Source organism: Nocardia sp. NPDC005998, from assembly GCF_040614395.1.
Taxonomy (GTDB): Bacteria; Actinomycetota; Actinomycetes; order Mycobacteriales; family Mycobacteriaceae; genus Nocardia.
Window position 1 is genome coordinate 1 of sequence record NZ_JBEXUI010000021.1, and the last position, 57,307, is coordinate 57,307.

Genomic DNA, 57,307 nt, shown 5'->3' on the forward strand with positions numbered 1-57,307 from the left:
TAGAGGTTGTACAGCTCGGCGGAGCTGACCCGGCGAATGGCCGCGACCGCATCACCGGTGAACGCCTCACCGGCAATGAGCAGAGCGCGCAGCGATTCCAACGCCGCACCACCGGCAGCATCCACACTGCCCGCGAACACAGTCAGCATCGAAGGCACGAACGAGGTCATGGTGACCCGCTCAGCGGCAATGACTTCCGCCAGATATTGCGGATCACGATGCCCATCCGGGCTCGCCACCACGATCCGACCACCAGTGGACAACGGGCCGAACAACTCCCACACCGACACATCGAACGTCGCCGGGGTCTTGAACAGCACCACATCATCGGCACCGATGCCGTACTCACCAGTGATCCAACGGATCTGGTTCACCACAGCCGCATGCGGCAGCGCAACACCCTTCGGGCGACCCGTCGAACCCGACGTGAAGATCACATACGCGGTGTTCTGCGCCCGCAGCGGTTCGATCCGCTCCGCATCGGTGACCGGCTCGTCCGCGTACCCGGACAGATCCAGCTCATCGATGGACAGCGTCGGCAGACCGCCGCTCTCGAAGTTGTCGCGCGAGTTGGTCAGCACGCAGACCGGTGCCGCCGACTCGAGCACATAGCTGATCCGCTCGGTCGGCTGGTCCAGGTCCAGCGGCACGTAGCCGCCGCCCGCTTCCTGCACCGCGTACGCCGCGACCACCAGGTCGACCGAACGCCGCAGGCCAAGGGCGACCAGCTTTTCCGGACCGACACCGGCTTCGATGAGTCGACGCGCCAACCGGTGCACGCGCGCACCGAATTCGGCATACGTCAGCGAGGTTCCGGAGGCCGGATCCACGATCGCGACCGCATCCGGCGTGGCGGCGGCCTGCGCAGCGAACTCGCCCACCAGAGTGAGCCCAGCCGCGTCACCCCGGCGAGCGCCGGAACGACGCGGGGAGCGTCCGGGCTGGCGACGCGGCAGCAAATCGCGCCGGGTGTCGTTCCAGCCGGTCAGCGCCAGCGCGGTTTCGTCGGCGTCGAGCAGCTGGATATCGCCGACCGGCACCGTCGGATCGGCGATGATGGCCGCCAGCACCCGATCCAGGCGCCGTGCGAACGCCGCCACCGTCGCCTCGTCGAAAAGGTCGAGTGCATAGGAGAATTCGGCCGCCATACCAGCCGCCTCACCCAGCTCCTGGGTCTCCTGCAGGGTCAGCTGCAGGTCGAACTTGGCCAGCCTGGCGTCGTAGTCGATGCCATTGACCGACAGTCCGGGCAGTTCCAGATTGGCCTGTCTGGTGTTCTGGAAGGCCAGCATCACCTGGAACAGCGGATGCCGCGCCTGCGAGCGAGCCGGGTTCAGGATTTCGACCAGCCGCTCGAACGGCAGGTCCGCATGTGCGAAGGCATGCAGATCGGTTTCCCTGGCCTGCGCGAGCAGATCCGCGAAACTGGCGGAGCCGTCCACATCCGTGCGCAGCACCAGAGTGTTGACGAACATGCCGATCAGATCGTCGAGCGCGGCCTCACCACGACCGGCGGCCGGGGTGCCGACCGTGATATCGCCGGTACCGCTGGCCCGCGCCAACAGCACCGCGAGCGCACTGTGCATCACCATGAACAGCGACGCATTGTGCTTGCGCCCCAAGTCGATCAGCGCGCGCTGGGTCTCGGCGGAGATCACGAACGCGTAGGTGCCACCCCGGTAGGAGGCGACCGCCGGACGCGGACGATCCGATGGCAGCACCAATTCGTCGGGCAGACCGGCGAGTTCGTCGGTCCAGTAGCGAATCTGGCTGGCGATCAACGAATTCGGATCGCCCTCGGAGCCGAGCACCTCGCGCTGCCACAGCGCGTAGTCGGCGTACTGCACCGGCAGCGCGGACCAGGCGGGCGATTCCCACGACGTGCGCGCGGCATAGGCCACCATGACATCGCGGGCCAGCGGTCCCATGGACCAGCCGTCGGCCGAAATGTGGTGCACCACCATACCGAGCACATATTCGGATTCGCTGATCTCGAACAGCCGGGCGTGCAGCGGCACCTCATCGGTGACGTCGAAGGCCATGGAGGCCAGGTCGACCAGATGCTCGACCAGCGTCTCCTCGGTGACCCGGTAGGGCGTCAGGTCCGGAACGATCTGTGCCGCATCCAGAATCCGCTGCACCGGACCGTTCTTGGTCTCCGGGAATACGGTGCGCAGCGATTCGTGCCGGTCGATTACATCGATGACCGCGACCTGCAGTGCGGCGACGTCGAGGTCACCGGACAGCCGGATCGCGACCGGGATGTTGTTGACCGCCGATTCGGTATCGAACCGGTTGAGGAACCACATACGCTGCTGCGCCAGCGACAGCGGCACCTGTTCGGGCCGCTGCCTGGCCACCAGCGCCTTGCGCGCGCCGTCACCGGCATGCGATTCCACCCGCGACGCCAGCGCCGCCACGGTGGTGGCCTCGAACAGCATGCGCACCGGCACCCGGGTGTCGAGCGCGATGCCCAGGCGCGAGGCGACCTGGGTGGCGATCAGCGAGTTGCCGCCGAGTTCGAAGAAGTCGTCGTCCACGCCGACCCGGGAGATGCCGAGCACCTCACCGAAGATCTGGGCGACGATCTCCTCGATCGGGGTGGTCGGCGCACGGAATTCGCGCACCTCGAAGACCGGCGCGGGCAGCGCCTTGCGGTCCAGCTTGCCGGACGGGTTGAGCGGGAACGCGTCCAGGCCGACGATCGCCGAGGGCACCATGTACGAGGGCAGGGTGCGGTGCAGCGAGTTCTTGATGTCATCGATATCGGCGGCGCCGCCCGCGGTGACCACATAGGCGACCAGCTGATCGCCGGCAACGGTGTCCATGACGAGCACGACGGCCTGGGTGACCGCGGCATGTTCGAGCAGCGCGGTCTCGATCTCACCGAGTTCGATGCGCTGGCCGCGGAATTTCACCTGGAAGTCGGTGCGGCCGATGTACTCCAGCACACCGGTGGTCCCGGTCGCCGGATTCTGCGGCGCGGTCCAGCGGACCAGGTCGCCGGTGCGGTACAGGCGCGCGCCCGGTGCGCCGAACGGGTCGGCGACGAACCGCTCCGCCGACAGATCGGGGCGGCCGTGGTAGCCGCGGGCCACCTGGACACCGCCCAGGTACAGCTCGCCGGGCACGCCGACCGGCACCGGGTTCAGGCCCGCATCGAGCACATAGGTCTGCGCATTCCACACCGGGCGGCCGATCGGCACCGTGGCCGGCGCGACCTCATCGATATGCCAGGCGGTGGCGTGCACGGTGAATTCGGTCGGACCGTACAGGTTGTGCACGGCGGCACCGCAGAACTGCCGGAATGCGGTCACCGTGGCCGGCGGCAGCGCCTCACCGGCGACGAGAACCGTACGCAGCGAAGCGCATTCGTCCGCGGACGCGGCCCCCGCGAAGACCGAGAGCATCGAGGGCACGAACGAGGTCATGGTGACCCCGTGGCGGCCGATGATCTCCGACAGGTACATCGGATCGCGGTGACCGTCCGGCGCGGCGATGAGCATGCGCGCGCCGACCGCCAGGGTGCCGAACAGCTCCCACACCGACACGTCGAAGGTGACCGGCGTCTTCTGCAGGATCACATCGGCGGCGTCGATGCCGTATTCACCGGTGATCCAGGCGATCTGGTTGACGACACCGGCATGGCTGATCGCCACACCCTTGGGTCGGCCGGTCGAACCGGAGGTGAAGAGCACGTAGGCGGTGTTCGAAGACCGCAGCGGCGCAAGGCGTTCGGTATCGGTGACCGGCGCGTCGTCGAAGTCGGCGAGGTCGAGGGTGTCGAGCTGGAACACCCGATGGTCACCGCCGGCGGCGACATCATCGGCGGTCGTGGTGAGCACGCAGACCGGATTCGAGCTGGCGAGGACGTATTCGGTGCGCTCGGCCGGGTGATCGGGATCGATCGGCACATAGCCACCACCCGCGGCCATGGTCGCGTAGATGGCGACGAGCATGTCCACCGAACGGCGAATGCCAACGGCCACAAGCGATTCCGGGCCGACGCCTTCGGCGATCAGCTTGCGGGCCAGACGATTGACCCGCGCCGAGAATTCAGCGTAGGTCAGTTCGGTCCGCGGGCCGAACTCGCCTTCGCTGCGGGTACCGCCGTCGAACACGACGGCGATCTCGTCCGGACGCCGACGTACCTGCTCTTCGAACAGGTCGAGCACGGTGGCGGCGGACACCGGATCGGCGGTGCGGTTCCAGTCGTGCAACACCGTCGCGCGCTCGGCGTCATCGAGGATATCGATATCGCGGACCGCGGATTCCGGTGCGGTGACGGCGGTTTCGAGCACGCGCAGGAAACGGCGGCCGAATTCGGCGACGGTTTCGGCATCGAAGAGATCGGTGGCGAAGGACACCACGGTCGACATACCGGTGGGTTCGCCGTGCGCGCCGCGTCCCTCGGTGACCGTCCACTGCAGGTCGAATTTGGCGATATCGACCTCGAGCTCATCGGCGGTGACCGACAGGCCGGACAGCTCCATCGAACCGTGCGAGAGCTCCTGGAACGAGAGCATCACCTGGAACAGCGGATGCCGCGCCTGCGAACGGGTCGGGTTGAGCACCTCGACCAGCCGCTCGAACGGCACATCGGCATAGGCGAATGCGGCGAGATCGCCCTCGCGCGTGCGAGTCAGGAAGTCGGTGAAGGCCTCGCTGCCGTCGACCTCCGAACGCAGCACGAGGGTGTTGACGAACATGCCGATCAGATCGTCGAGCGCCTGCTCACCGCGACCGGCCACCGGGGTGCCGATGGCGATATCGCTGGTGCCGGACAGCCGCGACAGCAGCACCGCCAGCGACGCGTGCAGCACCATGAATACGCTGACGCCTTGGGCGCGCGCGAAGGCAGCGATGCGCTCGTGCAGATCGACATCGATATCGAAGCCGACCCGGCTACCGCGAAAACTCTGCACCGGCGGGCGCGGGCGGTCGGCGGGTAGGTCGAGCTGATCCGGCAGACCGGCCAAAGCCCTACGCCAGTAGGCGATTTCGCGGGCCGCCATGGAACCCGGATCGGATTCCGCGCCGAGCAGTTCACGCTGCCACAGCGAGTAGTCGCGGTACTGCACCGGCAGCGGCGCCCACACCGGGGCCTCGCCAGCGGCCCTGGCCAGGTAGGCGGCGGCAACATCGCGGGCCAGCGGACCGAACGAAAAACCATCCGCCGCAATGTGATGTACGACGAACGCGACCGCGTAGTCGGGGGTTCCGTTATTCGAACCGATGACGCGGTAGACCCGCACCCGGATCGGCAGTTCGGTGGCGACATCGAATCCGGTGGCGGCGAATTCGACCAGCACGCCCTGCAATTCGGCGGGATCGATCGACTGCACCTCGATACCGAGATCGATCTCGTCCATCGGCAGCACCAGCTGGTAGCCGCCGTCACCGGACTCCGGGAAGATGGTGCGCAGCGACTCCTGGCGCGCCATCACATCGGTCAGCGCCACCTGCAGCGCATCGACGTCGACCTGGCCGCGCAAGCGCACCACGAACGGCAGGTTGTAGGCGGGCACCGTGGAGTCGAACTGGTTGATGAACCACATCCGCTGCTGTGCCAGCGACAGCGGCACCCGCTCGGGCAGCTGCTGGGCGACCAGCGGCGGCCGCGCGGCATCGGCGGGACTCGCGGTTTCGGCGCGGGCGGCGATACCGGCCACCGTCGGGGTCTCGAACAGCGCACGCACCCCGATCTGGGTGCCGAATGCCGCGCCGATCCGCGACATCACCTGCGTGGCGACCAGCGAGTTGCCGCCCAGATCGAAGAAGTTGTCATCGATGCCGACGCGTTCCTGGCTGAGCACATCGGCGAAGATGGCCGCGACGATCTGTTCGGCTTGGGTACGCGGGGCACGGAATCCGGCGGCGTCCGCACTGAAGACCGGCTCCGGCAGTGCCTTTCGGTCCAGCTTGCCGGAGGTGTTGAGCGGGAACGCGGCCAGCACCATGATCGCCGCTGGCACCATGTAGCTCGGCAGCTTCTCCGCGACGAACCTGGTGAGTTCGGCCGATTCGATGGACTGTCCGGGCGCGGGCACCACATACGCGACCAACTGTTGGCCGGTGGCGGTATCCACCACCAGGACGGCGGCCTGGCTGACCGCCGGGTGGGCGAGCAGATCCGTTTCGATCTCGCCGAGTTCGATGCGCTGACCGCGGAATTTCACCTGGAAGTCGGTGCGGCCGATGTATTCCAGCGTGCCAGCGGCATTCCAGCGCACCAGGTCACCGGTGCGGTACATGCGTTCGCCGTCGGTACCGAAGGGGTTGGCCACGAAACGATCCGAGGTCAGATCGGGACGGCCTCGGTAGCCGCGCGCGAGCTGGCGTCCACCCAGGTACAGCTCACCCGGCGCGCCGACGGCCGCGGGCCGCAGCCGCGCATCCAGCACGTAGACCTGGACATTCCACTCCGGGATACCGATCGGCACCGTCGCGGTATCGGCGGCGGTGGCCTCCCAGTAGGTGACCGAGACCGCGGCCTCGGTGGGACCGTAGAGGTTGTGCAGACCGGCGCTCGTGATCGCGCGGAAGCCTGCCGCGGTTTCCGGCGGCAGCGCCTCACCGATGACGAAAACCGCACGCAGGGTGGCGCATTGGGCGGCGGTGACGTGCGCGACGAAGACCGTCAGCATCGAGGGCACGAAGTCGGTGACGGTCACCTGGTGCCGCTCGATCATATCGGCGACATACAGCGGATCGCGGTGCCCGTCGGGAGCGGCGATGATCAGCTTCGCGCCGACCATCAGCGGTAGGAAGTAGCCCCACAGCGACACGTCGAAGGTGGTGGCGGTCTTCTGCAGATACACGTCGTCCGCGGTGAGGCGGTATTCGTCGAGCATCCACAGTTGCTGATTGACGATCGCATGGTGGGTGACCGCGACACCCTTGGGTCGACCGGTCGAACCCGAGGTGTAGATGACATACGCGGTGTTGTCCGGACGCAACGGCGCCCGCCGATCCGCATCGGTGACCGGCGCGATATCGAAGGCCGACACGTCGAGGGTGTCGATCTGTACCCGGCGCACCGAATCGGGCAGCTCGAGCTCGTCGGAGGACACCGTCAGCACACAGACCGGTGCCGCGGACTCGAGGATGTAGGCGGTGCGGTCGGCCGGATGATCGGGGTCGATCGGCACGTACGCGCCACCGGCCTTGAGCACCGCGTGCATGCCGACCACCAGGTCCAGCGAACGCCGCATGCCCAGCGCGACCAGCGATTCCGGGCCGACACCGTCGGCGATCAGGAACCGGGCCAGCCGGTTGACCCGCGCGGCGAACTCGGCATATGTGAGCTGCGCGCCTTCGAAGTCCAGCGCGATATTGTCCGGGGTCAGCTCGATCTGCGCATCGAGCAGCGCCGCCAGAGTGGTATCCGGAACGTCCTGCTCGGAGTCGTTCCACTCCACCAGGGACAGTTCCCGCTCATCCTCGGTGGTGGCCGGCAGCTCCCACACCACGGCATCGGCGTCCGCGGCCAGGAACCGGTCGAAGAACTCCAGGAACCGCGAATGATGCTGTGCGGCTTCGGCTTCGGTGTAGAGGTTCGGGTTGGTCTCGAAGTCGATATGCGAGCGGGTGCCGCCGGCCGACTGATAAAAATTGACACCGAGGTCTTCGATACTGCCGGTGGAGAGCACGTTGAACTCGCCGTGGGACTCGCCGAGCACGACCTCGTTGTGGAACAACATGATGTTGACCCACGGGCCGAAGAACTCCGCGCCGACACTATTTCCGGTGTTGGCAGTGCCCGCGCTGTCGCGGCGGATGTCCTCGTGACGGTAGCGCTGATGGCGCAGCCCGCCCGATACCTCGACGGTGACCGAGCGCAGCAGTTCGGCGATGGTGGTGTCGTATCCGACCCGCAGCCGCAGCGGCACGATATTCGAGGTCACACCACCGGAGCGGCGCATCGCGGCGGTGGTGCGCGCGGTCACCGGCAGGCTCAGGATCACCTCTTGCGCACCGGTCAACTGGGCCAGATACGCGGCGAAGCCCGCGATCAGCAGACCGGCAGGAGAGTTGTCGTGGCGGGTAACGGCGTCGGCGAGCAGTACCTCCTGCTCCGAGGACAATGCCGCACTCGACACCCCGTTGAGCGGTGCCGGTGGCGCGGACCGACCGACCAGGCTGGTTCCGTCCTCCAACCCGGCGACGCGCTGGGCCCAGTGCTCCTTATCGGACTGGAAGCGGGTGCTGTCGCGGTAGGCCAGCTCGGATTCATACACGGTGTGCAGATCGACGGCCTTGTACGGCGGCGGCTCGACGTCATTCAGCAGCGCGGTGTAGATATCGGCGAACCGCTTCATGTACGTCATTGCGCCGAAGCCGTCGAGCACGATGTGATGCACCCGCGAATACCAGAACCAGTGCCGGTCCCCGAGTTGCAGGACGGCACTCATCATCAAGCGGTCGTTGACCATGTCCAACGGACGGCTGTACTCGGCGCGCATCCAGGCGTGGGCCGCGGCGACCGGGTCGTCCTCGGCCCGCAGATCGACGTAGCCGATATCGTCGGAATCGGGGATCGAATAGTCGACGTACTGCAGCGGCTGACCATCGCGTTCGACGATCCGCAGGAAGCCCGAGCCGAACTCGCGCGAGGCGATGATGGTGGCTTCCCGCATCACGAGCCGATCGATGTCGCCGTGGACGTCTACGTACTGCGCGATATTGATCGGGACCTGCGGATCCACATGCTGCGCGTACCAGATGCCCAGCTGTGCGGGCGACAGCGGAAAGTACTCCGCAGCAGCCTGCGTCGCGTCCGCCTCTGTGTCACCAGTTTCGCCGTTTCCGCCGAAATCCAGCCGGTCCAACCCGTAACCTCGCTTCCGGAACACCACGCAAGCGCTCCCCGACGAACACCGGTACAGGACGCGCACCTATCCGAGCATGGCGTCTGCGTTCCCGCGTTCAGTTCTCATCAATCAAGCAAAAATGTTCATTGGCACTATCTGCCCGCCAGGCCGACCTTGTTACATGGGCGCGACCGTGCCCGCTGCCCACCGACCGGCTCCGCCGGGAAGTTCACTGCTGATCACCGAAACAATCTACCGTCGCCCCCGCCGCCCGACCAATCAGCTCCCATAGCCGGGAAACATCACCCCAGGCAGCGGCGTCATCGCAAGTTTGCTAGGTGACTGTCACCCATCTCACACCGCTTGCGAAGGTCGGCGCCGGTCGCGCGCCGGATCGTAGAGATGCGACTGCGTGCAGGATGGATTCGGTGCGAGCGCGCGGCCGACGAGGATGACGGCGGCTTGGCGCAGGCCCGCGGATTCGACCTGGTCGGCGATGTCGGTGAGGGTGCCGCGCAGGATCAGTTGGCCGGGTTGGCTGGCTCGATAGACTACCGCGACCGGGCAGTCGGGGCCGTAGTTCGGGATAAGTTCGGCCGCGAGCGTCCGGATTCGGGTGATGGCCAGGTGTAGGACGAGGGTGGCGCCGGTAGCGGCGAAGTCGGTGAGGGCTTCGGACTCCGGCATCTTCGTCGAGCGGGCCTGGGTGCGGGTGAGAACCACGGATTGGACCAGTTCGGGAACGGTCAGCTCGGCGCCGAGCAGGGCGGCCGCCGCGGCGTAGGCGGGGACGCCGGGGGTGACGTCCCAGGGGACGTCATGTGCGTCGAGGCGGCGGGTCTGTTCGGTGAGGGCCGAGTAGATCGATGGATCGCCGGAGCACAGGCGCGCGACATCCCTGCCGGATCGGTGGGCACGCACCAGATGCTCGGTGATCTGATCGATGTCCAGGTGTTGGGTATCGATCAGTTCGGTCTCGGGGGCACAGTGTGCGAGCACCTCGGGGTTCAGATAGGTGCCCGCGTAGAGGCAGACCGGGGAGGTGCGCAGAAGTTCGACGGCGCGGACGGTCAGCAGGTCCGCGGCGCCCGGCCCGGCCCCGATGAAGTGCACGGTCATGCGGGTGAGTGTATGGCGGGCTCAGGCCGTCGCGTCGAAGTGGGCGATCACCTCGGTCGAGGTTTACCGCCCCACGCAGCAACAAGCCCCGCACCTCAATTTCCACGGAGGCACGGGGCTCTTCGGATTGCAGGTCTACTGGCGTTCGAACTCGCCGTCGACGACACCAGCGGTGAACGCTTGCCACTCGCCAGGGGTGAAGACCAGCGCTGGACCGGTCGGGTTCTTGGAGTCACGAACACCGACCATGTCTCCGTCTAAAAACGCGACTTCCACACAGTTATCATTTCCCCCACTGCGGCTGCTCTTGAACCAGCGTGCCCCAGACAGGTCCATGCTCACGGCGCATACTCCTTCGCTACCCGCCTCAGCAGGCGTTTGCTCTCAACTACGTTCAACGCTACCCGTTGGATCACCCGGAAAGCGTCCCGGTACGCGCGAACGCTGCGCGGGGTCTCGAGATGCATACTGCCCGCGAAACTCTCGGCGTACACGACTGGCGGCTCCTTCACCTTCCCGGTGCTGTCCGTAGCGAAGTCGAGAAGAGTGAACGCATCGACCGCTTTGCCCATTGGGTACCCGGCGCCGTCGGGTAGCACCCTTACCGAGACGTTTGGTGGCATGTCTGCAAGGTGTCGGAGCTGCCGACTCATCAACTTCGGCCCGCCAACGATCCGTCTCAACACGCCCTCATCTAGGACCAAGTCGACTTCGAGCGGAGACATGGTGCGGTTGATCAGGTTCAAGCGCTTGCGGCGCACCTCCATCCTTTGGCGTCGCTCGTCGGCGAGGTCATCACGGAAGTAAATCCGGTCTAAAACCTCGGCGTACTCGTGGGTCTGAAACAAGCTCGATACGATGTCCGGCCGGTATACGGTGAGTCGTTCGGCGGCGGCTTCAAGCCCCAAATAAACTCTGAAGCTTGGGGCCAGCATATCGGTTCGCTCGTCCCACCAGCTTTGCTCCCGCCGCTGCGCTGCAAGGGTTTTCAGCTCATCGAGCCGATCCATCCCCTGGTAGAGACGGCATAGCTTGGTCAGCTTTGCATCGTCAATCTTGGATGCTTGACCGCTCTCCAGACGTTGCAGCGATCCGGACCCCATGCCAACTGCCCTCGATGCGATCAGGATTGAAAGGCCAGTCTCGCTTCGCATCTCCCGCAGTATGCGCCCCAGCTGGCGGTGCGGTACGCCCGACACAATCGGTTCATCGGGCGGACTCGATGTCGACTTGGGTGACGCAACCACTCTCTCGTCGTCAACCTTTCCCCTGATCAAAGGTTCGTTCATCGCTCACTTCTCTCGATTCTGTCGGGCTGAGCATGTGATCTTTTGGGTGACGTGTTCCAACGATTTTGGGTGATGGAATTCCATTTCGACGGGTGACCCCACCTGCAAGTATGGGTGACCTACTGGGGAAATGGGGCGGTTTTCTCGGGTCGCCCAATGGGTGACCCACCCAGGTCGAAAGGGGTGGTCTGCTCGATATGCGCCCGGAGAGAACAACTCTCCTAACTTCACCCATCGAGGACGTTTCTCAGGGGCCGGGCGCATCCAAGCCGCAGTCGACACACGGGAGGCCGGCAGATGCCGAACGACGAACTTCCACAACGCATTCCGTTTACCGGGCCACCAGTCCGAAACTGGGCAGCGCCGGGCGATCTCGTCGAACTCTTCGCCAATGCGCTGAACCAGTGGAAGACCGCCGAATCGCCACCGTACGAAATCACCGATCCCCTCAACTCCACCCGCCTGAGCACAGACGAAATCGACCGAGAGGTCCTCCGATGGATCACATAGCTTTCGGTGACACTCCCGCATCCCGCTGTGTCTACTACCGGCAGGTGTGCGACCTGCCCGCGAGCATCGACCCGCCACACCTCGGACGCATCGTCATGCGCGCGGCGCATGCGTGGGGCCTGTCGATGCCGACCGCTCTCGGACAAGCCGTCAAGACCCACATGCACAAGCAAGGCTGCGGAATTGGCCCGATCCTGTCGCACACGCGCTCGGCCCGTTGGACCTTTCTTATCCGGCCCGACCTGCCCGACGAGGTGCGCTTGTTCGCCGAAATGTTCCGGCTCAACGCCTCGGTTATCCGTGACGGCGGCACCATCGCGTTGCCCAGCCCCACCGATGAGTTCCGGCGCTGGATCGAACCACCACGATGCACCTTCCGGCCTTCCGGACTCATCGTGGTCGACTCGATCCGCGCATGTGCGGGGCATAGCCGGGTTCGCATGATCACCCCAGCACAGGCTTAGCCCGTTGTCCGACATCCAGCCGCAACGACGCGAAATCGCCCCATCCGTGCGGGCATTGCTCGCAGCCTTCCACGCGGACACTCGAGACAAGCTCAATCGTGCTCCGACCAACAGCGCACCGATATACCAGGGCAGCGACGGCGTGCTGAGACCGGTAGTGGACGGCTGGATATCGGACACCGACGCCGATCTCGACAAAGCCGACGCCATCACGATCACACCGGCCAGCGTTCATGACATCGAGGAACCATGAACCCGCAGACCTCACAGCACCAACGCATTTCGCCACGACCAGGAGAGCCCGACGTGCACCTGAGTGTGTTCGTGCACGGGCTGCGGATGGACTTCACCGCCTGCCTGACCGCGGCACTTGTGTTCGTTGCAGAACATCGAGCACGCCATTACATCGATGCCGTGAATCTGCTTTCCGGTGACACCACGGGGCTTCGACGACTCCCCAACGAACGGTTGTACCTCGAGCCATGACCATCGACAATCACGAAAAGCACTGCACCCCTAGCTCTATCGGAGAACCAAGGGGGTGCACTGCGAACAGATACGGCTGCCTGCCCGAAATAGGCGATCCCGCGTCGATCAGGGCGCATCGTCCTGGGCTGAACATGCCGGACGGAAGCATGCGTTCGATCATGACTTGGTCCACCCAGACGAGGGCACCAGAGACCGTCTAGTTAGCCGAACTGGCAATCGGCTACGAAGACCTGACCACTGGCCGCCGCCTCCCCCGTGCCCCTGACCCGCCGCACCTCACCGACGCCGGTCACCCTGCGCCGCCTGCCAATTCGTACCGCCGCAACGGTGGTTGTGGCCATATGGTCGAGCAGTGGATCGAGGTCATCGACGATGACTACCTCGAATAGCCCACTGCGACCGATTGACCGGTGCGGCGCTTTGACGTGGCCGCCTACATCGTGCCGCCGTGCCGCCGGTATGCACGATCGACACTCGATCTCGGGATCGGTAGCATTTGGCTGTATGAGTGATGGGGGGACACCAACCTCTGGCCAGAACCTCTCCGTCGTGCCGGACAAAGTTCGCGAAGTTGGCACGTACGTCTACGAGCTGGCCGCGGCGCTGAAGTCGGCATTGGATTCGGCAGCAAAGGATGTCGACGCGCTGGTCAACGGAACCTGGACCGGGGACTTAGCGGCTGAGTTCGGCAGCGGCTGGACCGACGTACACGACGGCGGCAGCCAAATTATCGCTGCTCTGGCGGTGATGGCTCAGAAACTCGGTATAACTGCCGACACGTACCAAGCGGGCGACGACCGCAATGCATCGACACTGAAAACTTCGAGTTTGGACCTACCATGAGCAGCTCTCAGTTCTCGGTCGATTTGAATCATCTCGATGAGATCGTGGCGCGCTTGTCCGGGTTGTCTGGGTTCATTAGCGACCATCTCGACGGGATCGATGACAAAGTGGCCGCGCTTACCGGAACTGGCTGGGAGAGTGCGGCAGCGCAGGCATATACCGAAGCGCATCGCGAATGGGTTACTGGTGCACGCGAATTCGTCGAGGGTATCCGTGACATGAGCGATGCGGCCCGCAAGGCGCACGAACGCTACTCCAATGCCATCAACCTCAACTACAAGATGTTGGCAGGGGGATGATGTGGGCGATCTGTCCACCGACTGGCAGATCTACTACGACGCTGCCGGGAGATGCCATGATCTCGCCGCTGACCTCCGAACCGCTGACAAGCCGCTGCACGATGTCCTCAAAGGCGAATGCGCTGGCATGGCTGGCGACGCCCCCGGCTGTGAGCAGTGGGGGAAAACCTATGACCGCTACGCGCAGGAAACCCTGCAAACTTGCACCAATCTCGCTGACGCGCTCACCAATTTTGGGTACGTGCTCTACGCCGTCGGTTACAACTACGGCAAAGCCAACGGCGGCAACCCGACCCGCCCGCGAGTCAATGCCATATCGGAGTACAAGGTGTCGTTCCCGACCTCAGTCGGAGCCAACGGTGACGGCATTGCGCGGGATGGCGGCAGCAAGGAGTTCTACGACGAACTGTTCAAGAAGATCAAGGAGGAGTTCGGAAAGCTTCCCAATGGGGATAAAGACAAACTCGCAACTGCCGCTGGCAAGTGGAAAGCGTTCGCTGAACACGATGCCGTAACCAAGGCATCGGAGCGTATCAAGACGATCACTGGCCTGTTCGACAACGTCATCGACAGGAAAAACCTCGAGCCGCTCCTCGGATATTTGGGTACACTCGGCGCGGGCGCGGACCACGTCGCTGCCGCATCCGTGAACATGGCGGCACCTGTCGGGGAGTACCACACCGGGACCGACGATCTACGCAATGGCATCCAACATGCCATCACAAATGCGCTGTGGGCGGCCGGAGTCGTCGTCATCACAGGCATAGCTGCGTCTCTTTTCACCGCGTGCCTCAGTGACGTTGCCGCTGCCGGCGGAGTGGTCCTCGTCGTCGGGAACACGGTCAGAACCATAAAGTCTGTTTACGACGGAATCAAGATCTGGCAAGTTCTCGCGGCAGCCGCTGCCGCCGTCGGTGCTGCCGCCGTTGTAACCAGCTTCGACAAGGTTCCCTCTGTCGGTGACACACTGACCAAACTCGGCGCAATCATCGCCCTGAAGGTCTACGTCGACGACGAAGCGACACCTCCGCTGAAGTTTGAACCGTCGCCCAAACATGGCAAAGAGCAGCGCGGTGACGCCGCACCGGAGCCCACACATCCCCAGGAAACGCTCGAAAGGTCTGTTCAGATCAAAGATACGTCTAGCCGTAGAGTGGGTTATGACCCAGAAACCGGTGAGTTCGATGTATTCGACGAAACTTATAATGATTCCGGCATCTATCACGGGCATCAAAGAAGCTGGGAGGAACTTACCCAAGAAATGCAAAATGCTCTCGTGAAAGCTGGTGTTGTGAATAGGAAAGGTAAACCGCTGTGAGTACATACCAACGGCTGGATCCAATCGAGCGTAGCGAAGCGATCGCGCAGCTCGAATCAAGTGAGAGTCAGGTGGTGGCCGAAACCATTCTGCGTTTGGCGCTGCATGATCCGGATGCCGGATGGGTGACCGATCGCGCTCTGGCCCTCCTCGAAAGTTCTGACTACAGCGTGCGTGCCAGCGCGGCAACGGCCCTCGGTCACATTGCGCGTATTCATCGGAGCATTGACAGCAGCCGTGTCGTTCCTGCCCTACAGCGCCTTCTAAATGATCCGGCGACAGCTGGCCGAGCCGACGACGCTTTGGACGACATCGCAGTGTTCGCCCCATCGAGTGGAGCGGGCCCAGCCTGACCGATCGACTGCTGACCAGCATCCCCGATCGAGCACCTACCGAAATCGACACCCGCAGGGCACATTTGGTGCGCGAGATCGACCGCTGGGTCCACACCAACCTACCGCTGCCCACGGGTACGCCTCGGTACACACCGAAACCCTGGGCCCGACCTCGAGCCGCTCCTCTGATACATGGTCACACTCGGTGCGGGCGCTGACCACGTCGCCGTCGCGTCCATGAACGTGGCTACCCCGTCGGGGAGTATCACACTGGAACCAACGACCTACGCAATGGCATCCGGCCGATGAAGTGGACGGTCATGCGGGTGAGTGCATGGCGGGCTCAGGCCGTCGCGTCGAAGTGGGCGATCACCTTGGTCGGACGCACCCGGACCACCAGTTCGCCGGGGACGCCGTTGCGCTTGCCGAATTCCTCGGCGCGGTCCGCGCCCATATAGCGGCCGCCGATCTCGGTGGCGGTGCGCACGAGTTCGTCGAGATCCTCGGACAGGGTTACTGTGCCCTGGACCTGGACCGAGGGGTACGGGCCCGCCTCCACATCGACGACGAGCGCGATCCGGTTATCCCTGGCGAACGCCTTGCCCTTCGCCGAAACCTTGCCGGTATTGAACACCACCTCGTCACCCTCGAGGACGAACCAGACCGGCGTCACGACCGGGCGTCCGTCGGCGGCCGTGAACGCGACCTTGGCGGTTCGGCTGCCATGAGAGAGGAATTCGCGTACCGCGGGATCCGAGAGTGAGGCCATACCCCAACCCTAGGGCCACCCCGCGCCGACGGCGTGCATATCGCCGCCCCGCTGATGGCGCGCCCATCGAGGTTCGGATCCGGGCACGGTTGTTCAGATGGCGCCTTGTTCGCGGGCGCGGGCGACGGCGGAGGTGCGCGAGCGGACGCCGAGTTTGGCGTAGATGTGCACCAGGTGGGATTTGACAGTGGTTTCGCTCAGGAACAGCTCCTTGGCGATCTCGCGGTTGGAGCTGCCGTGGGCCACCAGCCGCAGCACCTCGATTTCACGCGGGCTCAGGGTGGTGTCGGCGCGGCGCACGCGGGTCATCAGCTTGGAGGCCACGGCGGGTGACAGCACGCTCTCGCCCGCAGCCGCCGACCGCACCGCCGCGAGCAATTCCACCGGTGGGGTGTCCTTGAGGATGTAGCCGCAGGCTCCGGCCTCGATGGCGCCGAGAATATCGGCGTCGGTGTCGTAGTTGGTGACGACCAGGACATTGGGCGGGTTCGGGAGCGCACGCAATTCGGTGGTCGCCTCCACACCCGAGCGGCCGGGACCGAAGCTGAGATCCATCAGCACCAGATCGACGGGTGTGGTTGCGCAAAAGCCCACGGCGGCCTCGGCGGTCGGTGCGTCGCCGACGACGGTGATGTCCGCATTGCTCTCCAGCAGCGCCCGCAGGCCCGCGCGCACGATGGCGTGGTCGTCGGCGAGCAGTAGGCGGATCATGCGTGATGCTCCGGATCGGTCGAATTCGGTTCGAGTGTGGTCGATTTCGAGGACGTCGTATCGGGTTGCGGCGTAGGCAGGGCAGATTCGATCGACCGCGATTGCTCGGATCGATATTCCGCCGCGGGCTCCGACTGCCCCACAGTATGACCAGAATCTATTGCAGCCGAGTATGATTCGGCAATTTCAGGCTCGAGCGGAAAGGTAACGGTGACCGCGGTGTGGCCGGGTTCCGACTCTACCGCCATGGTGCCGCCCTGCTGCTCCACGCGACTGCGCATGGCGGCCAAGCCGAAGGTGCCGGACGGCGCGCGATCCAGCACCGCGGGGTCGATGCCCATACCGTCGTCCACAACGTCGAGATACACCTCGGCGTCGGAGTAGGTCAGGGTCAGCCGCATCCGGCTCGCCCCCGCGTGGCGCACCACATTCGAGACCGCCCCCTGCGCGATCCGAACCAGGGCCGCCTCGATCGGCATCGGCAGTCGCTCCGGCGTGCCCTCGACCACCATTTGGGTGATCAGTCCCGGTGCCTCGGCGCGCATGCAGATGCGTTCCAGCGCCTGCGCCAGGCTCTGCCCCTCCAGTGCGGCCGGGGTCAATTCCGCTATGAGTCTCCGGGTTTCGGCCAGATTCTCCGCCGCGGTCTCGCGCGCCAGCCGAATCTGTTGCAGCGCGGGATGGTCCGGTGCGGACTGCTCGGCCGCATGCAGCAACAACTGAATGCTGCTCAGCCCTTGGGCCACGGTGTCGTGGATCTCCTGTGCCAGTCGTTCGCGCTCGGCCAGCTTGCCTGCCGTGCGCTCCTGTTCCGCGAGTGTCGCTCGGGTGCTGAGCAATTCATCGATCAGGTGCTGACGTTCGGCGGACTCGCGGAACAGTGCCGCATAGCCGAGCCCGATCCCGACCGCGACCGCCGCGCCGAGCATCGGCCCGATCGCGCCCGCCACCGACCAGCCGCGGTGCACCCCGAAACCGATGACCGCGACCGCGGTGGCTGCGGCGACGGCGAGAAAACTCCACGGGCGCGGCAGCAGGTGCAGGTACAGAAAGAACATGCCGAATGCGAGATATCCGGCATCGGGCGCGAACACCACCAGGGCGAGCCACAGCACCGTCAGCGCCGCCAGCCAAGCGCGGATGCCCGCCGGGTGGCGGCCGACCAGCGCACCGGTGAAGTACACGGCCAGGAATGCCACGGTCAGCGTGATGACGGGGAGCGGATGTACGGCGCCGGGCAGTAGCGCCCGCACCGCAACTAGCACCGCCAGCGTCGTCACCAGCACATGCAGCCCCAGCCGCAATGCGGTGAAGACAGGAGTGAACGGCGACGCATGCACGCTGCCAGCTTATGTGCGGCTACTTGGGCGGCATCCATCGAAAGGTGTAAAACACTACCCAACCTTCGATCGGGGTGCATTCCTCCGCGTGCGCGATGGCAGGCGCGGGAGATCGCGGCAGGGTGAAGGCATGTTCGTCGCACTCCGGGATCTGCGGGCCGCACGCGGCCGCTTTCTGCTCATCACCCTGGTCGTTACCCTGGTGGCGCTGCTGGTGAGCTTTCTCAGCGGTCTCACCGCCGGGCTCGCGCACCAGAACATCTCCGCCATCGAGGCGATCCACGCCGATGCCATCGTCTTCGCCGACAGCGGCGCGGATCCCTCCTTCGAGGCCTCGGCGCTCACCCCGCAGCAGATCGAGACCTGGCGGGCGGCCGCTGGTTCGACCGGCACCGTCGACCCGATCGGCATCGGCCGGACGGAGGGTGCGGTATCGGGTCGAGGCGAGGCCAAGCCCGCGCAGGTAGCGTTGTTCGGCACCGCGGGAACGGCATTCGGCAATCGCGTCGCAACCGATTCCGGCACGGTGGTGCTCAGCACCGGCGCGGCCAAGGCGCTCGACGCCATCGCCGGTGACACCGTCACGCTCGGTGCGTCGACATTCCGGGTCGCCGCGGTGCAGGGCGACGACTGGTACAGCCATACCCCCGTTGTCTGGATGACACCCGCCGACTGGCAATCGGTGAGCCCGCGTGGTGGCGCGGCCACAGTTCTCGCGGTGTCCGGGATCCCGAATACGGCCGCTGTCAACGCATCCGCGCATACCACCTCGACCAGCGTCTCCGGCTCGCTGTCGGCATTGGGTTCGTATAAGGCCGAAGACGGTTCGCTGACCTTGATGACGGTGCTGCTGTTCGCCATTTCGGCGCTGGTGATCGGCGCATTCTTCACCGTGTGGACGGTGCAGCGCATGCCCGATATCGCGACCTTGAAGGCACTGGGCGCGACCTCCGGCGCATTGGTCCGCGATGCCATCGCACAGGCGGCGATCGTGCTCACCGCCGGTGTCGCCGTCGGCCTCGGCATCACCGTCACCGCGGCCACCTTCATCGGCGACGCGCTGCCCTTCGTCCTCAGCCTGTCGACCACCCTGCTGCCCGCGGCGGCCCTGATCGTCCTCGGCCTGCTCGGCGCGGCCTTCGCCCTGCGCTTCCTGTTCACCACCGACCCGCTCACCGCGCTCGGCGCGGCCCGCTGACCTCTCGGAGACCCCGCATGACCACCGCGACCATGACGAAAACCGCTCTCACCGTTAGCGAAACAACCCTCACCTATCCTGATGGCGCGGGCCGACTCACCGCACTGAACCAGGTGAACCTGCACGTTCCCGGCGGCACCATCGCGGCCATCACCGGCCCCTCCGGCTCCGGCAAATCCAGCCTGCTCGCCGTCGTCTCCACCCTGATCCGTCCCGACTCCGGCCATATCACCCTCGAAACACCGTCGGGCACAGTCGATCTCGCCGCGCTCAGCCGCCGCGAAGCCGCCGCCCTGCGCCGCTCGTCCATCGGCATCGTCTTCCAACAGCCGAACCTCATCCCCGCCCTCACCGCCGTCGAACAACTGGAGGCCATGTCACACCTCGGCCAGCGCCTGTTCACCTCGCCGGCCCAGCGCCGCGAAACCCGCACCAAGGCAATGGAATTACTCGATTCGGTCGGCCTGGCCGATCAGCACGCCAAGCGCCCCGCCCAACTCTCCGGCGGCCAACGCCAACGCGTCAATATCGCCCGCGCCCTGATGAACGATCCGGCCCTGCTGGTCATCGACGAACCAACCAGCGCCCTCGACACCGAACGCGGCGCCGCCGTAATCGAACTCATCCTCACCGTAGTCCGAGACCACAACGCCGCCACCCTCCTGGTAACCCACGACCGCACCCACCTCCACCAGATGGACGCCGTCTACCGCATGGTCGACGGCACCCTGTCCCCCGAACCGCCCACATCCTGAAACCTGCACTCCTGCCGGGTTTTTCCTGTCAGTACGCACCACTACTGTGCCCCCATGCCAAGCGTCCTGCACGAAGTGGTGATCGACCTGTTCCGGCAACGCCCCCAACTGGCCGCCGAACTATTGGCCGATGTGCTGGACACCCCGCTACCCGAATTCGACCACGCCCGCCTGGAGTCGGGTGACTTCCCCGATATCGACCCCACCGAATACCGCGCCGACACCGTCGTCGTCCTGGCGACCGGCACCACCCCGGTACTCGGCGTCGTCGTCGAGGTTCAGCTGAAGCCGGACAGCGACAAATACTGGAGCTGGCCGGTATACCTGACCACCCTCAGAGGCCGCCTCCGCTGCCTGACAGTCCTGCTCGTCCTCTGCCCCAACGAGCGCACGGCCAACCACTGCCGCAAGCCCATTTCAGTCGCCCCGGATTTCACGCTCAGACCTGTCGTACTCAGTCCACAAGATGTCCCCGTGGTCACCGACCCGCAGGTCGCGGCCGACAACCCGGAACTCGCGGTGCTGTCGGCCATTGCTCATCGCAACCATCCCGAACGGAACGCAATCCTGACCACCCTCGTCGCGAGCGTGTTCCCCGCGCCCCGCGGCGAGATGTACATTGACCTGGTAGCGGCCATCTTGCCCAAGGCGGCCCGACACTTCTTGGAGAGCCTCATGACGACCGGCACCTACGAATACAAAAGCGAGTTCGCCCGGCGTTACTACTCCCAGGGCGAAGCCAAGGGCGAAGCCAAGGCTCTGCTCAAGATCCTTCACAAACGAGGCCTCATCGTTTCCGAAGCTCAGGCCGCCGAGATCCACGGATGCACCGACCTCGGTCGGCTCGACGCTTGGCTCGATCGTGCGCTGACAGCCAACACCGTCGACGAAGTGTTCGTCGAATAGCGGATCGACGAGATCTTTCCCGAATAGCCGTGGAAACGAGTCAGTGGCTCGGCGCGGGAGCGCGCTGAGCCACTGATCGGTTGGTGGGCCGTCGACTGGAGCTGCCCGCTGAAGACCGAATGACGCACTGCGCCTGCGCGCTCCAATGCAGTGGCGCCGGACGGTCGTGGGCGTGAACGAGTGGACCGGCCGGGCTCGAGCATCGCCTCGGGTCTGTGACCCGAGTCATGGCTCCCGCCCGTCACGTTCCGCGACGGTGGTCCGTCCAAGGTGCGTAGGCCTGTTCGAAGGGAGCACCACATGAAAACCCATATCACCGTGATCGGGGGCGGCTTGGCGGGGTTGACGGCGGCCATCGCGTGCGCCGAGACCGGCGTCCCGGTCCGGCTGTACGAGGCACACCACACCCTCGGTGGGCGGGGCCGCGCCAAGGCGGCACCGTATGTCGCGCACGACGGTCCGCACGTGTTCTATGCCGACGGCCCGCACTATACCTGGCTGAAAACGCGCGGATTCATCGGCGATCTGGGCTGGCCATCGGTCACCGACGCCGCCCGCATCGGGTTCCGTGTCGACGGCCGGCTCCGGCGGCTGCCCCCGCTGGCAATGTTGCGCGCTCAACCGCATCCCCGACTCGTCGCGCCGGTCGACCGCAGCTTCCGCGACTGGGCATCGGAACGGTGGGGTGCCGACACCGCCGACCAGGTTGCCAATGCAATCAGCGTGACCACCTACGACGCCGATACCGGGCGCTTGTCGGCGGCATTCGTCTGGGATCTGTTCCAGCGCGTGTTCGGGGTGAGGATCCCGTCCATCCGGTGGGTCTACGGCGGGTGGCAGCGCGTCATCGATCGGATGGAAACGCGCGCAACCGAACTCGGTATCGGTATCGAAACCGGGGCACGGGTCGATCAGCTCCCCACCGACGGGCCGGTAGTCGTCGCGACAAACCTGCCCGCGGCCCGGAAGCTGCTCGGCGACGACTCCCTCACCTGGACCAGCGGCCACTGCGCCCTCCTCGATATTGCCGTCACCACAGCAAAATCCGATCGCAATGTGGTGTTCGACCTCGACGAGGGAGGTTTCCACGAGAGCTACACCATGCAGGACGACACCATCGCCCCGTCGGGTGAGTCGCTGTTCCAACTCCAAATGCCGATCCGCACAGGCGAATCCAATGCCGATGCGCACACCCGGCTGCAGGATTTCGCCGACCTCGTGGTTCCCGGCCGGCACGACCGCACGAAATTCACCCGCACCGCGACCGCCAAGGGCCGCACCGGCGCCATCGACCTGCCCGGGCAGACCTGGCGTGACCGGCCCGCCATAGATCGAGGCGACAATATCTACCTCGCCGGTGATATGGTCGCCGCCCCCGGCATGCGGGGTGAGATCTCCATCAATAGCGCCGTGCATGCCGCGCGAGAAGCCGTGGCCGCGGTGCAGTCGCCCATCCGAGTCTGAATCCTGCCGGTCAGTCGCTGGGAGACCCCCGCCGAGCGCCTGGCCGAGCCGCTGGCGACAACCGCTCGACCAGCAGTGCTGCTACGACCCCTTGAATTCAGCCAGGGGGAAGGCGGTTTCGACACGACAGCTGAATCCCGTGCACCCCTTGATCATTCGAAAGGTCGAGGGGTGCACGGGATTCAGGATCAGGGCTGGCCGCTGAAGTACGCGAGCTATCACCGACAACAGCACACAACCGAGTTGCTGAGCCTGGCAACATAGTCCACCGGCGACACCGATCAAGCCGACAAGCCGAGCAGCATATTCCGCTGCTCCCGAACCCGAACCTGAATCGCGTCCACCACCGCCGCCACCTCCGGCCTGCGCAGCGTCTCGGTGCGGATGACGAGCCAGTAGGTGAGCCGAACCGAGACCTCCTTGCGGAGTACCCGGACCAGATCGTCATGGCGGTCGGCCATGAAGCAGGGCAGCAGACCCAGGCCCGCGGCCGCACGAGTCGCCTCGACATGTACGAAAACATTTGTGGACGTGACGGATTCGCGCATGGCGGGCGCGAAACTGTTGGCCAGATCCAGATCGTCCACCTGGAGCATCGAATCGATGAAGTAGACCAGGGAGTGCCGCGCGAGATCGCCGATGGCCGTTGGAGTTCCGTGTTCGCGCAGATAGTCGCGGGAGCCGTAGAGCCCGAGGCAGTAGTCGGCCAGCCGAATCGCCTTGGCGCGGTGCACCTGCGGTTCACCGACCACCACTTCGATATCGAGACCCGAACGCTGCTGGGAGGCACGGCGGGTCGCGGCGACGATCTCGACGGCGATCTTCGGATGCCGCCGCTGCACCTCGGCGGCGGCCGGTGCGGCCAGATAGGCACTGAATCCGTCGGTCGCCGAAATCCGGACCACCCCCTCCAGCACCCGAGTGCCGTCGGCATCGGTGGCCAGCGATCTGACCGCCGATTCCACCGCCTCGGCCGCGGCAAGCGCCTCGCGCCCGAGATCGGTGAGCTCCCACCCGCCGGTCACCCGGGTGAGCACGCGCCCGCCGAGCGTCCGCTCCAGTGCGGCGATGCGGCGGGAGATAGTGGTGTGGTTGAGGCCGAGTTCCTCGGCGGCGGTGACGAAGCGCCCGGAGCGCCCGACGGCGAGCAGAACCAGCAGATCGTCCGCGCTGGGATAGGCAGCCGGAGTCATTTCTGCATTCTTGCAGACGCGCACTGCACAACTGGTCATTGCGGCCGCAGATATGTGCACGAATACTCGTCCTGACCACGCAATGTGGGGGCCGTCACATTCGCAACATGATGTGGCCCCGGTCATGAAGGAGATGTTCGATGAGCGTGCGCAGTGCAGTGCGGCCGACCGGTGATCCCGGCGGTATACCGGCCGGTCTGAGGCGGGTGGTGGCCGCCTCGATGGCGGGCACCGTGGTCGAGTGGTACGAGTTCTTCCTCTACGGCACGGCTGCGACGCTGGTCTTCAGCAAGGTGTTCTTCGCCAAGGGCACCAGTGATCTCGACGCGATCCTCGCGGCGTTCATCACCTACGCCGTCGGCTTTGCCGCGCGGCCGCTCGGCGGCATCGTCTTCGGACACTTCGGCGACAAGTACGGCCGCAAGAAACTGCTGCAATTCAGTCTCATCCTGGTCGGATCGTCGACCTTCCTGATGGGCTGTCTGCCGACCTTCGCCCAGGTCGGTTACTGGGCACCGACACTGCTGGTCGTGCTCCGGTTCATCCAGGGCTTCGCGGTCGGCGGCGAATGGGGTGGTGCGGTGCTGCTGGTTGCCGAACACAGTCCGAGCCGCAGCCGCGGTTTCTGGGCGAGTTGGCCGCAGGCGGGTGTGCCCCTCGGCAATATGCTGGCGACGGTCGCCCTGCTGGCGCTGACCTCGACGCTGTCGGATGCGGCGTTCCTGAGCTGGGGCTGGCGCGTCGCGTTCTGGCTGTCCGCGGTGGTCGTACTGGTCGGCTACTACATCCGCACCAAGGTCACCGACGCACCCATTTTCGTTGCGGCACAGCAGGAAATCGCACAGGTCAAGGCGAATTCGCTGAGCGTGGTCGAGGTACTGCGGCGCTACCCGCGCGGTGTCCTCACCGCCATGGGGCTGCGGTTCGGCGAGAACATCCTCTACTACCTGGTGGTCACCTTCACCATCACCTATCTCAAGGTGCAGGTGCACGTCGACACCAAGGTCATCCTGTGGTGGCTGCTCGCCGCGCACGCCGTGCATTTCGTGATGGTTCCGCTGGCGGGCAGTCTCTCCGACCGCTTCGGCCGGCGGCCGATCTATCTGATCGGCGCGCTCACCGCGGGCACCTGGGGTTTCTTCGCCTTTCCGATGATGGACAGCGGCCACAACGCGATCATCATGGCCGCGATCATTATCGGCCTGGTATTCCATGCCTTCATGTACGCGGGACAGCCCGCGATCATGGCCGAGATGTTCCCCACCCGCATGCGGTATTCCGGTGTTTCCCTCGGCTATCAGGTCACCTCGATCGTCGCCGGATCGCTCGCACCGATCATCGCCGTGCGCCTGCTCAACACCTACAAATCCGCGGTACCCATTGCCATATACCTGGCGGCGGCCGCCGCCGTCACCGCCATTGCGGTCCTTTTCGCCCGCGAGACGAAAGGTATCGCGCTGGAGGGTATCGACAATGCGGATGCGGAAAGCCTGGCAAACCAACCATCCACGGCAGCGCAGGTCGCGCCGGCCGATACCCTACGAGCGGAGCTCACATGAGCGAACTGACCGGACGTTCCGCATTGATCACCGGCGGCGCGAGCGGCATCGGCGCCGCCTGCGCCAGGGAACTCGCGGCACGCGGGGCCACCGTCACCGTCGCCGATATCGATGACATCGGCGCGAAGGCATTGGCCAGCGAGATCGATGGAAAGGTCTGGGCGGTAGACCTTCTCGATGTCACCGCACTGGAAGAGCTCAGCTTGGATGTGGACATCCTGGTGAACAACGCCGGTGTGCAGAGCATCAACCCGATCGAGGACTTCCCGCCGGAGCGGTTCCGGAATCTGATGACCCTCATGGTCGAAGCGCCGTTCCTGCTCATCCGCGCGGCACTGCCGCGGATGTACCAGCGCGGCTTCGGCCGGATCATCAATCTGTCCTCGGTGCACGGGTTGCGGGCGTCGGAGTACAAGGTCGCGTATGTGACCGCCAAGCACGCGCTGGAGGGCCTGTCCAAGGTGACCGCGCTCGAGGGCGGCCGGCACAGCGTCACCAGCAATTGCGTCAATCCCGGCTATGTGCGAACACCATTGGTGGACAAGCAGATCGCCGATCAGGCCAAGGCGCACGGCATCGACGAGCAGCAGGTGCTGGAGCAGGTGCTGCTCACCGAGAGTGCGATCAAACGCCTGGTGGAGCCGGCGGAGGTCGCGTCGCTGGTCGGCTGGCTCGCCTCCGCCGATGCGGGCATGGTCACCGGTGCGTCCTACACCATGGACGGTGGGTGGACCGCACGGTGATTCCGGCGGGCCCGGACCGGACCGACCTATCCGAAGGCCGACAGCGCCATGCGACGCAGGACCGGCCGGGCCCGGGTGGCGGTGGCATCGGTGGCACTGTGCGGGGTGGAGTTCATCAACCCGAAGCCCGCGTGGGCCTGCACCCGCGCGGTCTCCTCCGGCAGTTCCGGATGCACCTCCCGCAGCACCGCCACCCAGATCTCCACGTACTGACGCTGGGTGCGACGCAGTTCGCGCCGGGGACCGGACGGAACATTGTCCAGGTCGCGGTCCTGGATCCGAATGAGTTCGGGCTCGCCGAGCGCGAAGTCCAGATGGAAGTCGACCAGCCCGGCCAGCGCCTGCTGCGCCGATTCGGTCCGTGCCACCACCGCCTTCCCACCGTCGAGCAGCCGCTGGCTGACCCCGACCAGCAGTTCGACCAGCAGCGCCTCCTTATTCGGGAAGTGCCGGTAGACCGCGGGCCCGCTGATCCCGACGGCCGCGCCGAGGTCGTCCAGGCGCATGCCGAGGAAGCCGCGGTCGGCGATGAGCCGGGCGCCCGCGTCCAGCAGTTGCCCCCTTCGCTGCAGTTTCAGTTGTTCCCTGCGGGTGAGCGCGACGGCGTCGGTGCTGGTCACACGCGCTCCTTTCTGCACACCTGGACATCTCGGTTAATCAACATTAACCTGAATTCCAGTTATCGGCGACTAACTGGATGGCAGGACGGCGGGATGACGGTGACCGAACAGGTCGGAGTCGACAATCGCACGGCGCATGTGGCGCTGCTGGCAGATCTGCGTGCCCGGCTGACCACGACGGCGCTCGGCGGGCCAGCGAAGGCGCGCGAGCGGCATGTGGCCCGCGGCAAGCTGCTGCCCCGGCAGCGGGTGGATCAGCTACTCGATCCGGGCAGCCCGTTTCTCGAACTCTCGCCGCTGGCCGCGACCGGGATGTACGACGACGAATGCCCCGGCGCGGGGATCATCACCGGCATCGGCCGGATCTCCGGGCGCGAATGCGTGATCGTGGCCAATGACGCCACGGTCAAGGGCGGCACCTACTACCCGATGACGGTGAAGAAGCACCTGCGCGCCCAGGAAGTCGCGCTGCAGAACCAGCTGCCCTGCGTCTATCTGGTCGACTCCGGTGGCGCGTTCCTGCCGCGCCAGGACGAGGTCTTCCCGGACCGGGAGCACTTCGGCCGCATCTTCTACAACCAGGCGACCATGAGCGCCAAGGGCATTCCGCAGATCGCGGCGGTACTCGGCTCGTGCACCGCCGGTGGTGCGTATGTACCGGCGATGAGCGATGAGGCGGTCATCGTGCGCAATCAGGGCACGATCTTCCTCGGCGGACCGCCGCTGGTGAAGGCGGCGACCGGCGAGGTGGTCACCGCCGAGGAACTCGGCGGCGGCGAATTGCATTCGCGCACGTCGGGCGTGACCGATCACCTGGCCGAGGACGATCAGGACGCGCTGCGCATCGTGCGCCGCATTGTGGCCACCCTCGGCCCCCGTCCGGCCAGCCCGTGGGAGGTGACGCCGACCGTCGCGACCGCGAAGCCGGAATCGGAGCTGTACGACGTGGTGCCGGTCGATCTGCGCACGCCATATGACGTCCGCGAGGTCATCGATCGGCTGGTCGACGGCGGTGCCAATGGCGACGGCGGATTCCACGAATTCAAGGCCGAATACGGCAAGACCCTGGTCACCGGATTCGCCCGCATCCACGGACATCCGGTCGGCATCGTCGCCAATAACGGCGTGCTGTTCAGCGAATCCGCCATGAAGGGCGCACATTTCATCGAGCTGTGCGATAAGCGCAAAATTCCGCTGCTGTTCCTGCAGAACATCACCGGTTTCATGGTCGGACGTGACTATGAGGCGGGCGGTATCGCCAAGCACGGCGCCAAGATGGTCACCGCGGTGGCGTGTGCGCGGGTGCCGAAGCTCACCGTGGTGATCGGCGGATCATATGGCGCGGGCAACTATTCGATGTGTGGACGCGCGTATTCGCCGCGCTTCCTGTGGATGTGGCCCAATGCGCGCATCTCGGTCATGGGTGGCGAACAGGCCGCCTCGGTGCTGTCGACGGTGCGCGGGGATCAGCTCGACAGCTCCGGACAGCCGTGGTCGGCCGCGGACGAGGAGGCATTCAAGGCGCCGATTCGGGAACAGTACGAATATCAGGGCAATCCGTACTACTCGACCGCGCGGCTCTGGGATGACGGCGTCATCGACCCCGCCGACACCAGAACCGTGCTCGGACTTGCCCTTTCGGTGTGCGCGCAGGCGCCGCTCGAACCCGTTTCCTACGGCGTCTTCCGGATGTGATCGCGATGATGAACAAATCCCATCCCATTGAATTCGACACCGTGCTGGTCGCTAATCGCGGCGAGATCGCGGTGCGGGTCATCCGCACCCTGCGCACCATGGGTATTCGCTCGGTCGCGGTCTACAGCGATGCGGACGCACAGGCCAGGCATGTGCGCGAGGCCGATACCGCGGTGCGCCTCGGCCCGGCCCCGGCCAGGGAGAGCTATCTCGATATCGAGAAGGTGGTCGCCGCGGCGGTGCGCACCGGTGCGCAGGCCGTGCATCCGGGCTACGGCTTCCTCTCCGAGAATGCCGCCTTCGCCGCCGCGCTCGCCGAGGCGGGCATCGTCTTCCTCGGACCGCCCGCGAAGGCGATCGAGGTCATGGGCGACAAGATCGCGGCGAAGAATACCGTCGCTGCCTTCGATGTGCCCGTCGTCCCCGGTATCGCCCGACCGGGACTCACCGACGCCGAATTGATCGACGCCGCAACCGATATCGGCTATCCGGTGCTGGTCAAGCCGTCGGCCGGTGGTGGCGGCAAGGGTATGCGCCTGGTCGAGGAGCCCGCGGCGCTACCGGCCGCGCTGGCCAGTGCCCGGCGCGAGGCGGCAGCGGCATTCGGTGACGACACCCTGTTCCTGGAGCGATTCGTCACCCGCCCGCGGCATATCGAGGTGCAGATCCTCGCCGACCAGTTCGGCCACGTGATCCACCTCGGCGAACGTGAATGCAGTCTGCAGCGGCGGCATCAGAAGGTCATCGAGGAAGCGCCCTCGCCGCTGCTGGACGCCGCGACGCGGGCGCGCATCGGCGCCGCCGCGTGCAATACCGCACGCAGTGTGAATTACGTCGGTGCGGGCACGGTCGAATTCATCGTCTCCGCCGATCGGCCGGACGAGTTCTTCTTCATGGAGATGAATACCCGCCTGCAGGTGGAACATCCGGTCACCGAGCTGATCACCGGAATCGACCTGGTGGAGTGCCAGGTGCGGATCGCGGCCGGACAGAAGCTCGCGTTCAACCAGGACGAGCTGCGACTGGTCGGCCACGCGATCGAGGCCAGGGTCTATGCCGAGGATCCCGGACGCGGCTTCCTGCCCACCGGCGGCACCGTCCTCGACCTGTCGGAACCCGAAGGCGCCGGCGTGCGGGTGGATTCGGGATTGCGCATCGGCACCGTGGTCGGCAGCGATTACGATCCGATGCTGTCGAAGGTCATCGCGCACGCCGCCGACCGCGACGCCGCACTCGCGAAACTCGATCGGGCACTCGGCGATACCGTGCTGCTCGGCGTCACCAGCAATATCGAGTTCCTGCGATTCCTGCTGGCGGATCCGGATGTGGCCGCGGGCAGGCTCGATACCGGACTGCTGGATCGCCGCGTCGGTGACTTCCAGCCCACGGCGGTCGGAGACGACGAATTCATCGCCGCCGCCGCCTATCACTGGCTGCGGCGCTGGCCAGCGGCCCCGAGCGAGCCGTGGGATATTCCGTCCGGTTGGCGCATCGGCGCGGCCGCGCCGACCACCATCAGGCTGGCCAGTGGTGACCGCACCGAACACGTCTATCTGACCGGCTCCCCCGATGCCGCCGAAGTACACCTCAACAGCAGCGAATCCGCCTCGCTCAGTGCCGAATTCACCGGAGAAGCTTCCGGAGTGCTGGTCCTGACGCTGGGCGGCCTGCGCCGGAACTACCGCATCGCCGAATACGACGGCCAGCTCTGGGTCGCCGGACCATCCGGTGTCTCGGTACTGCGCGAAGTGGCCGAGGTGAATGTCCGCGGCGGTGCCGAACACGTCGGTGACGCCGAGATCCGCAGCCCCATGCCGGGTTCGGTAATCGCGGTGCCGGTCGACAATGGCGCCACCGTGGCCGCGGGCACGCCGGTCGTCGTGGTCGAGGCCATGAAGATGGAGCACACCCTCACCGCACCGGTCGCAGGCACCGTCGAAGTCCTGGTCGAACCGGGCACCCAGGTCCGCCTCGATCAGCCGCTGGTGCGCATTGCCGCGGCTGCCACCGAACCCGAAACCGCCGAGCGAGAAGGAACTTCCGCATGACCGAGTTTTTGTCCACCGGCACCCTGCCCGAGGAGTACCGCGACCTCGCACTGACGGTGCGTGATTTCGCCAGGTCGGTGGTCGCCCCGGTCGCCGCCGAACACGATGCGAACCACACCTTCCCGTATGAGGTCGTCGCCGGTATGGCCGATATGGGCCTGTTCGGTCTGCCGTTCCCCGAGGAGTACGGCGGCATGGGCGGCGACTACTTCGCACTGTGCCTGGCGCTGGAAGAACTCGGCAAGGTGGATCAGAGCGTCGCGATCACCCTGGAGGCCGGTGTCTCGCTCGGCGCCATGCCCATCTATCGCTTCGGCAACGATAAGCAGAAGCAGGAATGGCTGCCGCAGCTGACCAGCGGGCGCAAGCTCGCCGCGTTCGGGCTCACCGAACCCGGTGCGGGCAGCGATGCGGGTGGCACCAGGACCACCGCGGTCGCCGATAGCGGCGAATGGATCATCAATGGCAGCAAGCAGTTCATCACCAACTCCGGCACCGATATCACCACACTGGTGACGGTGACCGCGGTGACGGGCCAGTCGGGCGGCAAGAAGGAGATCTCCACCATCCTCGTCCCCACCGACACCCCCGGCTTCGTGGCCGAACCCGCCTACAACAAGGTCGGCTGGAACGCCTCGGACACCCATCCGCTGAGCTTCACCGACGTCCGGGTGCCCGAGGAGAATCTGCTCGGCGAGCGCGGTCGCGGTTATGCCAACTTCCTGCGCATTCTCGACGAGGGCCGGATCGCCATCGCGGCGCTCTCGGTCGGTGCGGCCCAGGGCTGCGTCGACGAAAGCGTGCGCTACGCCAAGGAACGCGAGGCCTTCGGCCAGGCCATCGGCCGCAACCAGGCCATCGCCTTCAAGATCGCCAGGATGGAGGCGCGCGCCCACGCGGCCCGCACCGCCTACTACGACGCCGCCGCACTGATGTTGGCGGGTAAGCCGTTCAAAAAGGAGGCCTCGATCGCCAAGCTGGTGGCGAGTGAGGCCGCGATGGACAATGCCCGCGATGCCACCCAGATCTTCGGTGGCTACGGCTTCATGAACGAATACGCTGTGGCCAGGCACTATCGCGACAGCAAGATCCTCGAAATCGGCGAGGGCACAACGGAGGTGCAGCTGATGCTGATCGGGCGGGAGTTGGGCCTGTGAGCGACGCCGACGCCACGCGCCGGGTAGTACAGCGCGGTCTGTGGTTCGACGAGTTCGAGATCGGCGTCGTGTACGAGCACCGACCGGGCCGGACCATTACCGAGGCCGATAACGTCCTGTTCACCACGCTGACCATGAACACCCAGGCGCTGCACCTGGATGCGGCGTTCAGCGAGCAGCTGCCACCGTTCCACCAGCGGCTGGTGAATTCGATGTTCACGCTGTCCACCCTGATCGGCCTCTCGGTCGCACAGCTGACCCAGGGCACGATCGTGGCCAACCTCGGCTTCTCCGAAATCGCCTTCCCGAAGCCGCTGTTCCACGGCGACACCATGTACGCCGAGACCGTGGTCACCGATAAGCGCGAATCGAAGAGCCGTCCCGGCGAGGGCATCGTCACCTTCGCCCATACCGCGCGCAATCAGCACGGCGATATCGTCGCCACCGCCATACGCAAAACGCTGGTGCGCAAGGAATCGGGGCCAGCATGAGTTGGCAGCTACCGGGACCGGCCTGGCTGTTCTGCCCGGCCGACCGCCCCGAACGCTATGCGAAGGCCGCCGCGGCGGCCGATGTGGTGATCATCGATCTCGAAGACGGTGTCGCCGCCGGGGATAAGGCGGGCGCGCGCAAGGCACTCATCGATACCCCGCTGGCTCCGGAAACCACCGTCGTCCGGATCAATGCCGTCGGCACCGACGAGCACGCGTTGGATCTCGCGGCGCTGGCCCGCACCGAATACCGGCGGATCATGCTGCCGAAGGCCGAATCCGCCGAACAGCTCGACTCGCTCGCCGACTACGAGGTGATCGCGCTGATCGAATCGCCGCTCGGCGCCGTCGCGGTCGAGCGCACGGTGCTGGCGCCCAATGCGATCGGGGTGATGTGGGGTGCGGAGGATCTGGTTGCCGGACTCGGCGGCAACTCCAGCAGACATGCCGACGGCGGCTATCGCGATGTGGCACGGCATGTTCGGTCGAGCACGCTGCTCGCGGCCAAGGCATACGGGAAGTTCGCGCTCGACTCGGTGTATCTGAGCATTCGCGATCTCGACGGACTGCGTGCCGAAGCACTGGACGCGGTCGCGGTCGGCTTCGATGCGAAGGTGGCGATCCATCCGAGCCAGGTGCCGGTCATCCGGGCCGCCTACGCGCCATCGGCGGATGAAATCGACTGGGCCCGAAGAGTACTCGACGAGGTACCGAAGCATCGCGGCGTCTTCGCCTTCGAGGGCCGCATGGTCGATGCCCCGGTGCTGCGGCATGCCGAGCAGATCGTGCGGCGCGCGAACCACACCTGATTTCCGACAGATATTCAGCCAGGAGGTACTGCGGTGCAACCACAATGGGTGCCGACCGAATCCGATATCGCGGAGGCGCGCATCACCGACTTCGCCAGATTCGTCACGGCGCGCACCGGAGTGTCCGCGCCGGATTACCGGACGCTGTGGCAGTGGTCGGTCGATGATCTGCCCGGCTTCTGGGGTGCGCTGTGGGACTACTTCGAGCTCGGCCCGGTCGCGGGCGATGTGCTCGCGAGCGCCGAAATGCCTGGTGCGCAGTGGTTTCCGGGTACCCGGCTGAATTATGTGGATCAGGTCGTTCGGCAGTTCCGCGCCGACCGCCCCGCCATTGTCGCGGTGACCGAGGACGCTCCGGTGCGCGAGGTGTCCTGGAGCGAATTGATCGACAGCACCGCGGCCTTCGCGCGCACGCTGCGCTCGCTCGGTGTGCGCCCGGGTGATCGGGTGGCCGGATATCTGCCGAATATTCCGGAGACGGTGATCGCCTTCCTGGCCACCGCGAGCATCGGCGCGGTGTGGAGCGCCTGCGGCCAGGACTATTTGCCCAAGGCGGCGCTGGACCGGCTCGGCCAGCTCGAACCCACCGTATTGGTCACCGCCGATGGCTACCGCTTCGGCGGCAAGACGCACGATAAGCGCGAGGATATCGCGGCGCTGCGGGCCGGACTCGATACGGTGCAGGCCACCGTGGCGGTCTCCCAACTCGGCCTGCCGGTGCCGGACGCACTGTCCTGGACCGAGGCCACCACCAATACCGAGGCCGCCGTCATCGAGACCGAGACCGTCGATTTCGACCATCCGCTGTGGATCGTATTCTCCTCCGGCACCACCGGACTGCCCAAGGGCATTGTGCACGGCCACGGCGGCGTGCTGCTGGAACACCTCAAAGCCGTTGCGCTGCAGGCCGATATCGGTCCCGATGACACCTTCTTCTGGTACACCAGCCCGAGCTGGATGATGTGGAACTTCCAGATCGCCGGGCTGCTCGTCGGCGCGACCATCGTCTGCTACGACGGCAGCCCCACCTACCCCACCCCGGATGCGCTGTGGCACATCGCATCCCAGGTGTGCGCGACCGTGCTCGGCACGAGTCCGGGCTATGTGCTCGCCTGCATCAAGGCGGGTGCGGTGCCGCGCACGGACCACGATCTGTCCGCGCTGCGGCAGGTCGGCATCACCGGTTCATCGCTGCCGCCCGCATCGGCGGTGTGGTTGGGCGAGAACGTCGGTGACCACGTCCAGGTCGCCTCGATCAGCGGCGGCACCGATGTGGTCTCCGCCTTCATCGGTGGCGCGCGCACGGTGCCGACCTGGCCCGGTGAGCTGTCCGCGCCCTATCTGGGTGTCGCACTGGAGGCATTCGACGCCGACGGCAAGCCGGTGCGCGACGAGGTCGGCGAACTCGTCATCACCAAGCCCATGCCGTCCATGCCGGTGCGCTTCTGGCGCGATGCGGATGGAACTCGTTACCACGACGCGTATTTCGATATGTTCCCCGGCATCTGGCGACACGGCGACTGGATCACCATTACCGATCGCGGCAGTGTCGTGGTGCACGGCCGCTCCGATTCCACCCTCAACCGGCACGGCATCCGCATGGGCAGTGCCGATATCTACCAATCCGTCGAACGGCTCCCGGAAATCACCGAGGCCCTGGTCATCGGTGCCGAACAACCCGACGGCGGCTACTGGATGCCGCTGTTCGTCACCCTCACCCCCGGCACCGATCTCACCGACGACCTGAAGACCCGCATCAACACCACCATCCGCACCGAGGTCTCCCCCCGCCACGTCCCGGACGAAATCATCCTGGCCCCCGGCATCCCACATACCCGCACCGGCAAAAAGCTCGAGGTTCCCATCAAGAAACTCTTCCAGGGCGCCGACCCGGCCCGCGTCGTCGAACGCAGCGCCGTCGACAACCCGGACCTGCTGGACTGGTACGCCGCCGTCCGCCCGCGGTCCGCATAGACATTCGTGGCTACATCTACCGATGAAATGTAGCCGCAGATACTCCCGGTCAGTACAGCAGATCAGGCTCCTTTGTAGCTACAATCTATCTATCGAAATGTAGCCACAAAGGGGCCGGTCATGGATGTTGGGATCAGGGAACTGCGTGACAACCTCAGCCGCCACCTGGCCGAGGTTCGCACTGGGCACACCGTCACCGTTACCGACCATGGGCGACCAATTGCCCGCATCGTTCCCGTCGAGCGTTTAACGAAGCTGGAACAGTTGCGTGACGAAGGACGGGTACATCCTGCGCGGAAGAGGAAGCGACCGGCACCGGAGCCGATCCACGGTACGGGCATCGTCAGCGACCTCATCGATGAGCAGCGCCGTTGATCGGCTACCTGGACACCTCCGCCTTCGTCCCCCTGCTCGTCGCCGAACCGAGCAGCCGCGCCTGCCGTCGATTTTGGGATGATGCCGATGCCGTGGTCTCGAGCAGACTGCTCTATGTCGAGACCGCCGCCGCACTGGCTCAGGCGCACCGACTCTCGCGACTCGACGATCGAGGGTACGCAGCGTGCCGACATCTCCTGGACCAGCTCTGGCAACAGCTCGATGTCGTCGAAGTGGACGAAGCCTCGATATCGCGCGCTGCGGAACTGGCGGATCTCCTCGCGTTGCGTGGATACGACGCCGTCCACTGCGCCTCCGCCGAGCAATTGGAGGACACCGACCTTGTCGTAGCCTCGGGCGACAAGCGTCTACTCGAGGCATGGAAGACGCTGGGGTTGGCCACCTTCGACACCAATGCACCTGAAGATGCCGCCTGAAGGACTGCGATGCGGGATGCCATCCTGACTTTGACGATGGCGCAACACCTGAACTTCGGACCACGGCTCGGCTTCGGCCGCACGGCGGACGCCCCACCTGGGCAAATCAGACCGACCTGGACAGCTCGGTGAACTGAGGTGGTCGTTACGATGTCGGGCATGGGTGTCGACAATCGCCGTACGGCGCGCAAGGTCAGCGGCGACTCGGCACCGCGAGAGATTCGGCGCAGGCCGAAGAATCGGCGGGCCCAGATCGCGGCGGCCTCGGCGGCCGCCTTCGGCGCGCTGGGCTATCACGGCGTGAGCATGGACGATATCGCCTCCGGGCTCGGCATCAGCTCGGCCGCGCTGTACCGGCACTACCCGAGCAAGTACGCGCTGTTCCGGGAGGAATTGCTGCGGGTGGGGCGGGCCATGACGGAATCGGTCGAGCTGCCGCAAGAGGCGGTGGGCCGGGGGATGGCAGCCGACGGAGTCGGCGGGGTGGGTGAACCCTGGTCGCCGGAGCGGCGGCTGCGCCATGTGCTCGACGCGCTCATCGGCGTCACCATCGAGAACCGGCCGACCATCACCCTGGTGCGCTGGGAGGGCCGCTATCTCGAGCCGGAGGATCTCGCGGTCCTCACCGAACAGCAGCTCACCGTCGTCGGCGCGATCGGCACGCAACTGGGTGCGCTGCGACCGGAACTCGCGGAGGACGACCTTCGGGTACTGCGCGCCGCGCTGCTGAGCGTGATCACCAGCATTGCCGATCACCATGCCACCCTGCCCGCGAAATCCCTTGCCCGACTGTTGGATTCGGCCTCCTGGTCACTGGTGCCCGCCAACCTGCCCGCAATCGAGGCGGATGCGGAACTGCCGGTGGCCGCGGAGATTCCGGATTCGTTCAAGCACGAGCTGTTGTTGCGCAAGGCCGTCGAACTCTTCCACGATCGCGGCTATCCGAATGTCAGTGTCGAGGAGATCGCTACTGCCGCAGGACTTTCCGCGGCATCGGCGGTGTACCGGTTCTATCGCGGCAAGAGCGATCTGCTCGCCGCCGCGTTCCGCAGGGCCGCCGACCGGGTCTCCGGCGCGATCGGTCCGGCGGTGGCGGCCGCCCCCGACTCCGAGGCGGCGCTGACCACACTGATCGAGCAGTACGTCGAGGGCTCGTTCACCGAACGGGCACTGACCTTCGTGTATTACACAGAGTTCCAGCATGTTCCGCCCGAGGAGCGCACGGTGCTGCGAAATATCCAGCGGCTCAGCGTCGAAGAGTGGGCGCGGCTGCTGCGCGAGGTCCGACCGGAGCTCTCGCCCGCCGAGGCCCGATTCCTCATTCACGCGGCTTTCGCATTGGTGGTCGATCTCGGACGGACCTTCAGTGCCGAACCGATCGCCTCCCCGGCCCGGGTTCGATTGCTCATGCAACTCGTCCTATTCGGCCGTCCGGCCCGCTCGTAGTCCTTCGATATTCGGCCTCGCCGACCGCAGTTATGTTATCGACTATTCTAATTGTTTTGAGCATAAGATAGCCACGTGAAAACCTAATTACAGGTATCTTTGTGATCTCCCGTTAAATTCAATTTCAGCCCTGGGAAGAGCTGCATAGCAAGCGTCCGATTGGGCTAACATCGCGGAATGGATGCCGAGGACCGTCGCGCAACGGAGGATGCGAGCGCAGATCGCGCCACCCGGTCGCGTGCGGTACGGCGTCGACCGCGCGACCGCAGGGCGCAGATCGCCGCCGCCTCCGCCGAGGCCTTCGGATCATCCGGCTACCACGGCGTGAGCATGGAGGACATCGCCTCGCGCCTCGATATCAGCTCCACCGCGCTCTACCGGCACTACCCGAGCAAGTACGCACTGTTCCGCGAGGAGGCGCTGCGGCTGGCCGCGCTGAGCACCGAGGCCGTACACCTGCCGGAGCGGCTGCGCGACCGGCCCGCCGCCGAACGCCTCGACCACATCCTCGACGCCCTGATCGCGGCCTCCATTGCCAACCGCCGCAGCGCCGCGCTGCTGCGCTGGCAGAACCGCTACCTGGCGGACGCCGACCGCCAGATCCTCATCGATCACCTGAAAGCCACCGATGCGGCGGCCCGCGACCTGCTGGCGCAGATCCGGCCCGAGCTGCCCGCCGGGGATCGGGAGGTGTTCTCCGCCGCCGCGATGAGCGTGATCGGCAGCATCTCCGATCACCAGGTCGCGGTTCCGGTACGCGCGCTGACGGCCCTGCTGCGCTCGGCCTGTGACGCGGTCATCGCATGCGAGCTGCCCGCCCCCGGCGATGCGGCCGAACCCCTTGGGGCGAAAGAAGTTCCGCTCACCTTCAAACATGAGCTGTTATTGGTGCGGGCCGTCGCACTGTTCCATGAGCACGGGTATCCCAATGTGAGCGTGGAGGATATCGCCAATGCGGCGGGCCTGCCCGCCTCCTCGGCGGTGTATCGCTTCTACCGCAGCAAGGGCGATCTGCTCGCGGCGGCGTTTCGCCGTGCGGCGGAACGGGTTTCGGCGGCCATCGGGCCCGCCATCGCGGCATCGGAGCGTCCGGAACAGGCGCTGGGCACCCTCATCGAGTTGTACGTGCAGGGCTCGTTCGCCGAGCGCGAGCTGACCTTCGTCTACTACGCGGAGATCAGCAATGTGCCGCCGGAGGATCGCACCGTGCTGCGCAATATCCAGCGGCTCAATGTCGAGGAGTGGGCCAAGCTGCTCATCGGCGTCCGACCCGAGCTGTCCCCCGCCGAGGCACGGGTGCTCGTCCATGCGGCGCTGGCCCTGGTGGTCGACCTCGGCCAGTGGCTCGGACCCAACAATCCGCTGTGCTCGCAGCAGCGGGTCGCGCACCTGATGCAGGTCATCCTCTTCGGTCGGCCCGCACATCAGGTGTACTGACCTTAGGTTGGTGACGCGGCGAGCGGTGGGTCGACCTTGTCGACCAGCCAGCGCCGTCCATCTGCGCCAGCCGCAGCTGACCCGGCGCCGGTTTGCCCGGAGTGCCCATTCGCGCAACCGATCTCACGTCTGGTCTCGCACCGACGTCTACGGGATGTCACTGCGCCGACAGGCGGACCGGTGGCATCCGATGACAGATAAGGACGAATACATGTCGCTCGAGAAGAACAAGGAGATCGTCGGCCGCTGGTTCACCGAGTTCTGGGGCAATCCGTTCAACCCCGAGATCATCGACGAACTCGCCGCGCCCGACATCCGATTCGAGTACTCGCTGCACCAGCCCATGCGCGGGCGCGACGAGGTGCGCGAATTCGCGACCAAGTTCCGCACCGCCTTCCCGGACCTGAACTTCTGGGGCACTGCGGATCTCATCGCCGAAGATGACTACGTCGTCGGCCAGTGGGAGGGCGGCGGCACCCACACCGGCCCGATCGTGTTCGACGACCTGCCGATCGGCTCGGTCCCCGCGGCGTCCGGCAAGACGATGCGCTTCACCGGCACGTCGGTGCTCAAGGTCCAGAACGGTCTCATTGTCGAGGAACTCGGCCTCGACGACGGCGTCGCCGTCCTGCAGCAACTCGGGATCATCCCGACCGCCTGATACGGCATCCGTACAGCATCGACTGTCAGGGACCGACCCCCACTGGGCCGGTCCCCTGACAGTCGATGACCAAGTCGGCACGCACGGACTGGACATCGGGGGATCGCGCAACTGAAGGAAAGCGGCGGTCGCGGCCCGCAGACCGGCGTTGTGGGGCAACGTGAGCCGCAGCAGGCACACAGTGTCGGCCGGGACATCCACACCGGGTGTTCTTCGCCGACAAAACCACAGCGCTCGCCGCCGGATACCAGCCCTGCGCGGTCTGCTGCCCCGACCGGCACGTTATCTGGAAGAAAGGCACCCGGTGACCACATGCCCGAAACCCCTCTACTGCGCCGCGCACCGCGCACCGATGCCGATACCGAGGTCGAGGTCGAGGTCGAGGTCGACGCGATCATCGCGCTGGCCAGCGCCCGCGGCGCCCGCACCCTGACCCTGGGATCTGGCCGCACCCCGACCGCATTGGCGACGATGGCCGCTGTCGCGACCGGGTGGGAGCGCGGCGGCGGACGCATCGTCGACCACGTCACCTGGCCCGAATCCGCGGCGTCGTGGCTGCGGCAGGCTCGCCGGTTCACCGCGACCACGCCAGATCTGTGGATCATGACCGGGCCACGGTTGGGCTGGGCCCAGATGACCCGCCGCCTTCTGTGGTCGACCACGTGGACCCCCCACGACACGCTCGTCACCGCGGCGATCGCCGATCCCGCGGCCCTCGAGCTGGTCGGAACCGCACACCTGGATGGATTGACCGGCATCGACGGCGACGGGTCGGCCTGGTGCGTCGCCGACGGCCAGCTCCGACTGAGGCGATAACCCGACAGCAGCCGCTTCTACTCCTGCCGAGGCATCCGGCTATCCACAATGGCGCGAAGTTGATGTGATTCTCTTCATCGACAAAGAGCGTCCGACAGCATGGTGGTCTGATCGGGCTGCTGTTCCGGCGGCTTGGTGTAGGCGTAGGTCACCGCTCGGCCGTCCGGTGTGGCGCCGGATATCGTGAGGTAGCCGTAGATGCCGCCGGTGTGTCCGACATACTCTGCGCCGCACGGCAAATGGGTGGAGCCGATGCCGAGTCCGTAGGACATGTCGAGCATTCCCATCGGCACACCGTCGCGCATCTCGCGCAGCTCGGCCGCGGGTACCACCTGCCCGGCCAGTAGCGCTCGAAAGAAGCGATTCAGATCGTCGCCGGTGGAGACCATCCCGCCCGCACCCCACGGTACCGAGGGTTCGATGCGCGACACATCGGTGATCACGCCGTCGATATCGGCGTACCCCTCGGGATGCGGCCCCCGAATATCGAGCTCGCCCGGCCCCGGCAAGTAGGTGTCATCGAGCCGCAACGGCTTCAGGATCCGCCGGTTCAACTCATCGACATATGATGCGCCCGTGACCCGTTCGATGAGCACGTCCGCCACGATGTAGTTGGAATTGCTGTACTCGAACCGCGCACCCGGTGCGAAATCCGCTGGCCTGCTGAGGATTATCGCGATCTCTTCCGCGGGCGTCATGATCCGACCTTCCAGGCCCGCCCGATATTCGTCGATGCGCGGGTCTTCGGCGAACTCCGGCAAACCGCTCTGGTGCCGCAGGATCTGACGCACCGTAATCGCCCGCCCATCGATCCCATCGCCCCGCAACAGCCCCGGCAGATACGTATCCACCGGCTCGTCGAGCCGAACCCTGCCCTCCGCCACCAACTGCAGCACCACCGCACTGGTGAACGTCTTGCTGACACTGCCGATCCGCACCCGCTGCGGCGGTGCCGTCGGAATCGGCGCACGGGTGCCGATATCGGCGACACCACTGGTGAGCGTCACTGTCTTCCCGTTCTCGGTCAGCGTCGCGATCATCCCCGTGACCCCACCCGCCACCTCCCGATCGATATCCCCCTGCACCACCCGAATGCGGTCCTCTGACACGCCCGCCGACGCATCCTTATCCGCATCCTGCGCACACCCCACGAGTAGGGCAACCAAACCAGCAGCAATACCTATCGTCACGACCCGCATACCTCGACGGTAGGGATCCTCCCCAGCCCCACGCATCGGGGTCGGTCCCTGAGACCACACCCGGGGAGGCCCCCTAGTACCACCGGGTGATCGCGTGTTGGCCGGACCCGGATCTAGACGGTCACCGCTCGGCTGGCACCCATGGGCAACCAGCAGAGTGGCTACCCCGACCGTGTTCAGCTATCGCTCCGATCCGAGCTTCGAAGCCGAGCGGCAGTCAAATGGACCGGAGGAGGACGACGTGGACCGATCGGTCACCAGATTGTTCCCGACAAGGGACAGTGACCGCACTGGCAGTCTTGCACTTATTAGTACGAGATCATAATATCCGAAAACGTGAACTCCGAATTCGTATCACCCGATCGGTCGCTGCTGCTGACCCTGCAACGCGCGACCCACGCCACCGTGCATCTGATTGCCGCCGAACTCGTCGACCTCGATCTGACCGCCTCCGAGATCAACGCACTGGCCAACCTCGCCGACGGGCGCGGGCGCACCGTGTCCCAGCTCGGCGCCGCCATCGGCGCCCGCCCCACGACGCTGACCAGCGTGCTGGACCGCCTCGAGCGCCGCGGCCACATCACCCGCAGTACGCACGCGGGCGACCGACGCTCAGTATTGATCGAGCTCACTGATTCCGGGCGTGCGGCGGCCGTCGTGATCGGGCGAGCCCTGGCCGATCTCGAGAACCGAGCGCTCAATGGCCTGCCCGGCGAGGCGATCACCGGGTTCTACGCGGTCCTGGACGCATTGATCAAGGAAGGGGCATGACTACGCACGGCCACAGTCCACACTCCGGCCACGGCGCGAACGAGGAAACCTCGTCGTTCACGGAGCTGATGGGCGAGGTGATGGCTACTGCCGAGCGTTTCGGCCACCGCGAGCACATCCACCTGACCTGGCTGGCGGTACAGCGCTACGGCACTGCTGCCGCGGTGTATCTGGTCAGCGACGGCATCCAGCGCACCGCCCGGTACGCGGGCGCTCCGCAGAAGTACAACGTGACCATCAGCCGGGCTTGGGTCGAGCTCGTCGGTCATCACGCAGAGGAAGCGGACACCGCCGACTTCGACGTCTTCCTCGACCGGAATCCCGCACTGCTGAACAAGAAGCTGCTCACCCGCTTCTATCGACCGACCACGCTGGCAGGCGTCCCGGCCCGGAGCGGCTGGATCGAACCCGACCTCGCCGCGTTTCCCTGGCGACATGCCGGAACGGACGACGCGGCGCACATTTCCGAGTACGAGTGATACCCCGGTGCGGCGCCGCACCGACCTGGGGTCGCCGACCGGTGGAATCGCATATTCAACAGTCACGAATTCTCGGACATCGGTCGGCGGTCCGAGATGCCGCCGACGACACCGGCTCCCCGCACCGCCGGGACAGGAACCGACGACGACGTCCGGTGGATAACCGAATTCGAAACCGGTGGGTGCGAATGCCCGCGCCCCACCGGCATGGCCATCGCCTCAGGTCAACCGGCAGCCGTTGCCGCGCAACGTATTCCAGCCATCATCGATCGTTTCCCGCCAGGGGTCAGCGCGGAGGCAGATACCCGACCAGTGCGCCGCTGATACGACGCGCACCGGCACACGGTTCTTCTGGCGCACCGGGCTTCAGATTCCGCGTGACGAATACGACGGAGCCGCTCGGCACCGCAATGTCGACGTAGCACCCGATGTTGTTCGTGTCCTGGGCCGCACGATACTGGTTGGCGGCCCGGCCGCCGACCTGCACTTGACTGAAATCCCGGTAGCGCCCGGTCTGCTGGAAGTCCTCCACCATTTTCCGGGTCGACACGATCGTCAATTCGGAATTGCCCCCAACCGACTGCCATCGGCAGTTCTTATCGGTACCGGGTCCGGTGGACGCCTCCTTGCTGTCGGCGCGGAATCCCTGCTTGGTGATGTCGGCGTCGGATATCCCGCAGGGGTCCAAGAGCTCACCCCTTGTGCCCTGACCTGCGGTATCCGGGCTCTCGCTATCGGCAGACGTGTTCCCACCCCCGCTGTTCGAGCTCCCGCCCCCGGCGCTCGAGCCCCCACCCCCGGCGTTCGAGCTACCACCTCCGGCGCTCGGGCTCTCACCCCCGGCTGACGTGTTCGCACCGCCGGTGGATGTAGTCGTGGCCGCGGCGGTTGCGGCCGCTGCCTTCGTGTTGCTCGCGGTCGGCTGACTGCTGGTGGAACTGTCGTTGCACCCCGTGAGCAGCATCGCAGCTCCGACCGCCACGACCATGGCACCCATCGACTTCTCTCTACCCAGCATTCGTAAAACCCCTTCACTGCCACCCGTTTTGGGGGATCGACGACCTCCCTCGAGCCTCCTACCCTACTGGCGGCATCGACACCACCTATGCCCCCAAATGATGGGTGTAACAAATGCTTCGCCGACCGCTATCGCCGCAGCGTGTGCCTAAACCCCAGGGCTCGGAAACAGCGCGTACGCGGTGGCCGAAATCTCAGCCATCGCTATTTGTTTCGACAGTATGTTCGACTACCATGGCTGCGACATTCCGCCTCCGTAAGGAGGTGCCGCCGATAGCCTGAACCGAGTGGCTGCCCCATGTGGCGGGTGACGTAACGGTTGGCTGACCCACTTTCGGGTCTACCCATCAAGAGGGCGGAGTCGGCACTCGGATCGCAAGATCATGGGCGCCCTGGCTGGGATGTCTCATCGCGAGATATCGACCGGAGTCGGCGGCGGTGTGAGCGATCGTGCCGCCACCTTCTTCCCATGGTTACGCCCCTTTCCGGCTATTCGGTTCCCCGACCTTTCTGGGCCGGGTTTCGGGCGGATACTGCCCCCTATCCCGATTCGGCGCGCTGCTTCAAGCCATGAGATTCCAACTCGAGGTAGCGACGGGTGAGGCGCGCAGTGGCCCATCCGAACAGCCGTCCGAGCGATCCTGTCTGGTCGATGACGAGGCGGACGGTGACCGAGCCGATCCGGTCGATCAGCTCATGGCCTGCGGTAGTGGTGATACCGGGACTTGTCGCACGCCAGGTAAAGCTTCTGCCTGGGATCAGTTCCGTGACTGTCCAGATGGCCGTGGGCAGCCGAGGCTGGCGGATCTCGGCCCGGCTGCCGACGGTGAACTCGCCGCTGTCCAGGCGTCGCACACTGCGTATGGATTCGGTCCATTCCGGCCAGGTCTCGACATCCGTGAGGATCCGCCAGACCGTTTCGGGGCTCGCATCGATATCGATGGTGATCTCGAAGTGCATGACATACGAGCGTGGCACGAATGCGTACGCTCCGCCCGAAGATGATGAAAACCGAAGTCCCGACCGTGTTAAGGGGTTCTGGACCGTCAGAGACCGCTATTCGTATGGTCGCTATTCATCGGGTTGAGGTTGGGGCGTCGTCTATTTCCCGCCGGGACCGTTCATCGGCATCTGCGCAGTCGTGCATCAGGTCGATCCCGGCCGCTCCAAGCCGCGTCTCAACTTCAGTGAAGGCGTTGCCCATTGCCTCCAACAGACGGATTCTTCTTCATCGCTCACCACAACGACGCGGCAATGGGTGGCATGAAGGTCGACCCCTCGTTCCGGTGAAACCCGCACGGCACCACCATCAAAGCGACCTTCGCCACCATCGAGCCGCAGCGCTCCATGGGCCGCGCGCGGGCCACGACGCCACGCTTGCTGGAGGCTGCCGCCGCATCCCCGATCCCGGCGGCAGCCTGACGGTGCGCCCGCGCTACTTGAATTGGATTATCTGGAGGTAGTTCCCGTCGGGGTCCACGAAGGTCCCGAAGCGGCCGGAGGGGCGATCCTCACCGGGAGCGAGCCAGTCCACGCCGGCCGCTTGCAGCCGCGCCTCGATGGCGTCGAAGTCCTCGACATGGAAGTTGAGGATCATCCGGCCCGGCTCGTTGTTCTTCGTCCCAAGGTCGTCGCGCTGGTCGATGACCAGTAGGAAGCCGCCGAGATCGATCGGTCCTTCGCCGGTGTATTCCGGTGCGAGCGTGCTGCGGTACCAGTCCCGCAGTTCCGCGGGCCGGGTGCTGCCGAGCAGGATGCTGCCCGGTTTCAGTGTGACGGCCTGAGGTGCGCGCTCGGCGCGCAGCACGGAGGCGGCATCCTGATGGACCGGGGCGTTGCCACCCTCCTTCGGGTTGGGTTGTCCCACACCGGTATTGATCAGATTCCGCAGACTGCCGCCGATATAACCACCCCATGCGTTGGAGCACACGTCGTAGCACTCGTACTGCGGAACCAGACCCACATGGGTGAAGCGAACCTCGGCACCAACATCGTTTTCGGAGATTTCGAAGACGATCTCGGTGCCCTTCCATTCGGCCTGGTCTTCGATGAAGTTGAAGTAGTTGTCCAGCACGAGCCAAGCAACCTTGCGGCCGGGCACCAGCTCCGTGACGCGGATCGTGCAGCGATGCACATCCTGGTAGCGGTGGACGAACTCGCCGCCGACCTGATCGGTGACGCCCTCGGCATCCTCCGACCACCAACCGCGGACATTGACAATGGCCTCGAAGGCTTCCTGGGGAGTTCGATCCACCGAGAAAGCGGTGGTGAAGTTCTGCTTCACATCTACTTGCATCATGCAAGTGAGCATAACCACAGCAACTTTCATGACGCAAGTGGGATCGGTAGACTGGTTCGCATGCTCGGGAAGACCTACGACTCGCAGGTGTGCTCGATCGCGCGCGCACTGGAAGTGATCGGCGAACGTTGGAGCTTGCTCATCATTCGCGACGCCGTGTTCGGGGGTTCGACCCGTTACAACGACTTCCAGCGCAGCCTGGGCGTGGCGACCAACATTCTCAAGACCCGCCTCAATGGTTTCGTGGAGGCCGGAATCATGGTGCGCCACAAGTATTCCGAGCAGCCCGACCTGTACGAGTACCTGCTGACCGACAAGGGGCGCGCGCTCGCACCCGCACTGGTCGCGCTCACCGAATGGGGCGACGAATGGGCGACCGACGGCGAGCCCCCGATCCTCTACACCCACTCGGTATGCGGCGCGGGAATCACCCAGCAAACGGTGTGCGCCCACTGCGGTCGCGTGCACGACCCCAACGAAATCCAGGCCAAGATCGGCCCCGGGATGCCCCCCGAACGCATACCGCAGAAATCTTGACATTCAGGCTGCGCTACGGCCCGCAACGCAATTCGGCCGAACGGGAGTCGGCGGTGTCGAAGATCGGACAATTATCTGAGCAGCGAAACATCGCCATCCTCATTATGTAAACAATTCGGTCCGCACTGATCGCGCTCCACGAAGCAGTTCCAATGCCGGAAAGTCGCGGAACGGGTTACCTACTGCTCGCCGCGAACTCGGCCTTCGCGTTCACGCTCAGCCCGCTCGCGTTCTCGTTTCTGGTGTATCGACCGATCCCGTTTGGACTCGGCGTGCGCTCGGGCCTGGTCGGTATCGACCAGCTTGGGCGGGTCGCTGCTGTTGAGTCCGAGGATGCCCATCATCTGCGGCGATAGTCCATTCTCTTTTGCCAGCGCTCGCGCGTTGTCGCGCTCCTGTACAGCTCGTGCCAGAGCGTTCGCACGTTCCTGCTCTGGGGTTCGCTGGGGTAGGGGTGGCGGTGCCGGGGGTTCTTGGGCGCGTGCTGGTTTGATCTCCAGACCGGGCACCTCCCGCGCCCGCGCTTCGCGGTCGGTGCGGGCGGGCGGTTGCGTCCTGTCCCGGCTGTCTTCTCGGGCGAATACCTGCTCTAAGGTAGGAAATTCTCGTGCTGCCCGTACGGCAGCCTCACGTTCGACCCTGGTGCGTTCGTCTCGCGCCTTGTCCTCCCGTGCCCGCTCGTCCCGCTCCTTCGGTATCCCTCGCTCCCGAGGCTCTTTCTCTCGAGTGCGTTCATCTTTCGCCTTGGCTTCCCGCGCTCGCACGATTTCCCGGATCTTCTCCAGACGTTTACGAGCACGGTCGGCACGAACCAGCTCATACGCCCTGATCAATTCGAGTTGTTTGGACACCAAGGATTGCCCGAGACGGATAGCCCGCGCCGCATCGGCACGGGAAACGATCTCGTGATGAAACCTGCTGGGAAAATCGCGAGCCAATTCCTGCATGTCCTCGCGTACTTTATCCGGAAGCTTCTCACCTTCGACCGTTTCCCACGTGCTATGTGTCAGCTGCTGGGATTCGAGCCCCGCCCGCTCTTTTCTTAACTGCTCGTGAGCATCCCGCTCATTGACCCGTCCTGATTTGCGCTCCAAACTTCGGGTTCCTCGGCCTTCGGATCGCGCTGAATCCAGAACCCGTGGACCTTCACTGGTCCGGATCTCGAATTGACGGACCCACCCTTTTTCCGGGGTTTCCCCCCGCTCATGCGCCCTGCCCAGTTCGAAATACAGACCCTTTTCGTAGCTGGACAGGTCGCGTCGGACAGCGTCGTATTCGTCGGGCACGTCAGCACCCACCCCCGTTTAAGCGAAGAGAATCGGATCAGGTGCGTGCTGCTACGTGACGGCTCGGGTTCTCTGTGCCCGGCGAACAGCTTCAGTAATGTTGTATTCGATCATCTCAGGTCCGTCCCTGTCGTCGAACAGGCGCTTCGCTATCGACACCATAGACACGTCGGATATCCGGTCGTCGCCGAGCCGCACGGACGGCCCGAAATCGTCGTACAGTGGCGGACCCCATTCCGGTATGTTCATCCATCCATAACCCGCGCGCCGCACGTAGCATTCGCCAAGGAACCGGATGAATTGGTCTGCCGATTTGCGGTTTTCCGCGGCGAAGAATCCGACCCGGTCGACAAATAACTCTTTCGCGGCTTCCATGATCCGAGTCGACATCGGCGGTTTCCACCAAGTCGAATCGCTAGCCATGTCGGGGACTGTCCGGGTAAGGAATTCTTGCACTCGTGATTCCATGCGTTCGGGCGCAACCCAATCCAGCCATGCCTGTGTTTTCTCATCGAATTCGATATCGAAACCGATCTGGTCGTCACTTCCCACGCCGATACCTCCGTTTTCTCGTCGCTTCTCGTTCTGTGTCAGTGTCTCATCACCGCTCGACACGTGTGCTTGGTCGGAGCACCCCTGCGTCGATCAAAGTCCATACAGCCTCATGTTTTGCGCCGCATGAGTCGGCGTCGCAGTTGATGCGCTGACGGAATACGCGGCGCGCTTCATCGATGCTGTACGGATAGTCCGGCGCACGGTGGCACTGGTCGCGAGCGATACGAGCGAGTATTTCCGTACTGGGGCGTTCGCCGTCAACGTGCACCGGGGGATCGACGAGGTAGGGCAGTACGTAGAAAAGCGCGACGCCCAACGTCAAAACCCCGGCGACCGTTGCGCACACGAGTCCAGTCGTCGACACGGCTAGTCGACCTCCGTGTCGTCGATCGAGATCGGCTCGACGGTGATCACAGAGTGCTCGTCGAACTCGTGATCGTCATCCAATGCGAATGCGAATGTCCGGCCGACAAACCCGCGGTCGTCAACTGGCGCCCATGATCCGTCGTCGCGCTGCAACCACGCCGCCGGGCGGTCGGTTCTGGTGTCGGTGTCGCGCTGCGCGAGAACGATTGCGCGGCTTGCGCGCTCGATATCGGCCTTGCAGTAGCGGCAAATTCCGATGTCCGGCCCGGCATCCTCATAGGTGCAGCGGGGGCAGAGTTTCACCTTCGGATCACTGAGCGCCATTCGGCACCCCCTCGGGCGGTTCATGCTCACCGATCCACCGGTTGCCCGCAATCACGAATAGCTCAATCACTTCGGCGGTCGGCGGTTTCCACCACGCATGAACCTCGGGCCGTGGTGGGCCGACGAACGGAACTCGTTGCGGAAGGTCGCTCGTAGTCACGATCTAATCCCCTTGTCGTTGGCTGCACACCCCCCAGCGGGGGCACCAACCGCGCCGTTGGGCGGGTCGTAGCTCGCGGTGCGCTGTGGGGCGCGTCCCGCTGGGGAGGTGCTCAATCCGACGTTATGGACATACAAATGCCGCGAGTGACAACCTGGTGACAACTCGCAACGCCCTGGTCGCGGCCGGTAGTCTCGGCTGTGGATGCCAAACCTGCCCAACTGCTAGGGAGTCCGCCGTGACCCACGTAGGCCACCGCATCGCGGTCGAACGCAAACTCGCCGGACTGAAACAAATCCAGTTGGCACAGAAAGCCAACTACAGCGTGTCTTTGCTCCGCGCTGTCGAGCAAGGGCGCGAACCGGCATCCCCAGCATTCATCGCTGCTATCGCGCGGTCGCTGAGCGTGGAGCCCGAACGACTGACCGGAGTGCCGTACTACGCCGAAATCGAGGCGGACGGTGGGCCACTCGAAGGTCTGACCGAACTACGCGCGCTGATCGCGGAAGGTCCGTACGCCCAAGGTGTGGAACCGCCGACTCTTGCGGAGCTAGCCGCCGAGATGGCCGCCATTGATCGGGACTGCCGCGACGACAAGAGCCGGATGGCGCTCGCGCGGCTCCCTGTGCACATGCGCCAGTTGTACGGCGCGCTTCACGCGACCAGCACCGCCGCCGAACGCGGGGCGATCTATAACTTATTGTGTGCGGCACACGCGGCAGCCGAACGGCTGTGCCGCCGGTTCGGATACATGGGCTTGGCCGTTTCCGCGCTGGATCGCCTCGAAGGGTTCGCCGCACAAGCGGATGACCCGCTGTACGCGGCGCTCGGAAGGATCAAGCGCGCCCGAATCCTGATGTACCACAACGCAAACGATGTCGCGCTGACGTTGATCGAAAAGGCGCTGGACACGATCACTGGTGACGATGCCGCTGCTACTGAGGTACGCGGGTTCGGGCACCTGTGCGGGTCGATCATTGCCGCTCGCGGGTTCCGTCCCGACGTTGCTCGAAACCACATCACAGAGGCCCGAACGTCCGCACTACATGTCAACGGAGAATCCGACATGTACGGCACTATGTTCGGTCCCGCGAATGTCGAAATCCATTCGTGCGCAGTAGAACTCGAAGCGGGCGATCCTGGCAAAGCCGCCCGCGAAGGGACGGCGCTCGTGCTTCCGGCGGGTATCGCGCTACCGCGTGCCGGTCACCACTGGCAGGACGTAGCACGGGCGTGGTTGATGTCCGGGCAGCCGGACAAGGCGCTGAAATCGTTGAACCTGGCGCGGCGGGTTGCGCCACAGCAAACCCGCTTGCACCCCTCTGTACGCGAGACGCTGCACGGGATCGCGGCGGCTGAACGACGGCGCACCGATAGCCTGTCAAGTTTCGCTGGCTGGGTCGGTGTCGCGCTCTGACGTTCTTGTCGGTGCCCTGCAGCGTGTCCCCCAGCCTTGATGCCGTCGCGCTAGGCCGTGAGCCAGTCCGCCGCGATGCGGATCACTTCAGCCTGAAACTCCCGGCTTTTCGGGTTGAGGTACTGCGGATCGTCATGGACGGCGAATCCGTGCTGTGATCCCTCGATTTCGACCAGCTCAACGGGTGCGGTGAATTGAGCGACGGCAGCGCGGGAACCGTCGATTGGGACCAAGGTGTCTGCATTGCCATGGACGATCAGAGTCGATGCCTTGATCTCGCCGAGGACTTCGTTCGGCTTCAGCCAGAACACCTCATTGAGCAGCGGCCGACCATGCCGCAGTGTCAGCGTGAACTGGATCGCTCCGGTTTCGTTGAGTTCTTCGGCCTTCTCGTCGTTGATGACGTCGTTCGTCCAGTAGTCGCGAGTGTCGATGGTGCGCTTCTTGTAGTCGAACTGCGGATTCAGCAGCACCAACCGGGACAGATCCTTTGGGCGTTTGGCAGCGTAGTAGCCACAAATACCACCCCCGAAGCTAGCACCGAGCAGCGACAGGTCACTGGCACCCGTGGCGTCCTGCACAGCGGCGAGGCTGACGCGGATGTCGTTGAGGATGGCGGAGAGAGTTAGTTCCTCTTGGCGGCCTTCGCTGTCGCCGTGGCCGCGAAGGTCAAACCGCAGCGACGCGATACCAGCATCGGCAAGGCCGGCTGCGAGACGGGTGAAGAAGCCGCCCTCCTCACGGGTGACGCCACCACCATGCACCAGCACGACGGCGTGCGTCGTGGGTTGACCGGGAGTGACGAGGGTGGCTGCCAGGTGTAGGCCGTCGAGGGTACGGACGCGGGTGATGGTGCTCGTCGGAACCACGGAGCCAGTCAACCAGAGCAGGCACACCGCTGGCAGTGTCCGTTGCCAGTTGATCTGACGCAGGGAACGAGTTCTGAGCAGCAGTGCGTCAGATAGGTGGCAGAGGACAGGTCTGGGGTTCCTGCCAGATTGTTGGCGCAACTGCGTGTGGCTAGGGCGGTGAATGTCGACGTCGTTTGTCGGTGAATTCTGGTGTCATTGAGCGGCTTCGGGCTCGCGTTGTATCGGCGGAAAGTGACGTCACCTGCACGGCGTGTCACAGAACGGGTGTTGGTGGCGTCACCTGCCATTCAGGCTTTGAACGAGTGCAGGCTAGCCAGGCACAAGGTCTGCCCGGCGTCGAACCATTCGAAGGTGCTGACCGGCTGGAATCCCAGGCGGGCTGCGAGTCTGAGCGAGCGTTTGTTGGCCGTTTGGGTCGCGATAAGGACCGGCTGGTCTGGGAGCTCGTCTGCGGCTGCGCGTAACGCGGCGCTCGCGGCCTCGAACGCCAGTCCTGTGCCCCAGGCGTCGCGCCGCATCAGGTAACCCAGTTCCAGTTCCTCGCCGTCGTCGGTGACGTGGCCGGGCTCGTCAGCGGCCCGCCGTTTGAGCTCGAATGTTCCGATCAGGTTGTCGGTGGCCTTGTCGGCGATGATGAAGTGGCCGGGAGTGGCGGTTGCGTTGGCTGCGCCGCCGATCGCGTCGAGGCGCTGCTCGGCGTCCTCCCGCAGCCGCGGGACTCCGATGTAGGCCCAGACATCCGGGTCAGTCTGTAGCTCGATGAGTCCTTCCCGATCAGCGTCGCGCGCCTTGCGCAGCAGGACCCGCTCCGCGGCGATCTGGACAGCGGACAGCATCGGCAACTGGTTCATGTGGCCCTCCCCTTGTTTGGACGTTGATCGGTAAGATCATGCCACCGCCCCGTGGACACCTCTGCGAAGCACGAGAAGCCTTCCACCGCAAGCAAGATCACGCCGTCAGTATTCACCGACGTAGCCACCGCTTCCTCGGCCGTCGCACAGGGTTGCCCCTTCTTGTCCACGCATTGCGCACCGGGCGGAGCTTCGCAGACAGGGCACTCGTAGTTTCTCCCTGGCGGGGTCGTCTACAACGACAGCAGGAAGTTGGGCGGGGAAGGGCAAGGCCACGCTGAGTCTGGGGATTGCGGTCGGTGGCGACTGGGCCATGTCAGGGTCTCGGCCAGCCGGGCAAATCAGCGCTTGCGTTGGAGTGCACTCCAACTTTTAGAGTTCGGGGCATGACGAACACACAGGCCCCTACCAGCAATGATCGCTTCGAGCGCGGACTGGAACTGCTTCGGCAGGTCGGTGGAAAGGAGCGGCCCGCGGTGCTGGACAGCCTCGCGGATATCGCACCGGACCTCGGGCGGCTGACCGTCGAGTTCGGGTATGGCGACATTCTGTCGCGGCCCGGACTGACCTTGCGGCAGCGGCAGTTGGCGACCGTGTCGGCGCTGGCGGCGATGGGAAATGCCGCGCCGCAGTTGCGGTTCCACATCGACGGGGCGCTGAATGTGGGGTGCACGCGGGAGGAGATCGTCGAGACGCTCATCCATGTCAGCGTGTACGCGGGGTTCCCTGCCGCACTCAACGGGCTGGCTGCGGCGCGCGAAGTGTTCGACGCCCGCACCGATCTCCCGGCACCGGCCGAACCGGCACCGGCACCGGTGGGTGACCGGTTCGAGCGCGGGAGTGCGAAGCTCGCGGAGATCGATGGGCATGCGGGCGAACAAGTTATCGACTCGCTGCGCGATATCGCACCGGATCTGGGGCGCTACATCATCGAGTACAGCTTCGGCGATATCTACTCCCGCCAGGGCCTGGACCTGAAGACCCGCGAAATGGTCACCATCGCCATGTGCACCGCACTCGGCACCGTCGCGCCGCAACTCGGCGTGCACATCCACGGTCTGCTGAATGTCGGCGGCACCGAGACCGAGGTTGTCGAAATCATCACGCAGATGGTGGGTTACGCCGGATTTCCGGCCGCACTGAATGGCATCGCTGTGGCGCGCGCGGTTTTCGCCGAGCGCAACTGACGCCCTCAGCGAGCTGGTTCCGGCAGCAAAGCGGCCAACGCGATCGCGACGGCGGGTATGAAACACAGTGTGGTGAGGACGGCTTGGGGACCATGGCGATCGGCAATGGCCCCGAGTACCGGCACGAACAGGCCGCCCGCGCTGACCGCCAGACCCAATGTCACGCCCGCGGCGGTTCCCGGCCGCGTCGGCAGATAGTCCTGCCCCAGCTTGACGAATACCGCGAACGGCATGTTCACAGCAATACCGGCGAGGACCACGGCGACCGATCCGAGTGCGGGATTCGGGCATATGCGCAGCACGACCAATGCGGGAATCGCTGCCGCACTGCCGATTTGGACAGTGCGCAGCATGCCGATGCGATCGGCGATCCGGCCGCCGACCAGCGTTCCCGCGACACCGCCGACGAGAAATGCGGCCAGGGCGACTCCCCCGAGCGTCCGCGACGCCCCGAGATGATTGATCCAGTACAGCGCGATGAAGGTGTTCATACCGGAGTACGTGGCCGAGCGAACGACCTCGACCGCGGTCAGCACGAAGAACGGCACCCAGCGGTCACATCCATCGATTCGCTTCGGCGCCACGGCGTTTCGCGTGCGTCGCTGCTGATGCCGCCACAGCACGAACCCCATCAAAACCGCTGGCGGAATGAACAGCGCGGTAGCCCCGACACCGAGTGATACCAGTGCCGGTGTCGCCAGCGCGGGTGCGAGGAAGAATCCGGCGCTGCCGCCCGCCGCGAAGAAGCTCATGGCGCGGGCACTGTCACCCGCCGCCGCGCGCGCATCGCGTCCGGCGGCCGGATGGAATGCCGCCACACCGAGTCCGGAAAGCAGCAGCAGCGCCCACACCAACGGATAGGTCGGCGCCAACCCGGCCAGGCCCGCCCCGAGTCCGGCCACCGATACCCCGGCCGGTGCCAACCACAACAAGCGCCATCGATCGGCAAGTACACCCAGAATCGGTTGCGGCAGTGCACTTCCCAGTGTCGCGGCCAATGCGAGACCGGAGGCCGCGATGTAGCTGTAATCCCGTTGCAGCACGAAGAACGGAATGCTGGCGGGCACCAGCCCCTGATAGAAATCGTCGACCATATGCGCGATGGCCCAGTGCCGCATGCGCTGCCAGTCCGATACCGCCGGTGCGGCCTCGACTGTCTCCACCATGACCTGTCCCCTCTCGTCGTCCGCAGTCAGCGTAAGAACGGTCGGGTGCGGCAGACTTCCGATAAAGTGCCAAAATATGTCGCTTATCAGCCATAGTCTCGGCGCGCCGACGGCGACCGGCGATCTGCCCGGCGGATCACAGATCGACCGGCATCGGCACACCGAACATCAGATCGTGTACCCGAGCGCGGGCGTCGCGGAGGTCCGCACCGATGCGGGCAGCTGGATCGCACCCGCGGACCGCGCCATCTGGATACCGGCCGGATGCTGGCACGAACATCGCTTCTACGGCCCCACCCGATTCCATTGCGTCGCTTTCCAACCCGACCAGAACACCGCTGCGAACCAACCGGGCATCCGACCACCCGTCGCCGAATCGCCGCGCGATGCCGCGGTCATAGCGGTGAACCCGCTACTGCGCGAACTGATCATCGCCTGCTCGGCCCCCGAGGACCTGCCCGCCGACGAACTCGCCCGCCTGCGCCAGGTACTACTCGACCGCATACACCGCAGCTCCGCGCAAGCCCTGCGCCTACCCGCCGCCGAGGACGCCCGACTGCGCCGGGCCTGCACATTGGTGGAGCGCGACCTCACCACGGTGTGGACACTGGCCGAGCTCGGCAGACACGTCGGTGCGAGTGAACGCACTCTCGCCCGCCTGTTCCGCACCGAACTCGCCATGACCTATCCGCAATGGCGCACCCAGCTGCGCCTGCACCGCGCGGTGCAGCTGCTGGCCGAATCACTTCCGGTCACCGCCGTCGCGCACCGCTGCGGCTGGGCCAGCGCCAGCGCCTTTATCGATGTCTACCGTCGCACGCTCGGGCATACGCCCGGCGCCTATCAACGACGCCACTGAGCATGCTGCGCACCCGATCTCGGTGCGGCGCTCAACAATTGAGCGCCGCACCGGAACCCCTCATCAGGGCATCGGGCTACTTCTCGGCGGTGCGCCGGAAGCAGTGTGCGGACGCGGCCAGGTACTGCCGACAGCGGGCGCCGTGGCCAGCGTGGACAGACAGGATGAAACGGGCCCGGTCGTCGCTGAGACCCACTGGTTCTTGACTGCAATCACGGCTCTGCACCAGCCACAATTCCCGGATATCCGAATGCAAAACGTCCATTGTTCACCTCCGCGAAAAGATAAGTGCACCCGGCACCGGCAACCCCGCCGAAGCCCGCCTTCGACGCTGTTGGATCGGAGCAGCGTCGGGACCGTGCGTCGGGCCACGGAGAGTCAGCGCCCCCGAAAGGGTTTGGGGCACAAACCCGGTGCCGGGTACCGCTTCAGCGTGCACGTTGCGATTCGATCGATAACAGAGCCGAATGCGGTAAATGCGAGTAATTTCCGATTGAATCAGCCTGGTACGAGGAAGCGGGACCTATGGTTGAGGTCGACTGGACCGGCGAAGACGTACACGCTCTTCGCATGGCGATGAAGCGAAGTCGCTATGAGTTCGCGCGCTTGGTGGGCGTCACCCCGCGCACCGTGATCTTGTGGGAGAACGGCCGGACAACCCGGATGCATGCCGCAAGCCGACGTTTGCTCGATCGAGTGCTATCGGAGGCCGATTCTGTCGTCATCGCGCGATTCGAACGCGCGATCGCGCCAGGCCCACTGACAACCCGTGATATCGGAGATGCGAGCGCGGCGCTCGATCGGATACAGCTCGGTAGGGACATCGGGCTCGACAAGGAAGTCGAGGATGACGACGTGAGAAGGCGATTACTGCTGGCCTGCATCGGCGCGGGCCTGGCGGGGCAGGCGGCCGATATGGTCGCCAGCGAACCGGAGAAAATGCTTGCGACCCTGGACGCCGGGTCGATGAGCGAGCGGCGGCTCGGCTTCTTCGAGCAATCCGTCGAGGCCCTCGGCGCCCGGGTGGTGCAGGTGCCGCCGCACGAGTTGCTGCAACTCACGCTCGACCAGTTCCGCGCGGTCCGTGGCAGTCTCGCGGAACGCCAGGCCACCCACCATCAAATCCGACTGGTCCGTACTGCGGGCCGCCTGGCGAATGTCGCCGGCGAAATTCTGTTCAATGAGGGCCATTTCGGTCAGGCGCGAATGTGGTACACCACCGCAATTCACGCCGCCCAGGACATCGGCGACCGTTATTCCGAGGATATCGCGCTGGCGGGATTAGCGTATTTACCGACCTATAGCGATAATCCGAAGGAAGTTTTGAACCTGCTCGGCCCGCGCCTCGAAGAAAATCCGGGCCATGGTCCGGCGTCGGCCTGGCTGTGGGGAATGGCGGCCCGCGCGCACGCCAGTCTCGGCAATTTCGACGGCTTCGCCGGCAGTATCGCAAGATCGGAGCAGGCACTGGAAAATATTCCGGCAGACCAACTCTCGATCGGCATCTTTTCCTTCCGCCCGGAGAAGCTGGCCTTCTATCAGGCCATCGGCTACTCCCGCCTGGGCCGCACCGCAGAGACCGCCCGCGCCGCCGCGCGAGCTATCGAACTCTACGACCCCAGCGAGACCATGGAGCCCGCGCTGGTCCGGTTCGAACACGCCACCGCCCTGCTCGGCTCCGGCGAGGTGGAGGAGGCCTGTGCGGTGGCCACCCGCGCGATCACCAACGGCCACACCTACGTCGGCCTCACCGTCACCAAGCGCGCCAAACAATTCGACGCCGCACTGTCGACCTTCCAGGGCCGCGCCGTCGCCGACTGGCGCCAACAAGCACGAATGATCATCAACTCCCCGCGCACCCGAGTTTGAGGGGCGGGGC

Annotated in this window: 52 protein-coding genes and 1 pseudogene; 34 read left to right on the plus strand and 19 right to left on the minus strand. The window is 65.2% G+C overall.

From position 1 onward, the window contains the following. The 4 genes from ABZ293_RS25310 to ABZ293_RS25325 form a co-directional block, all read right to left on the minus strand. Positions 1-8,858 (minus strand): amino acid adenylation domain-containing protein (locus tag ABZ293_RS25310; protein ID WP_355184449.1); only part of this gene is annotated, 8,858 nt, incomplete at its 3' end. Between the two features lie 309 nt (positions 8,859-9,167). After that, complete coding sequence (cobM, locus tag ABZ293_RS25315; RefSeq protein WP_355184451.1) at positions 9,168-9,932, minus strand: precorrin-4 C(11)-methyltransferase; 765 nt, start codon at positions 9,930-9,932, stop codon at positions 9,168-9,170. A gap of 135 nt (positions 9,933-10,067) precedes the next feature. Next, positions 10,068-10,274, minus strand: a complete 207-nt coding sequence (locus tag ABZ293_RS25320) for a DUF397 domain-containing protein (RefSeq protein WP_355184453.1) — start codon at positions 10,272-10,274, stop codon at positions 10,068-10,070. Further along, entirely contained in the window at positions 10,271-11,221 is a 951-nt protein-coding gene (locus ABZ293_RS25325) for a helix-turn-helix transcriptional regulator (protein WP_355184455.1), read from the minus strand. Before ABZ293_RS25325 ends, ABZ293_RS25320 begins: the two co-directional genes overlap by 4 nt. Positions 11,222-11,518: 297 nt before the next feature. Here ABZ293_RS25325 and ABZ293_RS25330 point away from each other — a divergent pair, with 297 nt between their 5' ends. The 8 genes from ABZ293_RS25330 to ABZ293_RS25365 all read left to right on the plus strand — a co-directional run bounded on the left by ABZ293_RS25330 (position 11,519) and on the right by ABZ293_RS25365 (position 15,497). Next, the gene (locus ABZ293_RS25330) at positions 11,519-11,731 is read left to right on the plus strand and encodes a hypothetical protein (protein WP_355184457.1); all 213 of its coding nucleotides are present in this window, start codon (positions 11,519-11,521) and stop codon (positions 11,729-11,731) included. Continuing rightward, a complete protein-coding gene (locus tag ABZ293_RS25335; RefSeq protein WP_355184459.1) occupies positions 11,719-12,195 on the plus strand; it encodes a DNA-directed RNA polymerase subunit beta in 477 nt (158 codons plus the stop codon). The genes ABZ293_RS25330 and ABZ293_RS25335 overlap by 13 nt, the downstream gene beginning before the upstream one ends. Before the next feature lie 4 nt (positions 12,196-12,199). Then, positions 12,200-12,448, plus strand: a complete 249-nt coding sequence (locus tag ABZ293_RS25340; protein ID WP_355184461.1) for a hypothetical protein — start codon at positions 12,200-12,202, stop codon at positions 12,446-12,448. Between the two features lie 53 nt (positions 12,449-12,501). Beyond that, positions 12,502-12,681: a hypothetical protein gene (locus ABZ293_RS25345; RefSeq protein ID WP_355184463.1), complete on the plus strand. Its 180-nt coding sequence runs from the start codon at positions 12,502-12,504 to the stop codon at positions 12,679-12,681. A 507-nt stretch (positions 12,682-13,188) separates the two neighbouring features. Then, positions 13,189-13,527, plus strand: a complete 339-nt coding sequence (locus ABZ293_RS25350) for a type VII secretion target (RefSeq protein ID WP_355184465.1) — start codon at positions 13,189-13,191, stop codon at positions 13,525-13,527. Continuing rightward, positions 13,524-13,826, plus strand: coding sequence for a WXG100 family type VII secretion target (locus ABZ293_RS25355; RefSeq protein WP_355184467.1), 303 nt, complete (start codon positions 13,524-13,526; stop codon positions 13,824-13,826). The genes ABZ293_RS25350 and ABZ293_RS25355 overlap by 4 nt, the downstream gene beginning before the upstream one ends. A 1-nt stretch (position 13,827) precedes the next feature. Further along, entirely contained in the window at positions 13,828-15,144 is a 1,317-nt protein-coding gene (locus tag ABZ293_RS25360; RefSeq protein WP_355184469.1) for a hypothetical protein, read from the plus strand. Further along, positions 15,141-15,497 (plus strand): HEAT repeat domain-containing protein, encoded by a 357-nt coding sequence (locus ABZ293_RS25365; protein ID WP_355184471.1) that lies wholly within the window; start codon positions 15,141-15,143, stop codon positions 15,495-15,497. The genes ABZ293_RS25360 and ABZ293_RS25365 overlap by 4 nt, the downstream gene beginning before the upstream one ends. Positions 15,498-15,822: 325 nt before the next feature. Here ABZ293_RS25365 and ABZ293_RS25370 read toward each other — a convergent pair whose 3' ends face one another. The 3 genes from ABZ293_RS25370 to ABZ293_RS25380 all read right to left on the minus strand — a co-directional run bounded on the left by ABZ293_RS25370 (position 15,823) and on the right by ABZ293_RS25380 (position 18,299). Beyond that, on the minus strand, positions 15,823-16,248 hold the full coding sequence (locus ABZ293_RS25370; protein ID WP_355184473.1) for a PPOX class F420-dependent oxidoreductase: 426 nt from the start codon (positions 16,246-16,248) through the stop codon (positions 15,823-15,825). Between the two features lie 93 nt (positions 16,249-16,341). Beyond that, a complete protein-coding gene (locus tag ABZ293_RS25375) occupies positions 16,342-16,959 on the minus strand; it encodes a response regulator transcription factor (protein ID WP_355184475.1) in 618 nt (205 codons plus the stop codon). Then, on the minus strand, positions 16,956-18,299 hold the full coding sequence (locus ABZ293_RS25380; protein WP_355184477.1) for a sensor histidine kinase: 1,344 nt from the start codon (positions 18,297-18,299) through the stop codon (positions 16,956-16,958). The genes ABZ293_RS25375 and ABZ293_RS25380 overlap by 4 nt, the downstream gene beginning before the upstream one ends. A gap of 130 nt (positions 18,300-18,429) precedes the next feature. On the opposite strand from ABZ293_RS25380, the gene ABZ293_RS25385 reads away from it, so the two are divergent. The 4 genes from ABZ293_RS25385 (at position 18,430) to ABZ293_RS25400 (ending at position 22,622) form a co-directional block, all read left to right on the plus strand. Then, complete coding sequence (locus ABZ293_RS25385; protein ID WP_355184479.1) at positions 18,430-19,497, plus strand: ABC transporter permease; 1,068 nt, start codon at positions 18,430-18,432, stop codon at positions 19,495-19,497. A 32-nt stretch (positions 19,498-19,529) separates the two neighbouring features. Beyond that, complete coding sequence (locus ABZ293_RS25390; protein ID WP_355184631.1) at positions 19,530-20,252, plus strand: ABC transporter ATP-binding protein; 723 nt, start codon at positions 19,530-19,532, stop codon at positions 20,250-20,252. Between the two features lie 54 nt (positions 20,253-20,306). Continuing rightward, complete coding sequence (locus ABZ293_RS25395) at positions 20,307-21,158, plus strand: hypothetical protein (protein WP_355184481.1); 852 nt, start codon at positions 20,307-20,309, stop codon at positions 21,156-21,158. 300 nt (positions 21,159-21,458) lie between these two features. Further along, a complete protein-coding gene (locus ABZ293_RS25400) occupies positions 21,459-22,622 on the plus strand; it encodes an NAD(P)-binding protein (RefSeq protein ID WP_355184483.1) in 1,164 nt (387 codons plus the stop codon). A gap of 281 nt (positions 22,623-22,903) precedes the next feature. On the opposite strand, the gene ABZ293_RS25405 is transcribed toward ABZ293_RS25400, so the two are convergent. Beyond that, positions 22,904-23,815: a LysR family transcriptional regulator gene (locus ABZ293_RS25405; protein WP_355184485.1), complete on the minus strand. Its 912-nt coding sequence runs from the start codon at positions 23,813-23,815 to the stop codon at positions 22,904-22,906. Between the two features lie 140 nt (positions 23,816-23,955). On the opposite strand from ABZ293_RS25405, the gene ABZ293_RS25410 reads away from it, so the two are divergent. Next, positions 23,956-25,374, plus strand: coding sequence for an MFS transporter (locus tag ABZ293_RS25410; protein ID WP_355184487.1), 1,419 nt, complete (start codon positions 23,956-23,958; stop codon positions 25,372-25,374). Next, positions 25,371-26,117, plus strand: coding sequence for a 3-hydroxybutyrate dehydrogenase (locus ABZ293_RS25415; protein WP_355184489.1), 747 nt, complete (start codon positions 25,371-25,373; stop codon positions 26,115-26,117). Before ABZ293_RS25410 ends, ABZ293_RS25415 begins: the two co-directional genes overlap by 4 nt. Before the next feature lie 26 nt (positions 26,118-26,143). Here ABZ293_RS25415 and ABZ293_RS25420 read toward each other — a convergent pair whose 3' ends face one another. Further along, positions 26,144-26,737, minus strand: a complete 594-nt coding sequence (locus ABZ293_RS25420) for a TetR/AcrR family transcriptional regulator (protein WP_355184491.1) — start codon at positions 26,735-26,737, stop codon at positions 26,144-26,146. A 93-nt stretch (positions 26,738-26,830) separates the two neighbouring features. Here ABZ293_RS25420 and ABZ293_RS25425 point away from each other — a divergent pair, with 93 nt between their 5' ends. The 13 genes and pseudogenes from ABZ293_RS25425 (at position 26,831) to ABZ293_RS25485 (ending at position 40,083) form a co-directional block, all read left to right on the plus strand. After that, positions 26,831-28,432 (plus strand): carboxyl transferase domain-containing protein, encoded by a 1,602-nt coding sequence (locus tag ABZ293_RS25425; protein WP_355184493.1) that lies wholly within the window; start codon positions 26,831-26,833, stop codon positions 28,430-28,432. A gap of 5 nt (positions 28,433-28,437) precedes the next feature. Next, positions 28,438-30,480, plus strand: a complete 2,043-nt coding sequence (locus tag ABZ293_RS25430) for an acetyl/propionyl/methylcrotonyl-CoA carboxylase subunit alpha (protein WP_355184495.1) — start codon at positions 28,438-28,440, stop codon at positions 30,478-30,480. Then, positions 30,477-31,637, plus strand: a complete 1,161-nt coding sequence (locus ABZ293_RS25435; protein ID WP_355184497.1) for an acyl-CoA dehydrogenase family protein — start codon at positions 30,477-30,479, stop codon at positions 31,635-31,637. The genes ABZ293_RS25430 and ABZ293_RS25435 overlap by 4 nt, the downstream gene beginning before the upstream one ends. Then, complete coding sequence (locus ABZ293_RS25440) at positions 31,634-32,128, plus strand: MaoC family dehydratase (protein WP_355184499.1); 495 nt, start codon at positions 31,634-31,636, stop codon at positions 32,126-32,128. The genes ABZ293_RS25435 and ABZ293_RS25440 overlap by 4 nt, the downstream gene beginning before the upstream one ends. Next, positions 32,125-32,937, plus strand: a complete 813-nt coding sequence (locus tag ABZ293_RS25445) for a CoA ester lyase (RefSeq protein WP_355184501.1) — start codon at positions 32,125-32,127, stop codon at positions 32,935-32,937. Before ABZ293_RS25440 ends, ABZ293_RS25445 begins: the two co-directional genes overlap by 4 nt. A gap of 33 nt (positions 32,938-32,970) precedes the next feature. Continuing rightward, the gene (locus tag ABZ293_RS25450; protein ID WP_355184503.1) at positions 32,971-34,911 is read left to right on the plus strand and encodes an acetoacetate--CoA ligase; all 1,941 of its coding nucleotides are present in this window, start codon (positions 32,971-32,973) and stop codon (positions 34,909-34,911) included. A 120-nt stretch (positions 34,912-35,031) separates the two neighbouring features. Beyond that, entirely contained in the window at positions 35,032-35,286 is a 255-nt protein-coding gene (locus ABZ293_RS25455; RefSeq protein ID WP_355184505.1) for a type II toxin-antitoxin system prevent-host-death family antitoxin, read from the plus strand. After that, positions 35,283-35,723, plus strand: a complete 441-nt coding sequence (locus tag ABZ293_RS25460) for a type II toxin-antitoxin system VapC family toxin (protein ID WP_355184507.1) — start codon at positions 35,283-35,285, stop codon at positions 35,721-35,723. The genes ABZ293_RS25455 and ABZ293_RS25460 overlap by 4 nt, the downstream gene beginning before the upstream one ends. A gap of 159 nt (positions 35,724-35,882) precedes the next feature. Continuing rightward, positions 35,883-37,169, plus strand: coding sequence for a TetR family transcriptional regulator (locus ABZ293_RS25465; protein WP_355184509.1), 1,287 nt, complete (start codon positions 35,883-35,885; stop codon positions 37,167-37,169). Between the two features lie 177 nt (positions 37,170-37,346). Next, positions 37,347-38,606, plus strand: a complete 1,260-nt coding sequence (locus tag ABZ293_RS25470) for a TetR/AcrR family transcriptional regulator (protein WP_355184511.1) — start codon at positions 37,347-37,349, stop codon at positions 38,604-38,606. Between the two features lie 190 nt (positions 38,607-38,796). Further along, positions 38,797-39,267, plus strand: coding sequence for an ester cyclase (locus ABZ293_RS25475; RefSeq protein ID WP_355184513.1), 471 nt, complete (start codon positions 38,797-38,799; stop codon positions 39,265-39,267). A 203-nt stretch (positions 39,268-39,470) separates the two neighbouring features. Further along, positions 39,471-39,575: pseudogene (locus tag ABZ293_RS25480) on the plus strand (metal-binding protein); the annotation flags it as partial. A 4-nt stretch (positions 39,576-39,579) separates the two neighbouring features. Further along, positions 39,580-40,083, plus strand: a complete 504-nt coding sequence (locus tag ABZ293_RS25485; protein ID WP_355184515.1) for a hypothetical protein — start codon at positions 39,580-39,582, stop codon at positions 40,081-40,083. Between the two features lie 74 nt (positions 40,084-40,157). Here the strand turns inward: ABZ293_RS25485 and ABZ293_RS25490 are convergent, their stop codons facing one another. Then, positions 40,158-41,282, minus strand: coding sequence for a serine hydrolase domain-containing protein (locus tag ABZ293_RS25490; RefSeq protein WP_355184517.1), 1,125 nt, complete (start codon positions 41,280-41,282; stop codon positions 40,158-40,160). 336 nt (positions 41,283-41,618) lie between these two features. Here ABZ293_RS25490 and ABZ293_RS25495 point away from each other — a divergent pair, with 336 nt between their 5' ends. Further along, a complete protein-coding gene (locus ABZ293_RS25495) occupies positions 41,619-42,053 on the plus strand; it encodes a MarR family transcriptional regulator (RefSeq protein WP_355184519.1) in 435 nt (144 codons plus the stop codon). Then, positions 42,050-42,532 carry a hypothetical protein gene (locus ABZ293_RS25500; RefSeq protein WP_355184521.1) on the plus strand — a complete coding sequence of 161 codons (483 nt, stop codon included), beginning with the start codon at positions 42,050-42,052 and terminating at the stop codon, positions 42,530-42,532. The genes ABZ293_RS25495 and ABZ293_RS25500 overlap by 4 nt, the downstream gene beginning before the upstream one ends. A 286-nt stretch (positions 42,533-42,818) precedes the next feature. Here the strand turns inward: ABZ293_RS25500 and ABZ293_RS25505 are convergent, their stop codons facing one another. From ABZ293_RS25505 to ABZ293_RS25515, 3 genes are all read right to left on the minus strand, one after another. After that, positions 42,819-43,550 carry a DUF3558 domain-containing protein gene (locus ABZ293_RS25505; protein ID WP_355184523.1) on the minus strand — a complete coding sequence of 244 codons (732 nt, stop codon included), beginning with the start codon at positions 43,548-43,550 and terminating at the stop codon, positions 42,819-42,821. A 539-nt stretch (positions 43,551-44,089) separates the two neighbouring features. After that, the gene (locus ABZ293_RS25510) at positions 44,090-44,509 is read right to left on the minus strand and encodes an SRPBCC family protein (RefSeq protein ID WP_355184525.1); all 420 of its coding nucleotides are present in this window, start codon (positions 44,507-44,509) and stop codon (positions 44,090-44,092) included. A 475-nt stretch (positions 44,510-44,984) separates the two neighbouring features. After that, positions 44,985-45,848: an SRPBCC domain-containing protein gene (locus ABZ293_RS25515; RefSeq protein WP_355184527.1), complete on the minus strand. Its 864-nt coding sequence runs from the start codon at positions 45,846-45,848 to the stop codon at positions 44,985-44,987. 60 nt (positions 45,849-45,908) lie between these two features. Here ABZ293_RS25515 and ABZ293_RS25520 point away from each other — a divergent pair, with 60 nt between their 5' ends. Further along, a complete protein-coding gene (locus tag ABZ293_RS25520) occupies positions 45,909-46,385 on the plus strand; it encodes a helix-turn-helix domain-containing protein (protein WP_355184529.1) in 477 nt (158 codons plus the stop codon). Between the two features lie 179 nt (positions 46,386-46,564). On the opposite strand, the gene ABZ293_RS25525 is transcribed toward ABZ293_RS25520, so the two are convergent. The 3 genes from ABZ293_RS25525 to ABZ293_RS25535 all read right to left on the minus strand — a co-directional run bounded on the left by ABZ293_RS25525 (position 46,565) and on the right by ABZ293_RS25535 (position 48,916). Then, complete coding sequence (locus tag ABZ293_RS25525) at positions 46,565-47,671, minus strand: hypothetical protein (RefSeq protein WP_355184531.1); 1,107 nt, start codon at positions 47,669-47,671, stop codon at positions 46,565-46,567. Positions 47,672-47,722: 51 nt separating this feature from the next. Continuing rightward, a complete protein-coding gene (locus tag ABZ293_RS25530; RefSeq protein WP_355184533.1) occupies positions 47,723-48,223 on the minus strand; it encodes a hypothetical protein in 501 nt (166 codons plus the stop codon). 369 nt (positions 48,224-48,592) lie between these two features. After that, positions 48,593-48,916, minus strand: coding sequence for a hypothetical protein (locus ABZ293_RS25535; RefSeq protein WP_355184535.1), 324 nt, complete (start codon positions 48,914-48,916; stop codon positions 48,593-48,595). 398 nt (positions 48,917-49,314) lie between these two features. Here ABZ293_RS25535 and ABZ293_RS25540 point away from each other — a divergent pair, with 398 nt between their 5' ends. Then, on the plus strand, positions 49,315-50,493 hold the full coding sequence (locus ABZ293_RS25540) for a helix-turn-helix transcriptional regulator (protein WP_355184537.1): 1,179 nt from the start codon (positions 49,315-49,317) through the stop codon (positions 50,491-50,493). A gap of 50 nt (positions 50,494-50,543) precedes the next feature. On the opposite strand, the gene ABZ293_RS25545 is transcribed toward ABZ293_RS25540, so the two are convergent. Next, positions 50,544-51,362: an alpha/beta fold hydrolase gene (locus tag ABZ293_RS25545; RefSeq protein ID WP_355184539.1), complete on the minus strand. Its 819-nt coding sequence runs from the start codon at positions 51,360-51,362 to the stop codon at positions 50,544-50,546. Between the two features lie 290 nt (positions 51,363-51,652). Beyond that, positions 51,653-52,216 carry a GNAT family N-acetyltransferase gene (locus tag ABZ293_RS25550; protein ID WP_355184541.1) on the minus strand — a complete coding sequence of 188 codons (564 nt, stop codon included), beginning with the start codon at positions 52,214-52,216 and terminating at the stop codon, positions 51,653-51,655. Between the two features lie 386 nt (positions 52,217-52,602). Here ABZ293_RS25550 and ABZ293_RS25555 point away from each other — a divergent pair, with 386 nt between their 5' ends. Beyond that, positions 52,603-53,403, plus strand: coding sequence for a carboxymuconolactone decarboxylase family protein (locus ABZ293_RS25555; protein WP_355184543.1), 801 nt, complete (start codon positions 52,603-52,605; stop codon positions 53,401-53,403). 5 nt (positions 53,404-53,408) lie between these two features. Here ABZ293_RS25555 and ABZ293_RS25560 read toward each other — a convergent pair whose 3' ends face one another. Beyond that, the gene (locus ABZ293_RS25560; RefSeq protein WP_355184545.1) at positions 53,409-54,569 is read right to left on the minus strand and encodes an MFS transporter; all 1,161 of its coding nucleotides are present in this window, start codon (positions 54,567-54,569) and stop codon (positions 53,409-53,411) included. Positions 54,570-54,645: 76 nt separating this feature from the next. On the opposite strand from ABZ293_RS25560, the gene ABZ293_RS25565 reads away from it, so the two are divergent. Next, on the plus strand, positions 54,646-55,428 hold the full coding sequence (locus tag ABZ293_RS25565; RefSeq protein WP_355184547.1) for a helix-turn-helix transcriptional regulator: 783 nt from the start codon (positions 54,646-54,648) through the stop codon (positions 55,426-55,428). 570 nt (positions 55,429-55,998) lie between these two features. Continuing rightward, complete coding sequence (locus tag ABZ293_RS25570) at positions 55,999-57,297, plus strand: hypothetical protein (protein WP_355184549.1); 1,299 nt, start codon at positions 55,999-56,001, stop codon at positions 57,295-57,297. The last annotated feature ends 10 nt before the right edge of the window (positions 57,298-57,307 follow it).

What these genes read in the sequence shown, in the direction of transcription:
- cobM (WP_355184451.1), bottom strand. Translation starts at nt 9,932, where the DNA reads ATGACCGTGCACTTCATCGGGGCCGGGCCGGGCGCCGCGGACCTGCTG.
- ABZ293_RS25325 (WP_355184455.1), bottom strand. Translation starts at nt 11,221, where the DNA reads ATGAACGAACCTTTGATCAGGGGAAAGGTTGACGACGAGAGAGTGGTT.
- ABZ293_RS25330 (WP_355184457.1), top strand. Translation starts at nt 11,519, where the DNA reads ATGCCGAACGACGAACTTCCACAACGCATTCCGTTTACCGGGCCACCA.
- ABZ293_RS25335 (WP_355184459.1), top strand. Translation starts at nt 11,719, where the DNA reads ATGGATCACATAGCTTTCGGTGACACTCCCGCATCCCGCTGTGTCTAC.
- ABZ293_RS25350 (WP_355184465.1), top strand. Translation starts at nt 13,189, where the DNA reads ATGAGTGATGGGGGGACACCAACCTCTGGCCAGAACCTCTCCGTCGTG.
- ABZ293_RS25355 (WP_355184467.1), top strand. Translation starts at nt 13,524, where the DNA reads ATGAGCAGCTCTCAGTTCTCGGTCGATTTGAATCATCTCGATGAGATC.
- ABZ293_RS25370 (WP_355184473.1), bottom strand. Translation starts at nt 16,248, where the DNA reads ATGGCCTCACTCTCGGATCCCGCGGTACGCGAATTCCTCTCTCATGGC.
- ABZ293_RS25375 (WP_355184475.1), bottom strand. Translation starts at nt 16,959, where the DNA reads ATGATCCGCCTACTGCTCGCCGACGACCACGCCATCGTGCGCGCGGGC.
- ABZ293_RS25385 (WP_355184479.1), top strand. Translation starts at nt 18,430, where the DNA reads ATGTTCGTCGCACTCCGGGATCTGCGGGCCGCACGCGGCCGCTTTCTG.
- ABZ293_RS25390 (WP_355184631.1), top strand. Translation starts at nt 19,530, where the DNA reads ATGACGAAAACCGCTCTCACCGTTAGCGAAACAACCCTCACCTATCCT.
- ABZ293_RS25395 (WP_355184481.1), top strand. Translation starts at nt 20,307, where the DNA reads ATGCCAAGCGTCCTGCACGAAGTGGTGATCGACCTGTTCCGGCAACGC.
- ABZ293_RS25400 (WP_355184483.1), top strand. Translation starts at nt 21,459, where the DNA reads ATGAAAACCCATATCACCGTGATCGGGGGCGGCTTGGCGGGGTTGACG.
- ABZ293_RS25405 (WP_355184485.1), bottom strand. Translation starts at nt 23,815, where the DNA reads ATGACTCCGGCTGCCTATCCCAGCGCGGACGATCTGCTGGTTCTGCTC.
- ABZ293_RS25410 (WP_355184487.1), top strand. Translation starts at nt 23,956, where the DNA reads ATGAGCGTGCGCAGTGCAGTGCGGCCGACCGGTGATCCCGGCGGTATA.
- ABZ293_RS25415 (WP_355184489.1), top strand. Translation starts at nt 25,371, where the DNA reads ATGAGCGAACTGACCGGACGTTCCGCATTGATCACCGGCGGCGCGAGC.
- ABZ293_RS25425 (WP_355184493.1), top strand. Translation starts at nt 26,831, where the DNA reads ATGACGGTGACCGAACAGGTCGGAGTCGACAATCGCACGGCGCATGTG.
- ABZ293_RS25430 (WP_355184495.1), top strand. Translation starts at nt 28,438, where the DNA reads ATGATGAACAAATCCCATCCCATTGAATTCGACACCGTGCTGGTCGCT.
- ABZ293_RS25435 (WP_355184497.1), top strand. Translation starts at nt 30,477, where the DNA reads ATGACCGAGTTTTTGTCCACCGGCACCCTGCCCGAGGAGTACCGCGAC.
- ABZ293_RS25445 (WP_355184501.1), top strand. Translation starts at nt 32,125, where the DNA reads ATGAGTTGGCAGCTACCGGGACCGGCCTGGCTGTTCTGCCCGGCCGAC.
- ABZ293_RS25455 (WP_355184505.1), top strand. Translation starts at nt 35,032, where the DNA reads ATGGATGTTGGGATCAGGGAACTGCGTGACAACCTCAGCCGCCACCTG.
- ABZ293_RS25465 (WP_355184509.1), top strand. Translation starts at nt 35,883, where the DNA reads ATGGGTGTCGACAATCGCCGTACGGCGCGCAAGGTCAGCGGCGACTCG.
- ABZ293_RS25470 (WP_355184511.1), top strand. Translation starts at nt 37,347, where the DNA reads ATGGATGCCGAGGACCGTCGCGCAACGGAGGATGCGAGCGCAGATCGC.
- ABZ293_RS25475 (WP_355184513.1), top strand. Translation starts at nt 38,797, where the DNA reads ATGACAGATAAGGACGAATACATGTCGCTCGAGAAGAACAAGGAGATC.
- ABZ293_RS25485 (WP_355184515.1), top strand. Translation starts at nt 39,580, where the DNA reads ATGCCCGAAACCCCTCTACTGCGCCGCGCACCGCGCACCGATGCCGAT.
- ABZ293_RS25490 (WP_355184517.1), bottom strand. Translation starts at nt 41,282, where the DNA reads ATGCGGGTCGTGACGATAGGTATTGCTGCTGGTTTGGTTGCCCTACTC.
- ABZ293_RS25500 (WP_355184521.1), top strand. Translation starts at nt 42,050, where the DNA reads ATGACTACGCACGGCCACAGTCCACACTCCGGCCACGGCGCGAACGAG.
- ABZ293_RS25505 (WP_355184523.1), bottom strand. Translation starts at nt 43,550, where the DNA reads ATGCTGGGTAGAGAGAAGTCGATGGGTGCCATGGTCGTGGCGGTCGGA.
- ABZ293_RS25510 (WP_355184525.1), bottom strand. Translation starts at nt 44,509, where the DNA reads ATGCACTTCGAGATCACCATCGATATCGATGCGAGCCCCGAAACGGTC.
- ABZ293_RS25515 (WP_355184527.1), bottom strand. Translation starts at nt 45,848, where the DNA reads ATGATGCAAGTAGATGTGAAGCAGAACTTCACCACCGCTTTCTCGGTG.
- ABZ293_RS25520 (WP_355184529.1), top strand. Translation starts at nt 45,909, where the DNA reads ATGCTCGGGAAGACCTACGACTCGCAGGTGTGCTCGATCGCGCGCGCA.
- ABZ293_RS25535 (WP_355184535.1), bottom strand. Translation starts at nt 48,916, where the DNA reads ATGGCGCTCAGTGATCCGAAGGTGAAACTCTGCCCCCGCTGCACCTAT.
- ABZ293_RS25550 (WP_355184541.1), bottom strand. Translation starts at nt 52,216, where the DNA reads ATGAACCAGTTGCCGATGCTGTCCGCTGTCCAGATCGCCGCGGAGCGG.
- ABZ293_RS25555 (WP_355184543.1), top strand. Translation starts at nt 52,603, where the DNA reads ATGACGAACACACAGGCCCCTACCAGCAATGATCGCTTCGAGCGCGGA.
- ABZ293_RS25560 (WP_355184545.1), bottom strand. Translation starts at nt 54,569, where the DNA reads ATGGTGGAGACAGTCGAGGCCGCACCGGCGGTATCGGACTGGCAGCGC.
- ABZ293_RS25565 (WP_355184547.1), top strand. Translation starts at nt 54,646, where the DNA reads ATGTCGCTTATCAGCCATAGTCTCGGCGCGCCGACGGCGACCGGCGAT.
- ABZ293_RS25570 (WP_355184549.1), top strand. Translation starts at nt 55,999, where the DNA reads ATGGCGATGAAGCGAAGTCGCTATGAGTTCGCGCGCTTGGTGGGCGTC.